Genomic DNA, 54,426 nt, shown 5'->3' on the forward strand with positions numbered 1-54,426 from the left:
CCCCTTGGGATGACATCACTTTCCCCTCGAATCCGGGCGTGAATGGGGCAATGGGAAGAAATTGTCGGGAATTTTAACGATTTCTTCGGGGCAGTCGGGCCGTGCGAGAGGCGCGGAAACAGAAAAAGGGCCACGCGATCTGCGTGGCCCCTGTCTTTCGACGCTGGGCCGAAACTTAGTCGGCAGCAGCCGGGAAGGCCGTGGTGATGTGGTTGGTTTCCAGCTGGGTCTGAATGTCGCCGGACAGGTTTTCAACGCCCGAGGACACAACGGCCATAACGGCCAGGCCCAGGCCCACGATTGCGGCGGTCAGAACGACCCAGTCAACAGTCACGGCACCGGATTCGGAATTCAGGAAGGTCTTGATCATTGTCTTGCTCCAGGTTTGGTCTTTTTGAGTTTGCCCTATGGGTGTCTGCCCCCTTGGGATGACATCACTTTCCCCTCGAATCCGGGCGTGAATGGGGCAATGGGAAGAAATTGTCGGGAATTTTAATAGAATAATTAGTGTTCCGGAATCTTCTTTGGAAAAACGCAATGGCTCAGTCCAGCGGGGAAGCGGATTCTTTTCTTCTTGTGTGAGATGAGGCACTCTGTGCCCATAACAAACAGGCGATCGGGTAGGCGTATTCATGGCACAGCGCGAACTGATTCTGGCGGCGTGTGTCGCTGCGTCCGTCATGACTGGCGCTGGCGTTCAGGCGCAGGATGAGACCGAGCAGGTAGCTCCACCACCATTCCCGGAGTTCACTTTTCGGCGCATTACCGTTCCCACGCCGGGCCAAACCGGGCCTCGCATCAATATCCAGATTGGCGACCGTCCGGCCGAGCCAGCGGTTGAAACAACGGCGATTACCCCTGTCCCGCAAGGCGCCAATGCAGCAGACTGGTTCTGGGATGAGATCCCGGCAGGGCGCGATTTCAGTGCTGGGCGCTATCAGTCGGTTATGCAGCTTTTGTCGACCGCGCCCGAGGCAGGCAGCTTGCCGATTGCGCGGGCTGAGACACTTTTGGCCATGGCAGAGGCTCATGGACCGCGCATCCTGCAGGAGACCATCGGCACCAGCGTGTCACCCGCGCTTGTTCTGGCCGTGATGGCGGTGGAGTCCCTTGGTGACACCTCGGCAGAAAGCGGTGCAGGGGCACAGGGGCTGATGCAGCTTATTCCTGCGACGGCTGCTCGCTTCGGTGTGACCGATGCCTTTGACGCGGATCAGAACATTGCGGGCGGGGTCGCCTATCTTGACTGGCTCATGGATGAATTCGACCGGGACCCGGTGCTTGTACTGGCAGGGTATAATGCCGGTGAAGGGGCTGTGCGCGGGGCGAATGGGGTGCCCGATTTCCGCGAGACGCGTGATTACGTGCCAAGGGTCATGGCAACATGGATGCTGGCGCGGGCGCTCTGTGTCACCCCGCCTGAACTGGTAAGCGACGGTTGCGTGTTCCGCACCATGGTGGCCTCTAGCGGCTAGCCCATACCAATCTGCGCGGGTTCCGGTATAGTGGTGTGCATCGGGTTCAGCCTTTGCATGTCCTATGAAGGAGCCTGCCGATGCTTCGCACCACCATCATTCTTGCCCTCCTCTTCTTCGCCCCGGCTGCCTTGGCCCAGTCCTGGTGTTCCAACGGGCCGCTCAACGCGACCGAGCAGGCAATCTGTTCCACCCCCGATCTCGGCTGGCGCGATCAGGAGTTGGAGCAAGCCTATGCGGCGGTGCGCCAGATGCCGGGGGTGCAGACAGATCAGCAAGCCTGGCTATCGGACCGCAATAGCTGTGGCGGGAACGTCAATTGCATTCGCGCAGCCTACGACACGCGGATCGCTGCGCTGCAAGCCATGGCGCAGGGTGGTGGCAAGCCTACAGCGTCCGGGCCGCTCTATCCCACTGGCCCCGCTTGGTGCACGGAGGGGTCGCTGAACCCGGCTGAGCAGACGATCTGCGGAAACAGCGAGCTTGGCCAGATGGATCTTTATATGGCTGATCTTTACGCGCAGGTGCGTCACCTGCCGGGTATTGTCTCCGAACAGCAGGGGTGGTTGCGTGCGCGCAACGCTTGTTACTCTGACTACCCCTGTCTCTACGCAGCTTATTCCGACCGGATACAAGAGTTGCAGCTGCGTTACGGCGCAAACTGAAAACGCCGCCCCGGGAGGGGGGCGGCGTCATCATTGTCTCAGAAGGGGTCTGGTCAGTCGACGATGGTCGCTTGCGTGGCCGCGCGCAGTTCGTCCTCGGTGACGCCATCGGCGCATTCGACGATCTTCAGCCCGCCCTCGACCACGTCGAGCACGCCCAGATTGGTGATGATGCGATCGACTACGCCCTTGCCGGTCAGCGGCAGGGTGCATTCCTTCAGCACCTTGCTGTCGCCATGCTTGTTGGTGTGGTCCATCACGACCACCACGCGGCCAACACCGGCCACGAGGTCCATCGCGCCGCCCATGCCCTTGACCAGCTTGCCGGGGATCATCCAGTTGGCGAGGTCGCCGTTTTCCGCCACTTCCATCGCGCCCAGGATCGCGGCTGCGATCTTGCCGCCCCGGATCATGCCGAAGCTGGTGGCGCTGTCGAAATAAGAGGTGCGGCTGAGTTCAGTGATGGTCTGCTTGCCCGCGTTGATCAGGTCGGGGTCTTCTTCGCCCTCGAAGGGGAAGGGGCCCATGCCCAACATGCCGTTTTCGGACTGGAGCGTGATGTCCTTGTCGCCCACATAGTTCGCCACCAGCGTCGGAATCCCGATGCCGAGGTTCACATACATGCCGTCTTCAAGCTCTTCCGCCGCGCGGGCGGCCATTTGGTTACGGTCCCAGGGCATTATGCTTCCTCCCGCTTGCGGACAGTCCGCTGTTCGATGCGTTTTTCGTGCTCGCCCTGGATGATGCGATGCACATAGATGCCGGGCAGATGGATCAGATCGGGGTCGAGCGACCCGCGCGGGACGATCTCTTCCACTTCGGCGATGCAGATCTTGCCGCACATGGCCGCGGGCGGGTTGAAGTTGCGCGCGGTCTTGCGGAACACCAGGTTGCCGGTGTCGTCGGCCTTCCAGGCCTTGACGATGGACAGGTCCGCGAAGATGCCCTCTTCGAGGATGTAATCCTGGCCCCCGAACTGCTTCACTTCCTTGCCCTCGGCAATGACGGTGCCCACGCCGGTCTTGGTGTAGAAGCCGGGGATGCCCGCGCCACCGGCGCGCATACGCTCGGCCAGGGTGCCTTGGGGGTTGAATTCCAGCTCCAGCTCACCCGACAGGTACTGGCGCATGAACTCGGCGTTCTCGCCCACATAGGACGACATCATCTTCCTGATCTGGCGCGTGTCGAGCAGCTTGCCCAGGCCGAATCCGTCAACGCCCGCGTTGTTGGACGCGACTGTCAGGTCCTTGACGCCAGACTTAACGATCCCGTCGATCAGCAGCTCGGGGATGCCACACAGGCCAAAGCCCCCGGCGGCGATCAGCATGCCGTCGAAGAGAACGCCCTCCAGCGCCTCGTCGGCAGAGCCATATACTTTCTTCATGGATGAACTCCCGTCAAATTCCTCGGCGCAACCTGCCGCGCGCCGTGGGAAAGAGTCAACGCGCCCCGGCAGCGCAGCGGTCCGTTCCCCTGCAATACGCAAAAATACCCCTCGGGCAACTGGTTTCCCGGGGGGTAGGTATTTCTACGGCCCCTGAAGTGCATCTTCCATTTCGGCCAGCAGCACCGAGCAGTAGTTTTGGAATCTCTGTCCGGGCTGGCGGGCGTTGAAGATGTCCAGCATTGGGTCGGGCGCGGTGATGCGGCTGCCGGACAGCTCCTGAATGACGGCATGGCCGCAGAAGGGCACATAGGCCTCCAGATAGCCGCCCTCATGGACCAGAACCAGCCGCCCGTCACAAAGCTGCGCGGCGGCTTCCTTGGCCATCGTGGTCATCAGTCGGAAAGTCTCGGAGGTAGCCAGCATTCGGCCAAGCGGGTCCAGCGGCGCGGCATCATAGCCGCAGGCCACGATGATCACATCAGGCTGGAAATCGGCCAGCGCCGGAATGACCAGCCGTTCCATCGCCTCCAGATAGGTGTTGTGACCGGCCCCGGCGGGAAGCGGGATGTTAAGGTTAAACCCGTCGCCCGCGCCCGATCCGCGATCTTCGAAGTCGCCGGTGTCGAGCGGATAGTTGCGTTCCTGGTGGAGTGAAATCGTCAGCACATCATCGCGGTCATAGAAAATCGCCTCGGTGCCGTTGCCGTGATGCACGTCCCAATCCAGCACTGCGACCCGATCCACCATGCCGGCAGCAAAAGCCGCCTCAGTGGCAATGGCGATGTTGGCCAGAAGGCAGAAGCCATTGGGGAAATCCGGCAGGCAATGATGCCCCGGCGGGCGCGACAGCGCATAGGCATTGTCGACCTCGCCACGCAGCGTCGCAAACAGTGCCTCTTTCGCAAGGCCGGCAGACACGCGCGCAATGTCATAGCCCCCCGGCCCGAACGGCGTGCGCAGGCCAAGCTCGCCACCGCCCGCCTCTGACATCTCTCGAAACGCCGTCAGGTAGCTTTGAGGATGGACACGCAGCAGGTCTTCCTCGGACGCCATCGGAGCCTGCCGGACATCCAGCTCCCGGATCAGGCCCGTGACTTCCATCAAGTTCTTCAACCGCCGCTTGGTTTCCGGGTTCTCAGGCAAGCCACCGGGCATCGGTTGCACAAGGCCCCCAACCGGCAGCATCATTGCGTAGTTGCCTCCTGAATGCCAAAAACAGCGCTCGTCCCAGAAAAATCCCGTCGCCATCCAGCTCTCCCTGTTGTCTGATCGCAGCTTGGCCCTGCGCCTGCACTTGCGCAAGCCATGTGGTGCGCTAGGAAGGGATATGGCCCGTATTGTCCCTGACCTTAGTGCCCTTGCAGTGCCTGGCACCCGCATCGCCATGCGGGTGACTCCAAAAGCGTCTCGTAATGCGTTGGTCCCGGCAGACACCTCAGATGGGCCATTGCGGGTTTACGTCACCACTGCACCAGAAAGCGGAAAGGCCAACGCCGCGGTTCTGAAATTACTGGCTAAAGCGCTCGGTTTGCCGAAGTCGAGACTGAGCATCGTGCAGGGGGAAACCGGGCGTGACAAGCTGGTCGAGATCGGCTGAGGCTTGCCCAAAGCGGATCGATCTGGTGGGATCACCATATGCCCGATCCGACCGACAAAGACCTTGCCGACCGGTACCTCCCCTTGCTGGAGGCGGAGTGCGCCGCACTTCAGCGGTCTTCCAGCGAGACGGCGGAGGGGCGCAAACCCGTGGAGCTGGACCAGACCAGCATCGGTCGGCTGTCGCGTCAGGACGCGTTGCAGGGACAGGCCATGGCCTCGGCGCTAGAGGCACGACGGCACGGCAGGCTGCGAGCTATCGCTGCCGCGTGCGCGCGAATAGAGGAAGAAGAGTATGGTTGGTGCGAGGATTGCGGCGAGTTTATCGGCTTTCCCCGCCTGGACGTGGACCCATGCGCGGTGCGCTGTGTCTCTTGCGCCACCTGAGCCTAGCTTTCTTCGACCCGAACCGTCTTGATCTGATAGATCCCTTCCGGCAAGTCCAATGCCGCTGCTAGATCACGCAATTGGGCTTCTGATAGGGTGATTTTCTGAACGCGGTCGCTTTGGGCGTCATACTGTTCCAGCGTCACACATTCTTCGAAGGCCGAGATGGTGATGTCCTCTGCCAACGGGGCGGTGCCCTCGTCGACCAGGGTTATGACTGTCGCGTCGAAGTCGTGTTCAATCGTAAACATGATCACAGATTAGGGGGGCGGACGGGGCTTGCCTAGCCCGTTTGCCAAAAATCACAGCAGCATATCTTGATCTGCGTCAAGGCCGGCGCCGCGCTGATGCGCGACCCTGGGGCCATTAGGATCCGCCTCGGACCGCCCCTGGCTGAAGGAGACCAGCAATGCCCGGACGCAAGACCATTGAAGATCATGAGAAGCTCATGGGCCGGATGGCGGATCGGCTTGGCGTTGATCTCGACGAGGCCGAGCTGCGGGGCGATCTGCCCCCGGAACAGCGCAGCGACATGGTGCTAAGCTGCACCAACTGCACCTCTCCCGAAGAATGCGGCAAGTGGCTGGAAAGTCACGATAAAGCAGAGGATGCACCGACCTATTGCCGAAATGGAGAGCTGCTAAAAGCCCTCCGTGACAGCTGAATTTCAACGCAGTCAGGACTCTCCAATGACCCATCCGCTTGGCGATATCCGCCATCATTTTATGCTGTCACAGACAATGGCCAAGGTCACAGGTGCCGATCTGATCCATGCCGTGCAGGCGGGGTTAATCTCGCAGGAGGACTGGGCCGATGCCGTCACGCGGTGCCGGGGCTGTGACTGGGCGCGGTCCTGTGAAGAGTGGCTTTCGGGGCAAGGAGAAACCACCGTGAAGGCACCCTCAACCTGTGCGAATGCTGCGCTTTTCAATCAGCTTGCGAGCTGATTTTTTTCCATGACAGAACGGACACTCTCAGCCTAACCTTTTGAAAACAGGGGAGGGATGGGGATGTTGCAACGGGAATGGCGGCGACTGGTGAATCGCTGTGTCTGGTCATGGGCGGGTTGGAAAAACGCCTGGGTCAATGAACCGAGTCTCAAGTTCTGGACAACCATGAATATTCCGAGCGCGGCTTTGGCGCTGTGGTTGCCGCTGAGCCGCGGGGAAACCATGGTCATCCTGATGGGCGGTGTGATGATTTTGGCGGCGGAGCTGTTGAACACATCGCTGGAGCGGACGGTGGATTATATCTCGACAGAGCAAGATGTCAGGGCGCGTGACGCCAAGGACGTGGGCAGCGCAGGCGTGGCAATGACAGCGATGGCCGTGGGGGTTGCGTGGCTTGTCGTTTTGTTCGGATGACGCTACCCCTCTGACAAGGAAGGGAAATTCATGCGGCAGATCGAGAATGTGATCAGCGACCGAGGGTCAAAATATGCGGTTTCCGGCGGCGCCGTTGCCAGCCGCGAGGATGTGGATGAATTTCTCAAAACTTTGAAAAAGAAGAAAAAATACGCCAAGGCCACGCATAATTCCTGGGCCGTGCTACTACCAGAGGGGCCGCTCAAATCCGATGACGGGGAAAGCGGCGCGGGCAATATCATCCTCAAGATGCTGGAGGGGGAAGGCCTAAACTCTCATCTTGTGGTGGTCACCCGCTGGTATGGTGGCAAACATCTGGGCGGTGACCGATTTCGTCACGTGGCCGATGCCTGCCGCGCCTATTTCGGGCAAAAATAGAGGGGCGCCGAGCGTACACCCGGTGCACCCCCGCCATGCAGACAAACGCCCTCAGAGCGCGTTGTGCGACCCGTCGCAGAGCGGCTGACGCGAAGAATGCTTGCAGCCGCAGAAGAATACCTTGCCAGTCTTTTCGGCGGTGTATTTGACCGGATTGAAATCGCTGCCCTTGTGAGACCCGTCGCAGAACGGCTGGTTCTGGCTCTGGCCGCAGGCACACCAGAAGTAGTTCTTGCCTTCCTCCACCTCGACGGGGAAGGGGGCTTTCTGCGCGATTTTGGGGGCGTCGGTCATGGGAGCTCTCCTATGGTGGGTTGGCTGAGCATGAGAGTGAACCAGCCCTTCAGCAGAAGTCCACAAGGCGGGATGTGCATTGGGGCAGGGAGGATGTGCGAAATCCGGTTGGAAGACCTTTAGCCATTGTGGGTACATTGCCCACCCTATGCCCGGGTTTCCCGCGCGCAGTGTCAGCCGGTTTTGCGCTGCACTGTGATTACCTCGTCGCACCAGTCGGAGATCATCTGCATCACCGGGCCGCGCACGGCATCGCCCTCCATCAGAATCTCGTGCCGGCCACCGTCGATCTGGCTGAGCTTGCTGCCCGGCCAACTGGCGGCGCGTTCGTGAATCGCGGGGGGTTCGACAATGCGTTCATCGGTGCCGAGAAACACCAGCATCGGAAGGTCTGGCGGATCCATCTCCATCAGCGTGGCGGTTTCTTCCAGCGCCGCGTTAACCCATCGGATCGACGGGCCGCCAAGGGCCAGTTCCGGGTGCTTTGCGACCTGACCTTCCATGTAATTGAACATGTCTCGGTCATTGGTCAGCGGGTTGTCATTGAATTCCATCGGCGCGGCGGGGCCGGTGGTGGGGGCAAAGCTCTTGTCCAGGCCGAGCGGTTTGGACAGGCCCATGACCACGCCAGAGATCGCCTTGAGAAACCTCGACATGCGGATTCCCCACATGGGCGCGGAGAATATCACGCCAGCGACCGGCAAACCGTCATAAATGGCACGCAGGCCGATGGCGCCGCCCATGGAATGGCCAAGCAGGAACCAGGGTTTCGGCAGGTTCAGATCGGCGAGAACGGCGCGCAGGGCGTCCACATCCTCGCGGTACTCATCGAAGCTGACCACATGGCCCATGTCGCGGCGATGCGCGGGACGGTCGGATAGCCCCTGCCCGCGCCAGTCCATGGCCAGCATTCCATAACCAGCATTCGCGAATTCACGGGCGAGGCGGCCATATTTCTCAATATATTCGGTCCGGCCCGGAAACATGAGGATGGTGCCCTTGGGCCCCGCGGGCCAGACCCCCACGCGCAGGCGGGTGCTGTCCTTGGCGCGCAGCCAGTAGGCTTTTGCGCCTTCGGGGCCGTCGGCAATATCCTCTAGAAACGGGGCCGGTTCCATCGCGTCTTATCCCAGAAGACCACCCAGGCGCATGGCCGTGCCCATGTCGCCGTCAAGGCGCAGGCGGCCGCCCATGAAGGCGGAGGTGGGGTTCAACTCGCCGGACAGGATCTCTTGAAAGGTGTCGGCATCGGCGGAGAGCGTCACGTCCGCCTCATCCGCGTCATCAGCCGCGCGCACGCCGCTGCCGTCGACCATGATCGCCCCTTCGCCGTCGATGGCGAATTTGGCAGTGCCGTCGAAGCCTTCGGACAGTTTTTCGGAAAGTGCGGCCACGGCTGCTGTGATGATCTCGCTCATGTGATGCGTCCTTCGTCAGTTTCAGGCCGAAAACCACTGGAATGACCGGCCCCAGATGCTAAGTTCGGGGATGACCATGCGGAAATTGCGCTCAACATACAACAGTGTCGTCGCGGCAGCCATCGCCTTGTTTTGCGGGCTGATGCCGGCGCAGGGGCTTGCCGATCAGCTGGATGAGCTGTTCCGGCAGTTGGCCGATCCCGGCACGACCAACTGGGAAACGGTGGAACGTGATATTGAAATCCAGCTGAGCCTGTCTGGGTCCGCGTCCGCCGACCTGCTGCTGAGGCGCGGGCAGGACGCGCTGGAGGCGCAGGATTTCGACGCCGCAATTGACCATTTGACAGCGCTGACAGACCACGCGCCGGACTTCGCAGAAGGCTATAACAGCCGCGCGGTTGCCTATTTCCTTGCTGGCTTGATCGGGCCGGCACTGGACGATCTGCGGCATGTTCTGGTGCTGGAGCCACGTCATTACGGGGCGCTGGCGGGAATCGGGTCTGTCATGGAAGAATTGGGTGATCATGAGGCCGCACTTGCCGCCTATCGTGCTGCCTTCGCTATACATCCGCACCGAGCCGACCTACATGCTGCCATAGCCCGGCTGGAACGGGCCACCGAGGGCACCGCCCTTTAAGTTTCGCGATCCCGAACGAAGGGCGACAGAGCAGAACCATGCAACGCCAGGGGCGCATCACGGCCGTTCTCGGGCCGACCAATACCGGCAAGACCCATTACGCCATCGAGCGGATGCTGGCGCATCGCACGGGGGTGATTGGGCTGCCGCTAAGATTGTTGGCGCGCGAGGTCTATGACCGGATCGTTTCGCTGCGCGGGCCAAGGGTTGTGGCGTTGATCACCGGCGAGGAGCGGATCGTTCCGGACAGCGCCCAATACTGGGTCTGTACGGTCGAAGCGATGCCTGCGGGCATGGGCTGCGATTTCCTGGCGGTCGATGAGATCCAGCTTTGCGCCGACCCGGAGCGGGGGCATGTGTTCACCGACCGGCTGTTGAATGCGCGGGGACTGCACGAGACGTTGTTTCTTGGGTCCGACACGATGCGCAGTGCGATTGCGGCCTTGGTGCCGGGCGCGCAGTTCATGCGGCGCGAAAGGTTTTCAGAGCTGACCTATACCGGGTCGAAGAAGATCAGCCGGATGGTAACGCGGGCGGCGATCGTGGGGTTCTCGGTCGAGAATGTCTATGCAATTGCAGAGCTTTTGCGCCGCCAGCGGGGTGGGGCGGCCGTGGTGATGGGGGCGCTCAGCCCTCGCACACGGAACGCTCAGGTAGAGCTCTACCAGAACGGGGATGTGGATTACCTTGTGGCCACCGATGCCATCGGGATGGGGCTGAACCTCGATATCCGGCATGTGGCCTTTTCCGGCCTGCGCAAGTTCGACGGGCGCAAGATGCGGCAGCTTGCCCCGAATGAGCTGGCCCAGATCGCGGGCCGCGCCGGGCGGCACACGCAGCCGGGGACGTTCGGGGTAACTGGCGAAGCGAGCCCGCTGGACGACGAGGTGGTGCAGGCGATCACCAATCACAGCTTCCGCCCCGTGGGTAAGCTTTTCTGGCGCAATGCGCGGATGGAGTTCGGCACCGTGGACCGGCTCATATCCTCGCTGGAAGCTCCGGCAGAGGACGAATGGCTGACCCGCGCGCGAGAGGCCGACGACATCCGCGCGCTCAAGACCATCTCGGCGATGCCTGAAATGGCCGACAGGATCAGCGGTGCGAAAGATGTGCGCCTGCTATGGGATATCTGCTGCATTCCCGATTTCAGGGGTATCAGCCATGCTGAACACGCGACCCTACTGGCCCGGATCTATGAATTCCTGCATGGCGTTGGCCGGGTGCCCGACGACTGGATGGCCCGCCAGGTTAAGCGGCTGGATCGAACGGATGGCGATATTGATACACTCTCGAAACGTTTGGCCTATATCCGGACATGGACTTATGTGGCGCAACGTTCTGGCTGGGTCGATGACGAAAGCCATTGGCGCGGAGCCACGCGTGCCGTAGAAGACCGCCTGTCAGATGCTCTGCACGAACGTCTGACCCAAAGATTTGTTGACCGGCGCACCAGCGTATTGCTGCGCCGGTTGAAGCAGAAGGAGGGCCTTGTGGCCGACGTGAATGACAAGGGTGAAGTGACGGTCGAGGGCGAATTCGTCGGCCGTTTGGAAGGGTTCCGTTTCCGGCAGGATGCCAGCGCGACCCCGGATGAAGCAAAGACGCTGCGCCAGGCGGCGGTTGCGGCTTTGCGGCCTGAATTCCACCTGCGCGCCGACCGCTTCTACAATGCCCCCGATACAGAGTTCGATTTTACCGAACAGGGTGGCTTGATGTGGGGCGATCAGGCGATTGGCAAACTGGTGAAGGGGGCCGAGCCTCTGAAACCCGTGGCCGAAGCCTTCGTCGACGAAGAAGCCGGGCCGGAGGTGATGCAGAAGGTGCAGCGCCGGTTGCAGCACTTCATCGACCGCAAGATTGCGACGCTGTTCGAGCCGCTGCTGGCGATGTCGCGCGACGAGGAAATCACCGGTCTGGCCCGAGGTTTTGCCTTCCGTCTGGTCGAAGCGCTTGGCATTCTGCCGCGCGCGGAGGTTGCCGATGACGTGAAATCGCTGGACCAGGAGGCGCGCGGACTGCTGCGCAAGCATGGAGTGCGCTTTGGTCAATTCACGATTTTCCAGCAACTCTTGCTGAAACCCGCTCCGACACGCCTGCGTCTTGTGCTGTGGGGGCTGGCCAGCGACCACGCGGAGTTCCACGAAAGCCCGCCGCCGGGCCTGGTGACGATCCCCGCAGTCGAAGGCGCGCCGCGCGAGTACTACACCAATTCCGGCTATCGTCTGGCGGGTGCCCGCGCGATCCGCATCGACATGCTGGAACGTCTGGCCGACATGCTGCGTCAGCAGGACAGCCGGTCGGGTTTTGAGGCCACCGCTGATATGCTGTCGATCACCGGCATGACGCTGGACCAGTTCGCCGATCTTATGGGCGGGCTTGGCTACGCCGCTGAAAAGGGCGAGCGTCCCAAGGTGAAAGCGGCTCCTGCCGTGGCGGGCGGCGAGCCTGAGACACCCGTCGAGGTGCCGGGCGATGCGCCTTCCGAATCTCCTGAGGTACCGTCGGAGGCTCCGGCGGAAACGCCTGTAGAGGCTCCGGTCGAACAGCCGGCTGAAGCGCCTGCGGACGCACCTGTTGAGATGCCCGACGAGGGCAGCGCCGTGGTGGCTGAACCCGAGGTCGAGACCTTCTACACCTTCACCTGGGCCCCGCGCCGCCGGTCTGGCCCGCAAGGTGGCCCGCGTCGTGATGGTGCCAGGCAGGGTGGCAAGCCGCGCGGCAAGGGTGGCCCCAAGGGCAAGGGTGGCCCGAAAGGTCCGCGCAATGACAAGCCAAAGTCCTACACGGCCAAGCCTGAACGGCGTGAGAAGAAGATCGACCCCGATAACCCGTTTGCGCAGGCGCTTGCGGGGCTGAAGGGCAACTCCTGACCGAGGGGGCGTCCCCCCGGCTGCGGCTTGATAAATGGCTGTGGCATGCGCGGTTCTTCAAGACCCGCACTCTGGCCGCGCGCATCGTTGCGGGCGGCCATGTGCGGGTGAACACCCAAAAGGTGCACAAGCCCGCCGCAACGGTCGGCCCCGGTGATGTTCTGACCTTCGCCCAGGGCCGTGACGTGCGTGTGGTTCGGGTCGTGGCCATTGGTGAACGGCGTGGTCCGGCGCCTGAGGCGCAACAGCTTTACGACGATTTGACGCCGGTCAAGGAAACCGTCCCGCAAAACCCCTCATACGAGGGAAAGGGGCGGCCTTCGGGCAAGGATCGCCGGGCGCTTGGTTCTTTACGCCGCAGCCCGCTTGAATGATGCCCGTGCCCGGATTAAACCGGCCCTCAGAGTTGTAAAACGGAACTGCCATGACCTACGCCGTGATCGAGAACTGCATCAACTGCAAATACACCGACTGTGTCGAGGTATGCCCGGTGGATTGCTTCTACGAGGGGGAAAACTTCCTCGTCATTCATCCCGATGAATGTATCGATTGCGGTGTGTGCGAACCGGAATGCCCGGCGGATGCGATTCGGCCCGATACCGAGCCGGACATGGAGAAATGGGTTGAGCTGAACCGGAAATATTCCGAGATGTGGCCGGTCATTGTTTCGAAGAAAGACCCGCTGCCGACGGCAGAGGAATTTGACGGCAAGGACGGGAAGCTGCCCTTGCTGTCGGAAGCCCCGGGCGAGGGCGGCTGACCGATTCGCCCAGGCGCTGGCGGCTATGCTGGTGCCAAAAGTGATGTTGCACTGCGGCAAAACCCTGTGAAAACAGGGCTTTTGGCGGTGCTTGCATTGCGAATCTTTGAAATGGCCAAATTTTGTGCTATATTCCTGTTACATAGGATGTCTCGAGACCGCAGAAGACGCGGCTGTGCCTCGCCGCGCATGAAATCAAAGAATGACAGCCCGTAGTGGAAAGCCCGGCTTTCCTCGCGGTGTTTTTGTCGCCCGTGACTGGGTTGTAAAAGGAAAACCGTATGAGCAAATCGCGCAAATCGCAGGAATTTCGCCCCGACGACTATGTCGTTTACCCCGCGCATGGGGTCGGGCAGATCGTGTCCATTGAAGAACAGGAGATCGCCGGTCTGTCGATGGAACTGTTCGTGATCTCGTTCGAGAAGGACAAGATGACCCTGCGTGTGCCAACCGCAAAAGCCACCGAGGTGGGAATGCGGTCGCTTTCCAGCCCCGATGTGGTGAAGAAGGCAATGGAAACGCTCAAGGGCAAGGCCCGGGTAAAGCGCGCCATGTGGTCGCGCCGGGCGCAGGAATATGAACAGAAGATCAATTCCGGTGACCTGATCTCGATCGCAGAGGTAGTCCGCGACCTGCACCGTGCAGATGATCAGCGGGAACAGTCCTATTCAGAGCGTCAGCTTTATGAAGCAGCGCTGGAGCGTCTGACCCGTGAACTGGCCGCCGTTAACGGCATGGATGAGGCTGGGGCGCAGAAGCGTGTGGACGAAGTGCTGACCGCCCGCGCCGCCTGATCAGACCGGTTCTACAGATTGACCCCGTCGCAGAGATGCGGCGGGGTTTTTCGTGGCGGGGAAGGGCCTTCCAAGGCCCTTGGAAGCGGTTTGCAAACCGCTTTTCGAAAGGCGCTTGCAAGCGCCTTTGCCGCGCCGGTCAAAGCGATGCGGCCAGGACGGCCAGGGCGGTGATTTCGGATAGCTGTTGGCTGGCCCCCAGGATATCACCGGTCTGCCCGCCAATCTTTGCCTTTGCCAACATCCCGAGCGCGAAGGCCACGGCCACAACCAGCAGGGCTGCCCAGAGTGCTGCGACACCAGTCAAGATCAGCGCCAGTGTTAGTGCCACGGCGCCACCGATTGCTGCTGCCTGCAATGGTGGCTGGCCCACGGCGCGCGACAGCCCTCCGTCGCGCGCAGGAGGCATCCAGGCCATAAGCGCCACCATCGGCACCCGGGACAGCATCGCAGCGGCCAGCAGCACGGGCAGCGCATGATCCGCCGCGATCAGCCCTGACAGCAAGGACCAGCGCGCCAGCACCGACAGGATCAGCGCCAGCACCCCGTAGGTGCCGATATGACTGTCCTTCATGATCTCCAAACGCCGCTCTGCCGTCCAGCCGCCCCAGAGCCCGTCAGCGGTGTCGGCCAAGCCGTCCTCGTGCATCGCACCCGTCGCCATCGCCATGACGGCAAGCGCCAGCGCCGCAGACAGCCCGGCCCCAAAACCGGCGCTCAACCAGATCGCCAGTCCGGCCAATAGCGCAGGGGCCAGCCCCGCCAGCGGCCAGGCCCAGGCCGAAGCCGCGCCTCGGGCCATGTCGGGTTGTCCCGGTAGGGGCAAACGGGTCAGAAGCCCGATCGCCAGGCGAAGATCGCCGGAAATCTGGTGCAGAATGTCGCGCGGGGCCATGATCCTGGATCCTTTCGGTCGCATTCCAGTGGACAATCCGGCATATCCGCCCAAACGCCCCTTTGGCAATGACAGAGAGACCGACGCCGATGACGACGCCCTTTACCACGCTTGCCGAATTTCGTGCCCTTCTATCCGACGCGCCCGGCCCCGACAGTGCCGCCCGCGCAGGCGCACAGGACCGCAACGGCCAGTTGACCAAGCCGCCGGGCGCGCTTGGCCGGTTAGAGGATCTGGCGATCTGGTATGCGGGCTGGCGTGGCGACGCACGCCCAGAGATCAATTCTCCACAGGTTCTGATCTTTGCGGGCAACCACGGGGTGACGGCCCGCGGCGTCTCGGCCTTTCCGGCAGAGGTCACGGTGCAGATGGTCGCCAATTTCGAAGCGGGCGGCGCGGCAATCAACCAGTTGTCGAAGGCGGCGGGCGCGTCCATGCAGGTCCATGCGCTGGATCTGGACCGGCCCACGGCGGATTTCTCTGCCGGTCCCGCGATGAGCGCGGCAGAGGTCGTGGCAGCTCTGGCCACGGGCTGGAACGCGGTTGACGCGCAGGCCGACCTGCTGGTCACGGGCGAGATGGGGATCGGCAACACCACATCCGCCGCCGCCATTGCATTGGCGCTGTTCGGCGGTGACGCTGCGGACTGGACGGGCCGGGGCACGGGCGTGGACGATGCAGGCCTGGCGCTAAAGGCTCAGGTCGTGGCCGAAGGTTTGGCGGCCAATCCTGGTGCGAGCGAAGACGCGCTGGAGGCGCTGCGCTGCCTTGGCGGGCGCGAATTGGCGGCGATGGCGGGCGCAATTGCGCGGGCGCGGGCCTTGCGCATTCCGGTCATTCTGGACGGGTTCATCTGCACGGCGGCAGCGGCTACACTGGACCGCGCGGTCCCCGGTTCTCTGGATCACACGGTGGCCGGGCACATGTCGGCCGAAACCGCCCATGGCAAGGTGCTGAAGCACCTGGGCAAGGAACCGCTTCTGACGCTAAACATGCGGCTTGGCGAAGGCTCCGGTGCGGCCCTGGCGATCAACGTTCTGAAGGGGGCGATTGCCTGCCATTCCGGTATGGCGACCTTTGCCGAGGCGGGGGTTTCCGACGGCTGAAGCGTGGTGATGGGTGCGGGCGCGGAACTGTCTGCACTGCGCACCCCGCTGCTCACCCCGAGACCCGACCCTCATGGCTGACGGTGTCGTCATTCTCGTCGTCGTCATCTTCATCGAGCGCGATGTCAGCCTCTTCGACCTTTGTCACGATCGCTGTTTCCAGCGTGTTGTTCAGCTCCCGGGACCGGGCTACATAGGCCTCGTTTTCGGACAGCGGTACGCCGGGCTGCCACAGCTCAGCCAGTTCGCGCAGCGTGTGGCGGTCGTGGCGGTAGAAGGCCATCTCCATCTCATGCGCTTCGTATTCGGAAAGCCCCATGTTTTCCAACACGTAGCGTCCCGCACGCAAAGAACTGTCGAACATCTCGCGCACGATGTCATTGGCGCCCGCCTGATAGAGCTCGTAGGTGTGCACCCGGTCATAGGCGCGGGCGACGATGTGGATATCGGGGCGGCGGCGGCGGGCGTAGCGGACCAGTTTCAGCACGTCTTCCTTGCCGTCCATGGCCACGACCAGCACCTTGGCATGATCCAATCCCGCGGCGTGCAGCAATTCGGGCCGGGTCGGGTCGCCAAAATAACCGTGAATGCCGAAACGGCGCAGAAGCTGGATCGTGGGAAGGTCGGAATCGAGAACCACGGTTTTGAACCCCGACAGTTGCAGCATCCGGTTCACGACCTGTCCGAAACGGCCTGTGCCCGCGATAATGATGCTTTCCTGATTGTCGATTTCATCTGGGGCGGGGCCGTCATCGGTGGTTTCCTTAACCAGATTTGAAAGCACCTCGTAAAGGATGAAGAAAAGGGGTGTCAGCAGCATCGACAACGCCACCACAAGCAGCAGAATCTCGGCCACGTGGCCGGGCAGAACGTGGCTGGCAACCGCGTAAGAGATCAGCACGAAGCCGAATTCGCCCGCCTGCGCGAGGCTGAGGGTGAAAAGCCACTGGTCACGCCCGCGCAGCCCGGCGGCAAGTCCGATCCCGTACAAGATGAGCCCCTTGGCAATCATCACCCCCAGGGTCAGGCCGAGGATGGTGAACAGATGTGACCAAAGCACATCGAAATGGATACCCGCACCGACGGTGATGAAAAACAGGCCAAGCAGCAGGCCCTTGAAGGGTTCGATATTGGCTTCAAGCTCGTGTTTGAATTCGGAATTGGCTAGCACGACCCCCGCGATAAACGCCCCAAGCGCGGGGGAAAGGCCCACAAGCACCATCAGGAAGGCGATGCCGACCACGATGACCAGTGCCACAGCGGTGTACATTTCCCGAAGCCGGGCCATGTGGATGAACTGGAACAGCGGCCGGGTCAGGAAGCGGCCCCCGACGATCACGGCGGCGACGGCCGTCAGGGTGATCAGCGTCACACCCCATGCGGGAAGGCCCTGAACCAGTGACATTCCGGTTTCCGCCGCAGCTTCCATCCCCGGACGCTGGATCGATCCGTCGGGGGAAAACTGCGCCGCAGGCACGGTGGCCAGCAAGGGCAACAGCGCCAGCATCGGGATGACGGCGATATCCTGCGTCAAGAGGACGGAAAAGGCAGACCGCCCGCCGCCAGTGCGCAACAGCTTCTTTTCCGTCAGGGTTTGCAGGACGATCGCAGTCGATGACAGCGCAAAGATCAGCCCTACGGCAAGCGCCTGCTGCCATGGCAGGCCGAACACCGCCGCACCGCCGCCAATAACGATGGTGGTCAACCCGATTTGTGCGCCGCCAAGCCCCACCAGCTTGTCACGCATTTCCCACAGGCCCTTTGGGTTCAGCTCCAGCCCGATCAGGAACAGCATCATGACCACGCCAAATTCAGCCACATGCTGTAGCCCGTGTGGATCGGCGCCCACTTGGTAGAGAATGGGGGCAAGCGCGATGCCCGCGATAAGGTAGCCCAGAACCGACCCAAGCCCGAGCCGCACGGAGAGCGGCACCGCGATCACCATCGCAGCGAGATAGAGCGTGGCCTCGAAGAGGATGGAATCCATTTTCGGCAGTCCTGAATTGTTCGCAGTTGCAGCATCGCGGGTCTGCGGGGGTTTGGCAACAGGACAGGCTGTCAGGTGGGCAGAGGCGCGTCGGGTTTCTGCTGATCCATGACGATCTGGCTTTGCACCCGTGCAACTGCGGGCGTCGGAAGAATGACCTCGTGAATCAGGCGATGAAGCGCGCCCAGATCGGTGCAGTAGACGCGCAGCAGATAGTCTGCTTCGCCGGTCAGGGTCCAGGCCGAGATGATCTCGGGCCGGGTGTCGATGATGCGGGTGAAGGCGCGGACCTTGTCGGGGTCATGGGTGGCCATCTGCACCTGTACGAAGGCTTGTACGTTCAGCCCGAGCGCCTCGGGAGAGACCACAGCACGCGCACCGGTGACGATCCCCGCCTGTTCCAGACGCTGGCGGCGGCGGCCCGCCTGGCTGGCCGACAGGTTCAGACGATCCCCCAGTTCCTGCGCGGTCAGGCCCGCATTGTGCTGAATCGCTTTCAGTAGGCGGCGGTCGGTATCGTCGATCATGTGCGTGGTTTCCGCATTTTTCATCGAATAAATGATAATTGAGCGCATAGAACACTGCAATAGTCACGTACTTCGCGCATTCTTTGCGTGTCAGCTGCGGTATTCTGGGTCCAAGCGAACACCAGACAGGAGGAAACGCCCATGGGTCCGTTCCCGCATGACGCCCCCCGCGCCACCATTTCCGCAGAGAATCCCGCCGGCACCGACGGGTTCGAATTCGTTGAATTCGCCCATCCCGAACCGCAGCAGCTGCGCGACCTCTTTGCCAAGATGGGTTTCGTTCACACCGCCAATCACAAGACCAAGGCGGTGGAGTTGTGGCAGCAGGGCGATATCTCGTACATTCTGAACGCCGAACCGGGCAGTTTTGCCGCCAAGTTTGTTGAGGAACACGGCCCTTGCGCCCCCGCGATGGCCTGGCGCGTCGTCGATGCGCAGCACGCCTATGAGCACGCAATCTCCAAAGGGGCGGAAGCCTATGACGGCGCGGATAAGACGCTCGACTGGCCCGCGATCAAGGGGATCGGCGGCAGCCTGATTTACTTCACCGACCGCTATTTCGACGCCTCGCCCTATAACGAGGAGTTCGACTGGATCAGCAGCGCTCATCCGCAGGGGGCTGGCTTCTACTACCTCGATCACCTGACCCACAACGTCCACAAGGGCAATATGGACACCTGGTTCCGCTTCTACGGCGACCTGTTCAATTTCAAGGAAATCCGTTTCTTTGATATTGAGGGCAAGTTCACCGGCCTTCTGTCCCGCGCGCTGACCTCGCCTTGTGGCCGCATCCGCATTCCGATCAACGAGGATCGGGGCGAGAAGGGGCAGATCGTCGAATACCTACGCCGCTACAAGGGCGAGGGCATTCAGCATATCGCCGTGGGGACCGAGAATATCTATGCCTCGACCGATCTGATCTCGAATGCTGGTATCAAGTTCATGCCGGGCCCGAACGAAACCTATTATGATCTGTCCTACGAGCGGGTTAAGGACCACGACGAGCCCAAAGAGAAGTTGATGAAACACGGTATCCTGATCGACGGCGAAGGCGTGGTGGATGGCGGTGAGACACGCATTCTGCTTCAGATCTTCTCGAAGACCGTGATTGGGCCGATTTTCTTCGAGTTCATCCAGCGCAAGGGTGATGACGGGTTCGGGGAGGGCAACTTCAAGGCGCTCTTCGAGTCGATCGAAGCCGAACAGATCGAGCGCGGGCTGTTCAAGGACGAAGACAAGGGCAACGCTGCCTGACACAGGCTGCGTCAAGACCCAAGGGAGGGCCCCGTCCGGCATGATCCGGGCGGGGTTTTTCGTCAGTTGAAGGCCAGAACGCCGAAGATGATGGCAATGGCAACGCCGCCGCGCGCGATGCTGGCCAGAGATTTCATGCGCGTCAGGTCGGGCGGAGTGCCGGTGGTTTCTGCTTTGCGCGCGATGGCTGTCATCATCGTGACTGGTACGAGAACCGCTGTTGCCCCGGCCATCTTGACCCAGAAGGTCCAATCGAGCGCCGAGATGTCATAGGACGCAAACATCATGCCGAGGCCAGAGAGCCACAGCAAAACGATGGCGCCAAAACCGATCTTTCCGATGATTCCCATTGTCTGGGCCACCATCGGCGGTGGTGGCGCCTTGGAGGCGATAACCTTTTTCAGAAGCAGCCCGTTGCCGATGCTGGCGGCTCCGCCAGCAAACAGGCTGAACATATGGACGATCTTGAGCAGGATCAGCATGATGTCCCCCTTGTCATGCACTGTGTTGGGGAAAGCCTAGGCCCAGATCATGTGTCGGGTCAAATCGGCGGCACGCGCCAGCAAATACTGTTTGCGGGAACAGGTTTCGGAAGGCATGTGAAGGAAGGTCCGGCAAGGAGACATAAATGAAACGCTCGACAATCAACGAGATCATGGGGCAGGCGGATGCCTTTATCCGGTCTTTTGGCTTCGCTCTGCCGCCTTTCGCCTATTGGACCCCCGATGAGATGCGGTCACGCCGGGGGCAGATTGACAGGATCATCGAGGGCCGCTTGGGGTGGGACATCACCGATTATGGTGAGGAGCGCTTCGATGAAATGGGGCTGTTCCTGTTTACCCTGCGAAATGGACGGCAGGCGGATCTGAAACGGGGCGGGGGCATGTGCTATGCCGAGAAGCTTTTGATCAGCCGCAAAGATCAGCTGAGCCCGATGCATCGGCATTACCTGAAGGCCGAGGACATCATTAACCGGGGCGGTGCGGCCATGGCGATCAAACTGTATGGCTCGGCCCCCGATGGCAGTCTTGATGAATCCGCTGGCGGCACGGTGCTGTGCGACGGGATCGCGCGAGAGTTCGCACCCGGCGAGGTGCTGCTGTTCCAGCCCGGCGAAAGCATCACCCTGATGCCAGGCGACTGGCATGCCTTCTGGGGCGAAGGGGGTGATGTGCTGATCGGTGAGGTGTCCACCGTCAATGATGACGAGACGGACAATTGGTTCAGCGCGCCTATCGGGCGGTTTGCAGAGATCGAGGAAGACGTGGCGCCGGATCATCTGTTGGTGTCTGATTACGGGCGGTGGCTGGCATAGTCTGACCGGATTTCGCCGTCTTCGGCGTCGATCCGCGCGTTCGCTTTGCGAACGCGATTCTTGGGCAATGCGCCTGGGATCTTGCACTCTGATTCAGGGTCTTTGGATGGGTTTGGTGGTTTCGCCGCGCGCTGCGCACACGTCGACTGGGCAAGGGTCGAGTTTGCAGGTGCAGGATGGTTGGATCACTTGGGCGCGTTAATCCCGACGAAAGCGTTGATGTCGCAGGCTGATTGCTGCCGGAGTGTCGGGCGCGGCTTCCCAAGGACGGGTGGGGCCGCTAAAACGCGCCGGACAGGTTACCAGAAGGTTCCGCATCATGACCCAGATCCGCCCGCAACCCGGCATCATGGAGATCGCGCTCTACCAAGGGGGCGGGGCCTCCATCGCGGGGCAGGAAACGCCGCTGAAGCTCAGCTCGAACGAAAACCCGTTCGGGCCGGGGCCGAAGGCAGTGGAGGCTGTGCAGGCTGCCGCTGGCAAGATGCATCTCTACCCCTCGACCGATCACGCGAGCCTGCGGGAGGCGATTGGCGAGGTGCACGGGCTGGACCCTGACCGGATCATCTGCGGGGTTGGGTCGGACGAGATTATCACCTTCCTGTGCCAGGCCTATGCCGGTCCGGGGGATGAGGTGCTGTATACGGAACACGGTTTCCTGATGTACAAGATCTCTGCCCTGGCGGCCGGTGCCACGCCCGTGGTCGCACCAGAGCGGGATCGAACGGTTGACGTGGATGCGATCCTGGAGCGGGTGACCAGCCGCACGCGGCTCGTCTTTATCGCCAACCCCAACAACCCTACCGGCACGATGATCGGCGGCAATGAGGTGGCACGGCTGGCGGCCGGGTTGCCAGACAACTGCCTTTTGGTGTTGGACGGGGCCTATGCGGAATATGTAGATGGGTTCGATGGCGGCGCGACACTGGTTGACCGGCGCGACAATGTCGTGATGACCCGGACCTTCTCCAAGATCTACGGGCTTGGCGGGCTGCGGGTTGGCTGGGGCTATGCATCCCGCCCCGTCATCGACGTGCTGAACCGGGTGCGGGGGCCCTTCAACCTGTCGACGCTGGCGCTGGCCGGGGCCGAGGCTGCGGTGCGCGACACAGCATATGTGGATCACTGCCGGGTGGTGAACACCGCACAGCGCAAGCGTTTGGCTGACGGGATGGCCGCGCTTGGCTTCCACTCTGATCCGTCCGAGGGCAATTTCATTCTGTGCCGGATGGGTGATGAGACCACGGCCAAGGCCGCTGATGCGCATTTGAAGGCCAAGGGAATCATCGTGCGGCTGGTGGCGGGCTATGGACTGCCCGATTGCATCCGCATCACCGTGGGGTCCGAGGCCGATGTGACCCGCGTGCTGGAGGCCATGGCCGATTTCGGAGGTGCGGCATGAGTTTGATCTACCAGAGGGTCGCCCTCATCGGACTGGGGCTGATCGCGGGTTCAATGGCACATGCGATGCGCCGCGACGGGCTGACTGGGGAAATCGTGGGCACTGCGCGGTCGGCGGAAACGCGTGCCGTGGCGCGCGAGATCGGGCTGTGCGACCGGGTTGTGGACAGTGCTGCCGAGGCCGTGGAAGGCGCCGATCTGGTGGTGCTGGCGGTTCCGGTCGGTGCCATGGGCCGCGTTGCCCAAGAGATCGGCCCTCATCTGGCGCCTGGCACGACAGTGACCGATGTGGGGTCGGTCAAGAAGGACGTGGTTGATCAGGTCGGGCCACACCTGCCCGAAGGGGTGCATTTCATCCCCGGCCATCCGCTGGCGGGGACCGAGCATTCAGGGCCGAAGTCCGGTTTTGCCGAGCTGTTCGAGAACCGCTATACCCTGCTGACACCGGTTGAGGGCAGCGAGCCTGAAGCCGTGGCGCGGCTGCGGTCGCTTTGGGAAGGCATGGGGGCCAATGTCGAGGAGATGGATGCCGAGCACCATGATCTCGTGCTGGCCGTAACCTCGCACACACCACACCTGATTGCCTACACGATGGTGGGCGTCGCCGATCACTTGCGGCGTGTGACCGAAAGCGAGGTCATCAAATACTCCGCCGCCGGTTTTCGCGATTTCACCCGAATTGCCGCCAGCGACCCAACAATGTGGCGTGATGTGTTCCTGACCAACAAAGAGGCGACCCTGGATATTCTCGGGCGCTTCACCGAGGAACTTTTCGTGCTGCAACGGGCGATCCGCATGGGCGACGGGGATGCGCTGTTTGACTATTTCACCCGAACGCGGGCGATCCGGCGCGGTATTATCGAGGCGGGGCAAGACACGGATGCACCGGATTTCGGCCGGGTCAAACCGCGCAAAAGCGGGGATGAGGGATGAGATTTGCGCGGGCGGTGGCAGCGATAGCGGTTTTGGGCATTGCCCTGCCGGCACTCGCTTATGCGCCCGCGCAATCCCTGCGGCCCCTGCCGCGCCCCGATACATCGCCCGCGCCGCAAAGCCCTGCTGACCGCGTGCTCGGGCCGACGGACCCGCTTGTCGTGACGATCATAGCCACCGACCTGGCACCGTCTTCGTCCCTGCGGCCGATCTATCGCCCCGGTCGGGCCGAACAGGTGACAGAGATCCGGTCAGATCAACCGATCGTGGCAGAGCTGCCGCCACAGGAGACGGAGACACAGGGCCCTCCACGGGGTCTCCTGGCACTGCTGGCGGGACAAAACCGTCGCAATCCGCCGGGTGTCACGGCCGTACGCATATCGCTGCGACCTTTGGAACGACCTGCGGGGCTGGCTGCGGCCATCCGGGCGGCGGAAACGAGGGGCACTCCGGGGCGGGTGACACAACCGGGCCAGCGCGGGGCGTTGTGCGGGCAACGCGGCATAATTGGCGACCGGCTGGAACGCATTCCGGGACGGATCAACGGATGTGGCATTTCCGAGCCTGTACGCGTGCGGGAGATTGACGGCATCACCCTTGCACAGCCCGCGACGGTCAATTGCGACACGGCACTGGCCCTTCAGGACTGGCTTAATGACGCGGTCATTCCCACGGTTGGGCGGCGCGGGGGCGGGGTGGCGTCGCTGCGCGTTGTGGCCTCCTATTCCTGCCGGACACGGAACAACCAGCCCGGTGCGCGGCTGTCGGAACACGCTACGGGCAATGCGATCGATATCGCGGGCATTGGCCTTGTGGATGGGTCCGAGATCTCGGTTCTCGACGACTGGGGCGGGGGGCGAGAGGGCCGCATCCTCCGACAGCTGCATGAGGCGGCGTGCGGCACGTTCGGAACGGTTCTGGGCCCGGAATCGGACCGCTTTCACCGGGACCATTTCCACTTGGACGTCGCCTCGTATCGCAGCGGCTCCTACTGCCGCTAACGCAGGATCAGGCGCGGGGCGGGGCCAAGCGGGATTGGGCCGAAATAGACCTGCCCGTCCGAAAAGCTAAGCGTCGCGTCGAGGTCCTCTGGACGGCCTGACAGGCCCGCAAGCAGGCCAAGACCGGTTTCCAGCGTGCCACGAAAGCTTGCGGGGATCGCGCCTGCATTCACGCCGATCTCGATCATTGCACGCCAGTTCTGCGCCCGAACGGACAGATCGCCCATAGGCATCCCCTCGGCGTCCACATCGAGATCGCCGGAAAGACGCAAGGCCAGTTGCCCCCATTCGGCGCGCAATTCGGTCAGTTCAACGCGGGTGATTGCCGGCCTGCTGCTTTCCAGCGCCGTCAGATCCCAGATGCGGTCAAAGCCCATGATGGCGTCAAGATGGACCAGCTCGATGGATTGCGGCAGCACCCCGGCCGGGTCCAGAAGGGCCAGAACCGCGCCCGCCGGATCCACGCCACTGGCGTCAATGCGAATGTCATAGCGGTGACCGGGCTCGTGTCGTTCCGCGACCAAAGCCACCGCACGATCCAGGCGGCTGGACCACCCAATGTCACTTTCCATTTCCAGCGCAGTGATCCGGGTTTCGGATTGTTCCAACGCGAGATAGTCCAGCGGGCGGATATGCAGCATCGCCTCTAACTGTTCGGCGCGGATTGTGATGTGTTCGAACGGCGTCGACAGGGTGTGTTCGGCCGGCCAGACCGCGCGTATCGCCTGCGGTTGATAGCTGTCCTGTTCCAGCCGAAATCCGTCCGCCTCTACCGCCCAACCACTTTGCGGATCAGCCAGCATCAGCTCTGGCAGGGTGGTGATGAAATGGAACGGATAGCCCGACGTTTGTACCGTGTCGCGGGTCACGACCCACCCGGCTGCCTCACGATCGGCCAGCCAGCCCGTAAGCAACCGTTCCGTCGCAATAGAACCGACCAGCCAAACGACTGACCAGATCGCGACAAGCGCACCGATCACCCAGGCCCAGACCTTCATTGCGCGCATCTCCTGTTTCATCCCGCTCATGCTCTGCATATACGGGGGCGGGTGCATGTGGCTATGGGACAAGGTGGCAAGAGCATGGTGTCAGCGGATCTTTGGGTGTTCGGGTATGGATCGCTGATCTGGAATCCCGGTTTTGACGTGGCTGAGACCCGCATTGCGCGGCTGCCCGGCTGGCACCGGTCCTTCTGCATGAGTTCGATCCACCATCGCGGTACGGTGGACAGCCCCGGTCTGGTGCTGGCGCTGGATATGGCGGACGAGGCGCATTGCGATGGCGTTGCCTTCCGGGTTGAAGCCGCCAAAGCCGCCGCCACCATCGACTATCTGCGCGAACGAGAACTGATTTCGTCCGCCTATCTGGAACGGGAATTGCCAATCGCCTTCCATGACGGCGGTGAGGCGATAGCCGTCACTTACGTGATCGACCGCGACCATGAGCAATATGTGGCGGGGATGAGTCTGGAAAAACAGGCTCAGATTATCGCCAGTGCGGTTGGCGGGCGGGGCCCGAATGACGAGTATCTTTATAATACCGCCGCTCATCTGGCGGAGCTCGGTGTGGCCGATGAGGATCTGGATTGGCTGGTCCACCGGGTTCGGGCGCTGAAACAGGGGTGACCTTGCGCCGGAATGCGCGCGCGGGCCCCGCAACGCTTGGCAGAAGGAAGCAGGCACGGTAGGGTGAGCGCGTGAAAAACGGGATGGCAAGAACACCGTGACGAGCAGACCTGACGCGCCGCGCTTTACGCAACCGATCCGCCAGATCGCGATCATGCTCATGATCTGCGGGCTGGTGGGGCTTGGCACCTTCCTCGTGTGGGGCAGCATCGAGCCTGTCGTGACGGCAAACACCTATCTCAACGGCACCATCGCGCTTGTCTTCTTTGCGGGCGTTTTGGCCTGTTTCTGGCAGGTGGTGCAGCTCTTCTCGTCGATCTCGTGGATCGAGGGCATCGCCAACGGTGCCGGTGAGGAACAGGGGAAGCCGCCGCTGCTGCTTGCGGCGCTGACGGGGATTTTTCAGGCGCGCGGATCGCGGCTGCAACTGACCTCCAGCTCATCCCGTTCGGTGCTGGATTCGGTCGGTGCACGGATGGAAGAGGCGCGCGACATCACGCGCTACATCACCAATCTGCTGATTTTCCTGGGTCTTCTGGGCACGTTCTACGGGCTGGCCGTGACCATCCCGGCGGTGGTGGAAACCATTCGCTCGCTCCAACCCTCGGCCGACGAGTCCGGGATAGAGGTGTTTTCGCGCCTGATGGGCGGATTGGAGGAACAACTGGGCGGCATGGGCACGGCCTTTGCCTCGTCGCTGCTTGGCCTTGCAGGATCGCTGGTCGTAGGGCTGCTGGAGCTGTTTGCAGGCCATGGCCAGAACCGGTTCTACCGAGAGATGGAAGAGTGGCTCTCGACGATTACACGGGTCAGCTTCTCGTCCGGTGAGGGCGAAGGTGGCGGGCTGGATCGGGCCGCGATTGCCACAGTGCTGGATCACATGGTCGATCAGATCGACACGTTGCAGGGGCTGTTCACCCAATCCGAGGCGCGCCATCAGGAAACCGAGGCACGGCTTGGCGAGATGACCGGCGTGCTGGCTGACCTTGCCGAACGGCTTGGCCCCGGACAGGTGGCGGCGACCGAACGGTTGTCGGCGGCGCAGGAACGGCTGGCTGAAGTCCTGTCGGCCACCTCGGGCGAGGGCGGCATTGATGCGGAAAGCCGGATGCGCCTGCGGTCAATCGACGTGCAGTTGCTGAAGATTTTCGAAGAAATGGGCAGCTCTCGCCATGAGGAAATCGGCGCACTTCGTGCGGACCTCGGCGAATTGACCGTGGCAATCCGCGATCTGACCCGCTCGGCGTCTCAGCCGCGTCAACGCCAGGCCCCGCAGCGCCGATCCCGCCCCGAAGATTCGGCCCCGGAGGGCTGATCCATGGCCTTCCACCGGCGTTCCGGCAATCGCTTTACCGCCTCGATCTGGCCCGGTTTCGTGGATGCCATCACGGCGCTCTTGATGGTGATGATCTTCGTTCTGACGATTTTCATGATCGTCCAGTTCGTGCTGTCTGAAACGATCAACAATCAGGATGACGAGCTAAACACCCTGAACGCGCAGCTCAATGAGCTGGCCGACGCGCTCGGGCTTGCGCAGAACCGGTCGGCGCAGTTGGAACAGAGGGTCGCGACCCTGGGTGCCAGTTTGTCCGAAGCCGAGGGTGAGCTGCAAATTCAGGCCGCGCTGATCGCTTCGCTCACTGCCGAAACGGAAGGCCAGGCCGCGCGTATCGCCGATTTCGAAGCACAGGTTGCGTCGCTGATCGCCGCCAATACGGACCTGACAGAGGAACGCGACACGGTTCAGGCGGACCTGGAGGCGCGCCTGACCGAGATTGATGCCCTGTCACTGGCCCTGGCAACCGCACGCGATGAGATTGACGTGGCCGCCGAGCAAGCCAGGCTGGCCGCCGCCGAGCGCGAGGCGATGGAAGCGCTGATTGCCGATCTGCAAACTGAAGCTGCCGCGCAGCAGGCCACGCTGGCCGATACATTGGCGGCCCTGCAGGCCCAAGAGGATACCTCTGCCGGGTTGCAGACCGACCTGACCACCGCCCTTGCCGCACTGGCGGGCGAGGAGGCGCTGACCGCTTCGCTGGAAACGCGTATTGCCGAGCTCGAGGGGGCTTTGTCAGACGAAGAAGCCGCGCTGTTGGCAGAACAAGCCGCGGCTGCGGCCCTGCGTGAACGGCTGTCTCTGCTGGAAACCGATCTGGATAGCGAAGAAGCCGCGCGTCTTGCAGAAGCCGCCGCCGCCGCCGCCCTCCGTGATCGTTTGGCCGACACCGAAGCACAGCTTTCCGGCGAAGAGGCCGCGCGCCTGGCGGAAGCCGCTGCCGCGGAAGCCCTGCGCGCCCGCCTGCAAGAGGCCGATGCCGAACTGACCGCGATGGCGCTGGCGCTGGAACAACGCCGGCAAGAGGCTGAAGACACGTTGACCCTGTTGGCCGCCGCTGACCAGGCCCGCGAAAACTTCGCTGCCCGTTTGGCCGCAGCCTTGGCCGACAACACTGCGCAGGGCGACCGGATCGCGGAATTGGAGACAGATCTTGCATCCGCCAGTGAACAAGCGGGCCGTTTGTCTGATCTGGAAGGGCAGCTTGCATTGGCTTTGGCTGCGCGAGCGCAGGACAGTGCCGCTTTGGCAGAAACTCAGGCTGCTCTGGACGCCGCACAATCGGTGGCCGAGGCACGCGCAACCGAAATGTCCTCGTTGGAGGAAGAACTGGCCCGCGCCCTCGCCCGCCTGACCGCCCAGGCAACGGAAAGCCGCGCGCGTATCGCCGCGTTGGAGGAAGACATCGCTGCCGCCAATGCCAATGCCGCTGCCAATGCGGCCGAGGCCGAAGCAAATGCCGAGGCGTTGACAGCGCTGGAGGCGGAACTGGTCCGCGCCTTGCAGGAGGCCAGCGCGCGTGAAAATGCAGACGCCGCGCGTATCGCGGGCTTGCAGGCTGACCTGAATTCTTTGCGCGCCAGTGTCGATGCGGGGCGGGGGGAACTGACCACGCTGGAGGCAGAGCTTGCCGCAGCCCTGGCAGAGGCCGCGCGCAATTCCGAATTGGCGCGACAGACGGCGGCGGAACTTGCCACGGCGCAGGCCGATGCCGCAGCGGCCGCTGAACAGGTGCGTGCAGGTGAAACGGCTTTGACCACGCTGGAGGCAGAACTGACGCAAGCGCTGCTGGATCTTTCCCGCGCCGAACAAACTGCCGAAGCCCGGATAACAGCTTTGGAGGCAGAGCTTGCCGCATCGGAGGCCGCGCGTGAGGCCGCAGGAGCGGAAGCCACCAGCGCCCTTTCGGATCTGGAAGCACAGCTGGCCGCCGCCTTGACCGCGCAGATGCTGGCCGAAGCCACTGCCGAAGACCGGCTAAGCGAGGCTGAGCAGCGCTCGGCGCTTTTGGCCCAGGCCAATTTGGAATTGGAAACGGCAGAGGCGGCGTCAGCCGAAAGTCAGCGCCAGATTGCGGCGCTGAATGAACAGGTGGCGGCGCTGCGCACTCAGCTTGGTGAGTTGCAGGGGTTGCTCGACGCATCGCAGGCGGCGGACGCGGAGGCACAGGTTCAGGTGGAAACGCTTGGCGCTGATTTGAACGCAGCCCTGGCACGGTTGGCGGCGGAAAGTGATGCGCTGGCGGAATCTGAAGCCGCCCGCGCAGAGGCAGAGGCGGAAGCGCGTCGTCTGGCAGAGGCGGAAGCCGCACGGCTGGCAGCTGAGGCGCAGGAACTGGAACGCTATCGGTCGGAATTCTTCGGCCGCCTGCGGGAGTTGCTGGAGGGGCGCGAGGGCGTCAGCATCGAGGGCGACCGGTTCGTCTTCGCCTCGGAAGTGCTGTTCGAGGTCGGATCCGCGGACCTTTCCCCCGAAGGGGAAGCGCAGATCGCGAATGTGGCGGAACTGCTGTTCGACGTGGCTGGAGAGATTCCGTTATCGGTCGACTGGATCGTGCGGGTGGATGGCCACACCGACAACCAGCAGCTGCGACCAACAGCGGAATACGCCAATAACTGGGAACTCAGCCAGGCCCGTGCCCTGTCTGTGGTGCTGTTCATGAGCGATGAACTGGGTTTTCCACCGGCACGGCTGGCGGCCACTGGCTTTGGCGAATATCGGCCAATCGCATCCAACGACACACCGGCAGGCCAGGCGCAAAACCGGCGGATCGAGCTGAAGCTGACAGAGCGGTGAACGGCTTGCTGGAGGAGCTGCTGGCCTGCGAATCCCGCGTGTGGGAGGCCTTGGTTACGGGCGATGCCAAGGCGGATTCTGCGGCTTTGTCCGAGGATTTTCTCGGTGTCTATCCCGATGGGTTCGCCGCCAAGGACAGCCATATCGGACAATTGTCAGACGGCCCCACGGTTCTGCGCTACCGCCTGTCCCAGATGCGGGTCATGCCGCTTGGGTCAGATCATGCCCTGCTTGCTTACCGCGCGGAGTATACCCGCGTGGGGCGGGGCGAGAGCGAAGTAATGTTCGTGTCCAGCATCTGGCGGCGTGATGGTGCAGGTTGGATCAACATATTCAGTCAGGACACACCTGCGACGGGCATTGCAGTGCCGTGACGAAAAAGGCGCCCCGTGGGGCGCCCTTTCCATAATCAATCCGCAGTCAGCAGCGGTGGCTTCTTGGACGATATCCGCCGCGCGCCGGGTTCTTCGATACGCAGGCTGATTTCGCCGTCCTTGATGCCGACCTGAACATTTCCACCCTTGGCAAGCTTGCCGAACAGCAGCTCTTCGGCCAGTGGCTTCTTGATGTGCTCCTGGATCACGCGGCCAAGCGGGCGGGCGCCCATCCGGTCGTCATATCCTTTGTCGGCCAGCCATTCGGCTGCGGGACGGGTCAGTTCGATGGTCACGTTGCGGTCCATCAACTGCGCTTCCAGTTGCAGCACGAACTTTTCGACCACTTGCAGGATGACCTCTTTCGGCAGGGTGCCGAAGGAAATAACCGCATCAAGACGGTTGCGGAATTCCGGCGTGAAGGTGCGTTCGATCGCCGCTGTATCCTCGCCCTCGCGCCGGTCACGGCCAAAGCCGATAGCGGATTTCGCCTGTTCTGCCGCGCCTGCGTTCGAGGTCATGATCAGCACCACGTTGCGGAAATCGACAGACCGGCCGTTATGATCGGTCAGCGTGCCGTGATCCATGACCTGCAACAGGATGTTGAACACATCCGGGTGCGCCTTCTCGATCTCATCAAGCAGCAGAACGCAATGCGGATGCTGGTCGATACCGTCGGTCAGAAGCCCACCCTGATCGAAGCCCACGTAACCCGGAGGCGCACCGATCAAGCGGGATACCGCATGCTTCTCCATATATTCCGACATGTCGAAGCGCAGCAGTTCCACGCCGAGCGTATCGGCCAACTGCTTGGCAACCTCGGTCTTGCCGACGCCGGTCGGGCCAGCAAACAGGTAGTTGCCAATGGGCTTCTCCGGCTCGCGCAGGCCCGCGCGCGCCAGTTTGATGGCGCTGGCCAGCGCCTCGATGGCCTTGTCCTGCCCGAACACCACGCGCTTGAGGCTCTTTTCAAGGTCTTTGAGCACCTCTGCATCGTCCTTCGAGACGTTCTTGGGCGGGATGCGGGCGATCTTGGCCACCACGGCTTCGATCTCTTTCGCGCCAATGGTCTTGCGGCGCTTGGATTCGGCGACCAGATGCTGAGCCGCGCCAGCCTCGTCGATCACGTCGATGGCTTTGTCGGGCAGTTTGCGGTCATTGATGTAGCGCGCCGACAGTTCCACTGCCGTCTTGATCGCATCATTGGTGTACTTGATGTCGTGGTGATCCTCGAAATAGGGTTTCAGGCCCTTGAGGATCTTCACCGTATCTTCCACCGAAGGCTCGTTCACGTCGATCTTCTGGAACCGGCGGGACAAGGCGCGGTCCTTTTCGAAATGTTGACGGAATTCCTTGTAGGTGGTTGACCCCATGCAGCGCAATTTGCCGCCCTGAAGCGCCGGTTTCAGCAGGTTCGAGGCGTCCATCGCCCCGCCAGAGGTCGCGCCTGCACCAATCACGGTGTGGATCTCGTCGATGAACAGAACCGCGTCCGGGTGATCTTCCAATTCGGAGACGACGGCCTTGAGCCGTTCTTCGAAATCACCGCGATAACGGGTGCCGGCCAGCAGCGCGCCCATGTCGAGCGAGTAGATCGTCGCGCCTTGCAGCACTTCGGGCGTTTCGCCTTCGACGATCTTCTTGGCCAGACCTTCGGCGATTGCGGTCTTGCCAACACCGGGGTCACCGACCAGCAGCGGGTTGTTCTTTCGGCGGCGGCAAAGCACCTGAATGCAGCGTTCTACCTCATGCTCGCGGCCGATCAGCGGATCAACGTCGCCCTTGAGCGACTTGGCGTTCAGATCGACGCAATACTTGGCCAGCGCAGATTCCTTGCCCTCGCCTTCCGGGGTGGCCTGAGATGCGCTGTGAATCTCGTCTTCATCGCTTGCGCCGCTCACGGGACGGGATTCACCGAAGGAGGGGTCCTTGGCGACGCCATGGGCGATGAAGTTGACCGCGTCATAACGGGTCATGTCCTGTTCCTGAAGGAAATAGGCAGCGTTGGATTCACGTTCGGCGAAGATCGCGACCAACACGTTCGCGCCCGTCACCTCGGTGCGGCCGGAACTTTGGACATGGATCGCGGCGCGTTGGATGACGCGCTGGAACGCAGCGGTCGGAACCGCCTCAGAGCCTTCTACATCAGTGACCAGCGTCGAAAGCTCCTCGTCGATGAATTCGACAAGGGTCTGGCGCAGTTCTTCCAAGTCGACGGAACAGGCCTGCATGACCTTCATCGCGTCGGGCTCGTCCAGCAGGGCGAGCAGCAGATGTTCGAGGGTTGCGAGTTCATGACGGCGCGCATTGGCGTTTGCCAGCGCGGCGTGGATGGCCTGCTCAAGGGTGTTCGAAAACGACGGCACTGCCTGTGCTCCTTTCGTTGCGCCAGGGCGGCGAGGGCGCGCGCCGGACTGACTGTGGCCTCATACTGTTAAGGTTCGGTTTTTGTCGTCACAGTTCAAGGCATTTCTCTTCAATTTTTCCTCGCGCCGCTGCCATTTTTCGTGATGGTGCCTAATCGGTCGGCAAATTGGGGCGAATTGGGCTATATTCAGAATTGGTCTTTTCGCGCGCGGATTTCGGTAAAGACGGCCACATCGTCGGCTGTCTCTAGTCCAAGCTGCGCGCGGATGTCAGGGTCATGAGCACGCAGGAAGGGGTTGGTGTCCAGTTCTTCCTGAAGGGTCGAGGGAACCGTGGGCCGCCCTTCGGCCCGTGCGGCGTCGATCGCCCTGACACGAGAGATAAGTGCCGGATTGCCGGGATCAATGGTCAACGCGAATTTCGCGTTGCCGGCGGTGTATTCGTGGCCGGAGCAGACCAGCGTTTCGGGCGGCAGGGCGGCAAGGCGGCCAAGGCTGGCATGCATCATTTCGGGGCTGCCTTCGAACAGGCGGCCGCAGCCAAGCGCCATAAGGCTGTCGGCGGTGAAGACGGCCGCACTGTCAGGGAAATGAAAGGCGATATGGCCAATGGTGTGGCCAGACACTTCGATGACGTTGCCGCTTTCGCTGCCAACAGTCACGGTTTCACCGGGATTTACGGCGTGATCAAGCGGCGGCAGGCGGTCGGCATCGGCTGCATTGCCCCAGGTCTTGGCCCCGGTCGCGGCGACCAGCGGGGCCACCCCGTCGATATGGTCCCAGTGATGATGGGTGATCAGAATATCGGTCAGCGTCCAGCCTCGCGCTGCCAGTTCCGCCTGTATGGGCTCCGGGTCCGGGACATCGACCACTGCCGTGGCCCCGGTGGTCGCATCGTGCAGGAGGAATGCATAGTTGTCTGCCAGGCACGGCACGGTGACGATCTGCAAAGGCATGGTAAATTCCTTCTTCCCGAGTAAGCTGCCTCCGACCGTCGCCCAAACCCGAGGGGGTTGCAATGCATCTCGACGTGCTGGACCTGCGCCAGTTCTATTACCGAACCCGGTTGGGCCGAATCGCACAAAAGGCGGTGCGCGATCAGGTGACGGCATTCTGGCCCGAGGCGCGCGGGGAAACGGTGGTGGGTTTCGGCTTTGCTGTGCCGCTGTTGCGCCCCTATCTGGGCGAGGCGGAGCGGATCATCGGCCTGATGCCGGGTGCGCAGGGGGTAATGCCCTGGCCCGCCGGTCGCGACAATGTCTCGGTCCTGTGCCACGAAACCCGTTGGCCGTTATCTGCGGGGATGGCGGACAAGCTGGTCTGTCTGCATGGGCTGGAAACCTCTCAGCACCCTGCTGCGGTTCTGGAAGAATGCCACAGGGTTCTGGCGCCGGGCGGCAAGGCATTGTTCATCGTGCCGAACCGGGGCGGGCTTTGGGCGCGGCGTGACGCGACGCCCTTCGGCTTTGGCAGGCCCTATTCGCTGAGCCAGCTGGAGGCACAGCTGCGCAGCCAGGGGTTTGAGCCGGAACGCCACCGCGCCGCCCTGTTCGCCCCGCCGAGTCATGGGCGGTTTTGGCTGAACAGCGCGGAGCTGGTCGAGAACATGGGCCGCAAGCTGTCGAGCTATTACGCAGGCGGCGTCATCATGCTGGAGGCCAGCAAGCACACATTCGCCCCAACACGGCCGGGTCTGGCCGAGCGTGTTAAACGCCCGTTACGCATCCTCGATTCTGCGCCGCAGCCCGCGCGTGTCAGGGACGAAACGGCTCTTTTATAAGCGTTGAATGGGGACGCGGCGGGAGGAATCCACTGCATGCGAAAGTGTGCGGGGGTATACAAAAGCACCTGACTCGCGCCTTATCCACAGAAAAAGCTTTAAAAATCGCTAGCTTCAAAGCGTCGCAGGACAGTGAATCCGTTCAAAACCCCAAAAAAACAGGGGCTTCGGCGGATTCCTGCCAAATGCCGTGGCTGTTGCAGGCTGCATAACCCTCTGATACATCCAGCGCGATTTCAGGTGGGCGGGGACAGATACCGCCTTTAGACAGAACCGCCGGGCACACCGCAGGGTGTGGTCCCGGCCACTGTATCGGAAGGGTGGACGTGTCGGAAACAGCTTCGATCTCGACCGGCATTGCCTCGCGCTACGCGACGGCGGTGTTCGATCTAGCCACAGAGGACAAGGCGCTCGACGCGCTGGAGGCCGATCTGGCCACGCTGGAAGGCGCATTGGCCGACAGCGAAGACCTGCGCGACCTGATCGCTTCGCCGATCTATTCGCGCTCTGACATGCAGGCTGGTATTGCAGCCGTTGCCTCGGCCATGGGCCTGGGTTCGATCATGTCCAACACGCTGAAACTGATGGCCACCAAGCGCCGTCTGTTCGTGGTGCCGCAGATGGTGGCCGCGCTGCGTGCGATGATTGCAGATCACAAAGGCGAAGTGACCGCCGATGTTGTGTCGGCCAAGGCGCTGACCAAAACCCAGTCCGACAAGCTGGCAAAGGCCCTCAAGGCTGCCGTTGGCAAGGACGTGAAACTGAATGCGACCGTCGATGACTCTATCATTGGCGGTCTTGTCGTTAAGGTGGGCTCGAAGATGATCGACACGTCGATCCGCTCCAAGCTCAACACCCTCCAGAACACTATGAAAGAGGTCGGATAAATGACTATCCAAGCAGCCGAGATCTCTGCGATCCTCAAGGAGCAGATCAAGAGCTTTGGCCAGGAGGCCGAAGTCGCCGAGGTGGGCCGTGTGCTCTCCGTTGGTGACGGTATCGCCCGTGTTTACGGTCTGGACAATGTCCAGGCAGGTGAAATGGTCGAATTCCCTGGCGGCATCATGGGGATGGCGCTGAACCTCGAAGCCGACAACGTCGGTGTCGTGATCTTCGGCTCTGACCGGGACATCAAAGAAGGCGACACCGTCAAGCGCACCAACTCGATCGTGGACGTGCCCGCGGGCGACGGTCTGCTGGGTCGCGTTGTCGACGGTCTGGGCAACCCGATCGACGGCAAAGGCCCGATCGTGTCCTCCGAGCGTCGCGTTGCCGACAGCAAGGCACCGGGCATCATCCCGCGTAAGTCGGTTCACGAGCCGATGGCAACCGGCCTCAAATCCGTTGACGCCATGATCCCGATCGGCCGTGGCCAGCGGGAACTGATCATTGGCGACCGTCAGACCGGTAAGACCGCCGTGGCGCTCGACGCGATCCTGAACCAGAAGTCCTACAACGAAGCCGCCGGCGACGATGAGAGCAAGAAGCTCTACTGCGTTTACGTGGCTGTTGGTCAGAAGCGCTCGACCGTTGCGCAGCTGGTGAAGAAGCTGGAAGAAACCGGCGCGATCGACTACTCGATCGTTGTGGCCGCAACCGCATCCGACCCCGCGCCGATGCAGTTCCTTGCCCCCTACGCCGCAACCGCAATGGCGGAATACTTCCGCGACAACGGCCGTCACGCGCTGATCATCTATGATGACCTGTCCAAGCAGGCCGTGTCCTATCGCCAGATGTCGCTGCTGCTGCGCCGCCCGCCGGGCCGCGAAGCATACCCCGGTGACGTTTTCTACCTCCACTCCCGCCTGCTGGAGCGTTCGGCCAAGCTGAACGAAGACCACGGTGCTGGCTCGCTGACCGCTCTGCCGATCATCGAAACCCAGGGCGGCGACGTTTCGGCGTTTATTCCGACCAACGTGATCTCGATCACCGACGGCCAGATCTTCCTCGAAACCGAACTGTTCTACCAGGGCATCCGCCCCGCCGTGAACACCGGTCTGTCGGTGTCTCGTGTGGGCTCCTCCGCTCAGACCAAGGCGATGTCCTCGGTTGCCGGTCCGGTGAAACTGTCGCTGGCTCAGTATCGCGAAATGGCGGCCTTCGCACAGTTCGGTTCCGACCTTGACGCTGCAACTCAGCGCCTGCTGAACCGTGGTGCCCGTCTGACCGAGCTGATGAAGCAGCCCCAGTACTCGCCGCTGACCAACGCCGAGATCGTCTGCGTGATCTACGCCGGCACCAACGGCTATCTCGACAAGGTCGCCATGTCCGACGTGGGTCGTTTCGAAGCTGGCCTGCTGGCGCATCTTCGCGGCAAGCACCAGGATCTGCTCGACGACATCACCAACAACGACCGTAAGGTCAAAGGTGAGCTTGAAGACAAGGTCAAGGCAGCACTCGACGAATTCGCCGCTGATTTCGCATAAGGAGGTCAGGCAATGCCAAACCTCAAGGACCTAAAAAACAGGATCGAGTCGGTCAAATCGACCCGCAAGATCACCAAGGCGATGCAAATGGTCGCCGCCGCCAAACTGCGCCGTGCGCAGGATGCGGCGGAGGCTGGCCGTCCCTATGCCGAGCGGATGCAGGCCGTCATGGGCGGCCTTGCCGCCTCTGTCGGCAATTCCGATGGTGCTCCGCGTCTTCTGGCGGGCACCGGGGCCGATCAGACCCACCTGCTGGTGGTGCTGACGGCCGAGCGGGGGCTTTGTGGTGGCTTCAACTCGACGATCGTGCGTCTCGTGCGCACCCGGATCGCCGATTTGCAGGCACGCGGCAAGACGGTGAAGATCCTTACCGTGGGCAAGAAGGGCCGCGAACAGCTGCGCCGGGACTATGCCGATCTGATGGTGGGTCATGTCGACCTGTCTGAAGTGAAGCGTGTCGGTTACGCCAATGCTGCCGAGATCGCCGGTGACATCCTTGCGCGTTTCGACGCCGGGGAATTCGACGTCGCCTCGATCTACTTCAACACCTTCCAATCGGTGATCAGCCAGATCCCGACCGAAACCCAGATCATTCCGGCCAAGTTCGACGCGCCCGAGGCTGACGATGCCTCGACGCTCTACGACTACGAGCCGTCGGAAGAGGCCATTCTGGAAGACCTGCTGCCGCGCGGTGTCGCAACGCAGATCTTCTCGGCCCTGCTGGAAAACGGGGCGTCCGAACAGGGCGCACGGATGTCGGCGATGGACAACGCCACACGCAACGCGGGCGACATGATCGACAGACTGACGATCGAGTTCAACCGTTCGCGTCAGGCCGTCATCACCAACGAGCTGATCGAAATCATTTCGGGCGCCGAGGCGCTCTGACGTAATCTGGAGACACGACATGGCACAAGCAGTCGGGAAAATCACGCAGGTCATCGGCGCCGTCGTTGACGTGCAGTTCGAGGATCAGTTGCCCGAGATCCTTAACGCGCTGAACACCGAGAACAACGGCAAGAAGCTGGTTCTCGAAGTGGCACAGCATCTTGGCGAAAACACCGTTCGGACCATCGCTATGGACGCGACCGAAGGTCTGGTGCGCGGCGCGACCGTCACCGACACCGGCGCTCCCATCTCGGTTCCGGTCGGCAACGCCACCCTGGGCCGCATCCTGAACGTCATCGGCGAACCCGTTGACGAAAAGGGCCCGGTGAACGCAGCTGAAACCCGCGCCATCCACCAGCCCGCACCGGAATTCGAAGAGCAGTCCACTGCCTCTGAAATCCTCGTCACCGGTATCAAGGTGGTCGACCTTCTGGCCCCCTATTCCAAGGGTGGTAAGATCGGCCTCTTCGGCGGTGCCGGCGTGGGCAAGACCGTTCTCATCATGGAACTGATCAACAACATCGCAAAGGTGCACTCGGGCTACTCCGTGTTCGCCGGTGTGGGTGAACGGACCCGTGAAGGGAACGACCTCTACCACGAGATGATCGAATCCAACGTGATCAAGCCCGACAACCTGGAAGAATCGCAGGTTGCCCTGGTTTACGGTCAGATGAACGAGCCTCCGGGTGCGCGTGCCCGTGTTGCGCTGACCGGCCTGACCCTGGCTGAGCAGTTCCGCGACCAGTCCGGGACCGACGTTCTGTTCTTCGTCGACAACATCTTCCGCTTCACGCAGGCCGGTTCCGAGGTGTCCGCACTTCTGGGTCGTATCCCGTCCGCTGTGGGCTACCAGCCGACGCTGGCCACCGACATGGGTGCGATGCAGGAACGCATTACCTCGACCAAGCAGGGCTCGATCACCTCGATCCAGGCCGTCTACGTTCCCGCGGACGACCTTACCGACCCGGCTCCGGCCACCACCTTCGCCCACCTCGACGCAACCACCGTTCTGTCGCGCGCGATTTCGGAACTGGGTATCTACCCGGCCGTGGACCCGCTCGACTCCTCCTCGCGTATCCTCGATCCGCAGGTTGTCGGTGAAGAGCACTACAACGTTGCCCGTGACGTTCAGGGTATCCTCCAGCGCTACAAGTCGCTGCAGGATATCATCGCCATTCTCGGCATGGACGAACTGTCGGAAGAGGACAAGCTGACCGTGGCCCGCGCCCGGAAAATCCAGCGTTTCCTGTCCCAGCCCTTCGACGTGGCGAAAGTGTTCACCGGCTCTGATGGTGTTCAGGTTCCGCTGGAAGACACCATCGCGTCCTTCAAGGCCGTGGTTGCCGGCGAATATGACCACCTGCCCGAAGCAGCCTTCTACATGGTTGGCGGCATCGACGAAGTGATCGCAAAAGCCGAGCGCCTGGCCGCAGAAGCAGCCTAAGGAGTAACCGATGGCCGATATGATGCAGTTTGACCTTGTGTCGCCGGAAAAGAGGCTGGCCTCTTTCGAAGCGTCCTCGGTCCAGATTCCGGGTGCCGACGGCGACCTGACGGCGATGCCGGGGCACAGCCCCGTCATCACCACCCTGCGTCCGGGCGTTGTCCGGGTGCAGTCGGCCGATGGCGACAAGGCTTTCGTTGTGACCTCCGGTTTTGTTGAGGTTACCGCAGAGTCTGTTTCGGTGATTGCCGAGCGTGCCCATGCAGGTGACGAGGTTCGCAAAGACGATCTCTCCGATCTTCTGGAAGAGGCCCGCGCAAAGGCCGCGTCCGCCGAAGCTGATCAGAAAGACGGGGCGGAGAAATTCGTCGCCGACCTGGTCCAGCTTATGGAAAACATGGAATAAGCCCGCTGCCCGGCGGCAAGACAAACAAGAACGCCCCGCGCCGGACCGGTTGCGGGGCGTTTCCTTTTTCGCTTAATTGTGTACGGCTTTTACCAAAATGCAGCCGTATTCATCCTGCAAAAGCAGGTCGGCCACAGCGATTGAGCAGATGAAAAAGATAAGAAACAACCTCGTTGGCGTCGATCAGGGCAGTCATGTGCTGTTCGAGGATTACGATGTCGGCGGCGAAATGTGGACTGGCACGGGCAACCGTGAAGTCTGGCACCCCGTACGTTTTGCGCAGCCGTTCAAGTCGCCGCCCGCCGTGCATGTGTCCGTCACCATGTGGGACATGTCTACCGAGGCCAACCAGCGCGCCGATATTCGCGCGGCCAATATCCGCCGCGACGGGTTCGAGCTGGTGTTCACAACCTGGGAAGACACCAAGATCGCCCGCGTCCGCGCCGACTGGATGGCCATTGGTGAACTGCCCTACGAGGACGACTGGGATCTTTACTGATCCAGCCCGTCTTGCACCTCGATAGCGCTCGACTTGGCCTTGTGCTCAGGCTCCACATGGATGGTGATATTGGCGTCAGGCACCGCCGCTTTCAGCGCCGCCTCGACCCGGTCGCAGATCTCGTGAGAGTCGGTCACCGTCGTATCGCCGGGCATGACCAGATGAAAGTCGATGAACGTCACCTTGCCCGCGTGCCGGGTGCGCAGGTCGTGGGCCTGTACCGCGCCGCTCGCATGGGATGCAATAACATCGCTGATCACCTGCAGGGTCGCCTCTGGCACCGCCTCATCCAGCAGTCCGTTGAGTGAGTCCTTGATGACCTTGGACCCGGACCAAAGGATATTCACCGCGACAATCGCCGCCATGATCGGGTCGAGTAGCCAGAACCCCGTGGCCCATGCAAGCAGGATGCCCGCCGCCACGCCGCAGGACGTCACAACATCCGCCAGAAGGTGTTTGCCATCAGCAACAAGGGCAGGGGAGCGCTCGCGCCGCCCCCAGGTCAGCAGGATCCAGCACCACAGGCCGTTCAGCCCCGTCGCCAGGCCGTTGATCACCAGGCCCGCCAGCGGTGCATCAATGGCCCGGGGGGCAAGGATGCCCGCATAGGCCTCTCGCAATATCAGTAGCGCAGCGATGATGATCATCGCCCCTTCCAGAACTGCGCTGAAGAATTCCGCCTTGTGGTGGCCATAGGGATGATTGGCGTCGGCAGGCCGGGCGGCCACGCGCACCGCGACAAGGGCGGCAAGGGCAGTGGCCACGTTTACCGTGCTTTCCAGCGCATCAGACAACAGTGCCACCGACCCAGTGATCCAATAGGCCAGCCCCTTCAGGGCCAGAACCACGAATCCCAGGATCAGGCTGCCAATGGCGAGTTTAACCGTTGTCGACATGGGGAAGGCCCCCCGGGTTGGGCTGCCGGAACGGCAGATGCAGAATGCAGGCCAGCGGCACTAGCCGCGCGAGTACAGACCCTCATAGATCGGTGCCAGCGTCTCGTCTTGGAAAAGAGACGAGACCGAGGTGCCCGACCATGTGTTCAGAATGGCCTGTGCGAACATTGGCGCGGTCGGCACGATGCGAATATTGGGCGCGGCCTTGGTTGCCTCGGTTGCCTCGATGGAATCGGTGATGACCAGCGATTTCATCACTGATTTGCTGACCCGCTCGATCGCCGGGCCAGAGAGGACGCCATGGGTGATATAGGAATGCACTTCCTTCGCTCCATGCTCCATCAGAACCTCAGCGGCCTTGCACAGCGTCCCGGCGGTGTCGCAGATATCGTCCACGATGATGCATTTCTTATCGGTCACATCGCCGATCACGGTCATCTCGGCCACTTCACCTGGCTTTTCGCGGCGCTTGTCCACGATCGACAGCGGGGCATTGATCCGCTTGGCCAGTTCCCGTGCACGCGCCACGCCGCCCACATCGGGCGAGATCACCATGATATCCTCCATCTGCCCCTTGAAGTGGTGCATGATATCCAGCGCAAAAATCGGCGCGGCATATAGGTTATCGACGGGAATATCGAAGAAGCCCTGAATCTGGGTAGCGTGCAGGTCGAGCGTCAGGATGCGCTCGATCCCGGCGCCGACCAGCATATTGGCCACCAGCTTGGCGGAAATCGGTGTGCGGGCCTTGGTGCGGCGGTCCTGTCGGGCATAGCCGAAATACGGGATCACAGCGGTGATCCGCGCCGCAGACGACCGACGCAGCGCATCGGCCATGATCAGCAGTTCCATCAGGTTGTCATTTGCCGGGTTCGAGGTGCTCTGGATGATGAACATGTCTTCGCCGCGCACGTTTTCAAACACTTCGACGAAGATCTCGCCGTCATTAAACCGCTCCACTCGGGCCTCGACGAGGTTCACCGACATGCCGCGATGCAGGGACATCCGGCGAGCGATGGCCTTGGCCAGCGGTTGATTGGAATTGCCGGAAATGAGCTTGGGATCGGATGCGGACATGGCAGCTGTCTCTCGGTGTGCTTTTGTAACAGGGCGTTGACACCCCCTAGCATCCAGCTACCAATCGCGAAAGACCAAAGGAAGGCGCGACATGGCTAACATTGACTACTATTTCTCGACCCTCTCTCCTTTCACTTACCTTGCGGGCACGGGTTTGGAGGAGATTGCAGCGCGGCACGGGGCGGGCATCACGTACAAGCCGATGGATATCATGACGCTGTTCACCCGCACCGGTGGTACCGCGCCAAAAGACCGGCACCCCGCCCGCATGGCCTATCGCGCGCAGGAATTGCGCCGGGCGCAGGTCAAATCCGGCCTGCCCTTGAACATCAAGCCGATGTTCTGGCCGACCAATCCTGCGCCGTCCTCTTACGCCATCATCACCGCGCAAAAAACCGGCGGCGGCGATCTGGCCGGTCTGGTCCATGGTATCCTGCGCGCCTGTTGGGCCGAGGAAAAGGATATTGCCGAAAACGATGTGGTTCGCGCAGCACTGGCGGCCACCGGCTTTGACCCCGACCTTGCCGATAAGGGGATGCTGTCGGCGGCCGAGGAATATGCGCGCAATCTGGAAGACGCGGTATCTGCCAATGTCTTCGGCGCACCGTTCTACATCGTCGACGGCACCGAGCATTTCTGGGGGCATGACCGTTTGCAGGATCTGGACCGCTACCTCGCAGGCGATCTGTGACAGGGTTTGCCAGGCAGTGGGGGCAGGGCCCGCGAAAGGCCCTGTTCCTGCACTGCTCACTGGCGCATTCGGGTGCGTGGCAAGGGCTGGTCCGGGCGCTTGGCCCCGGTTTTCATATCACTGCGCCGGATATTCTTGGTCACGGCAAGGCACCCGCTATCGACCCCGCCAAGGATCTGCACGACCAATGCTATCAGGCGATCCTTCCGCATCTGCCCGAGGGTCGTTTTGATGCGGTCGGCCACAGCTTTGGCGCGACGCTGGCGCTGCGGCTGGCCGAGGATATGCCGGACCGCATCCGCAGCCTGACGCTGATCGAACCGGTGCTCTTTGCAGCGGCGAAGGGCAGCGGCGAATTTGGCCGCTACCGGCAGGTGATCGCCGAATACGATCGGCTGATCGGACAACACAGCCGCGAAGACGCCGCGCGAGAGTTTCTGCGTCTTTGGGGGGCTGGCGGCGGTCTGGATGACATGCCCGAGGGGCAACAGCGTTACATGATTGACCGTATCCACTTCATCAAAGCCTCTGACGATGCCCTGTTTCAAGACAGTGCCAATTTGGTGCCTCGCCTGGGGCAGGTCGTGGCGCCCACGCTCCTCGTGCAGGGCGAACTGTGCCAGCCGATTACATCAGCAATCGTCGATCGGATGGAACGGGATATCCCAGAAACAACCCGCATCCGCGTGCCCGGCGCGGGCCACATGGTGCCGATCACCCATCCCGTACCGGTGGCACAGGCAGTTTTGGACCTGTTCGCGCGGGCGGGGTAGGGGGAAGGCGCTTCGAAGCGCCTTCACAAGAGTTTTCGAAAACTCTTGTGCGCGCCCAAAGTTCCCCCTCAGCTCAGAAACTACCCGCGGAAGAGCGTCAGCAGCCGGTCAACCGTTTCACCTTCGCAAGACCAGTCGCAGACGAAACGGCAACGGATGAGCTCATCCTCTGGCCCCTCGAGAGAGGCGTTGAAGGGGAAGAGATAGTATTTCGCACCGGCCTCCATCGCCCGCTTGTGGGCGCCGCGCGGGATATGGGCGAAGATCATGTTGCCTGCCGGTTCCGCCTCTAGCCGCGCACCGGGCAGGGCCTTGATACCGTCTGCCAACTCGCGGCACCGCGCATTGGCCTGTTCTGCCAGCCTGAGCCACAGCCCGTCGGTCACATAGGCATCCATCTGCGCAGACAGGAAGCGGTGCTTGGAAAACAGATGCGCGCCCCGTTTGCGGCGCAGCTCCAGTTCCCATGCCTGCGCGGGGTCGAAGAACACGACCGCCTCGACACCCAAACAGCCGTTCTTTGTGCCGCCGAAGCTGACGGCATCAATGCCCGCTTTCCACGTCATCTCGGCGGGCGTGCAGCCAAGCGACGCGCAGGCATTGGCAAAGCGGGCGCCATCCAAGTGCGTTTTCAGCCCGTAGGACTTGGCCACATCGGTGATCGCCTTGATCTCGTCCAGCGTATAGGCCGTGCCAATTTCAGTTATGTTGGTGATCGAGACGGGACCGCGCTGTACGCCATGTACGCCCTTGTCGCCGGTCGCCTTGATCGCGGCATCAAGGCCCGCAGGGTCCATCTTGCCATCCGGCCCGTCGACCAGCACCAGCTTGGCCCCATTGGTATAAAACTCGGGCGCGCCGCATTCATCCTCTTCCGCATGGGCGATGCGGTGAACAAAGATCCCGTCCCAGGGATTGGCAAGCGTCGCCAGGGCCAGGGCATTGGCCGCGGTGCCTGTCGCCACCAGATGCACGCTGGCCTCTGGTGCTTCGAACAGGTCGCGGATCTTTTGCGTGACATCCGGCATGATCGTGTCATTGCCATAGGGCATCTGATACCCCTGATTGGCGCGCATAACCGCATCCATGATTTCCGGCGCGGCCGGGCCAGTGTTGTCAGAGGCAAAGATCATGTGCCCGGCTCCTCGATGATGTAATCTTCCCATTCTTCTTCCTGCACTTCGAATTCGGGCACTGTCAGCCCGCGTATCGACACACCTGCAGAATGGACGCTTTCTGGGTCACCAGACACCAGCGGGTGCCAGTGGTAAAGGGGCTTGCCTTCGTGGCGCAGCCGGTAGGCGCAGGTTTCGGGCATGAAATAAGCCACGTCGCCCATTGTCTCTGGCGTCAGCTGGATGCATTCGGGAACCAGCGTCTTGCGGATCTCGTACTGACCGCAGCGGCAAGTCTGATCGTCGAGCAGGCGGCAGGCGACGCGGGTCAGCGCGACCTCGCCGGTTTCGTCGTCTTCCAGCTTGTTCAGGCAGCACTTGCCACAGCCGTCACACAGGGCCTCCCACTCGCCGGGCGTCAGCTTGGCCAATGGCAGGGTCCAGAAATCAGGGCGCAGCTTGGCGCGGGTCATGCAAGCGCCTTCAGGATGGTGCGGGCGCTGTCGCTGTCGGCATCCATCTGTGTGATCAGCGCATCCAGCCCGTCGAATTTCAGCTCCGGTCGCAGATAGTCGATCAAGGCGACCGACAGATCCGTGCCATAAAGATCGCCTTTGAAATCGAAGACAAAGGTTTCAAGGTTCGGCACATCACCGTTGAACATCGGCCGCACGCCAAGAGACGCAACGCCGTGATAGTGGCCCGCATATGGGCCGTCGAGCACATCGACCAGAACCGCATAGACCCCCAGTTTCGGCAGGTGCAGCCCGTCAAGGTTCATGTTGGCCGTTGGATAACCCAACTGCCGGCCCCGCTTTTCGCCATGTACAACCATGCCTTCGATCCGGTGCCAATGCCCCAGCATCGCGGCGGCATCACGGGGCCTGCCATCGGAGAGCGCGTTGCGAATATTGGTCGAACTTATCGCACCAAGCTCGCCATGCAGGATCGGCACGATATCGACCTCGAACCCGAACCGCTTGCCAAACTCTGCCAGCATGTCCGTGTTACCCGTGCGGCCCTTGCCAAAGCAGAAATCGGCCCCGACGATGACGCGCTTCAGACCAAGACCATCGGCCAGAACATCGCGGGCGAATTCTTCTGCGGTCAGATGCGACAGGGCCGCATTGAAGGGCAGTTCATAGAGAATATCGACACCCAGCTTTTGCAGCCGGTGCGCCTTTGCTTCGGCATTCATCAACCGGAAGGGCGGTGCGTCAGGCGCGAAGAACTGGCGGGGATGGGGTTCAAATGTCAGGATGCCAAGCGGCAGGTCATTGACGCGGGCGCGGTCGATGACGTGCTGGTGGCCCAGATGAACCCCGTCGAAATTGCCGATTGCGGCGGATGCGCCGCGGTCCTCGGGCTGTGCATATTGGTGGTCGCGCAAAACTCTCATGCCACCGGCTTAGCGGGCCTGATGGGCAAGGGCAAGCGGGGCGGAGCGGGATTTGACAAGGCGCGCAAAGGTGGCCTGGCAACGCCTTGATGCAGACCGGTTTCGCGGCGCGTCGCGCGTTGACCCGCTGGGTGCAAGCCCCCCGGGTCCCCTGGATATTTTCACGCTGATGAAAGGGTTAGTCGAACTTGCGCGAGGGGGCGAGCACCATGGCCTCACCCTTCAGGACAGGTTTGCCGTCGATCGTGCACTGGGTTTTCAGGGTCACGCGGCGCTTGGCGATGTCCATGTCCATCACTTCGACCTCTGCCCTGACCCAATCGCCAGGGCGCACGGGTGCAAGGAATTTCAGGGTTTGGCCCAGATAGACGGTACCGTGGCCGGGCAGCTGTTCGCCGATCACCGCCGATATCAGCCCTGCGGTCAGCATGCCATGGGCGATGCGGCCTTCGAAGATCGTGTCCTGGGCGTAGTCTTCATCCAGATGCACCGGATTCCGGTCGGTGGAGACTTCGGCAAAAAGCTCGATATCCCGGTCGGTTACCTGCTTCATCAGGTGGCGGGTCATGCCGATCTCGATATCTTCGATACAGATCGTTCCACGGGGGAAGTTGTCGAGCATATCTGGAACCTCACGAGTCATCTTGACCCGTCTCATAGCGGAAACCGGTGAATGCTGCAATGCAGAAGTAACAAAGTTCTTCAAATAGCCATTAGTTTCGCAACTATGTTGCTCACCCCCTAGCGCAGAAAGCCGATGGACCACCTTGCCTCGACCCGTGCGTCGGATAGAACGCGGGCCAGTTTCTCTGGGTCAGGCTGATCCGTAGTGCCTGTTTCCTCACGGCTGAGGCCGCCGGAAATGAACAGGGAATCAATGGGTTCGCCTTGTGCGCCAAGGATATCGGTTAGCAGCCCGTCGCCCACGGCGAGGATGCGGTCAGGTGGGCAATCGACGCCGGCCTGGGCCAGGCGCATACGGGCCAGTTCGTAGATGGGGGCGTGGGGTTTTCCGAAATAGAGGCTCTCGCCGCCCATCTCAGTATAAAGCTGCGCCAGCGCGCCCGCGCACCATTCGCGGGTTTCACCTCGATCGACGACAATATCGGGGTTCGCGCAGAGGAGTTTGAGGCCTTTTTGCTTGGCGTACAGGAACTTAGGGCGCATCACAGCAGGGTCGGCAGAAGGGTCCACCGGACCGGTGCAGACGATGCCTTCCGCCTCTTCCAGAGGAACCTGTTCGATCTCGACTGCATCTGAAAGAACGTCCATCGGCGCGAAGAACCCCTGGTCATGCGGCTGACCGATGAACCAGACCTTTTGCCCGACGATCCCACGCAACATGGCGGCGCGGGCGCTGTCGCCGGAACTTGCGATGCTGTCCCAGCAATCCCGGGGCACACCGATTTTTTCTAATTGCTTCTCGACACTTGCGCGGGGCCGGGGGGAGTTGGTGAGCAGCAGCACATAGCCACCCTTGGCCTTGAAGTCCCGCAGCGCTGCGACGGCCTCGGTGAAAGGGGTGTAGCCGTTATGAAGGCATCCCCAAAGGTCGCAGTAGAGCACGTCGTAGCGGTCGGAAATCTCAGAGAGCGAGCGGATGATGGTGGTCATTTGCACGGGGTCCTTCTTGGTCGCGGCCTGATTACGGGAGCCGCTCGCGGAAGGAAAGGGGGAGCAAAAAGAGGGGGCACCGCCTGTAACCCCCCGTGCACCGGATGTGCCGACGAAACGCGACTTTCGGGGCCGGTCAGCCGGTTTCAAACCCAACAAGAAGTTTGCGCAGCAGCGCCGTCATCTGCGCCTGCTCTTCGGGCGAAAGACCAGCGGTCAGCCGGGTCTGAGTGGCGGTGTGGTCGGTCACGGCGGCGTCGATCCGGGCGCGGCCTTCGGGCGTCAGTTCGATCAACACCGAGCGGGCATCGTCGGGATTGCCGACGCGAGTCACCAACCCCTCGCGTTCAAGCCGGTCGATTCTATGTGTCATGGTGCCGGATGTGACCATGGTACTTGCCAGCAGCTCGCCCGGTGACAACCGAAAGGGTGCGCCAGAGCGGCGCAGGGTGGCAAGCACATCGAAACTGGCGGCGTTCAGATCATGGGCGGCAAAGGTTTTGTCCATGGCGAGACCAAGATGCCGAGACAGGCGTGCGATGCGGCCAATAAGGGCCATTGCATCATGGTCGATCTCGGGGCGTTCGCGCTGCCATTGCGCGGAAATGCGGTCTACTCGGTCCATTTTCGCACAGTTAAGGGGATTTATCTTGACGTCAAGATGAATGCAGTTGTCTTGATATCAAGATAAACAAGGAGGCCGACATGGCCAGACGATCCGACCTGTTTCTGACGGCGCTTGCCCCCGCGATCTGGGGGTCGAGCTATATAGTCACCACTGAACTGATGCCGCCCGATATGCCGCTGACCCTGGCGATGCTGCGGGCGCTGCCTGCGGGTCTGGTTCTGCTGCTGGCGGTGCGGCGTTTGCCACAGGGCATCTGGTGGGGGCGGGTGGCCGTGCTGGGCGCGCTCAACTTCACCATCTTCTGGGCGGCGCTCTTTGTGGCGGCCTACCGCCTGCCGGGCGGCGTGGCGGCGACGGTTGGGGCGATCCAGCCGCTGATTGTCATCGGGCTGGCGGCGGTCTGGTTGAACGTGCAGGTCACCCTGCGCGCGGTGCTGGCGGCTGTGGCAGGGATCGGCGGCGTGGCGCTGTTGCTGTTGGGGCCGGAGGCGGCACTTGACCCGGTGGGCATTGCAGCGGGGCTGGTCGGGGCGCTGTCCATGGCGTCTGGCATGGTGCTGACGCGGCGGTGGCAACCGCCGGTCGACCTGCTCACGCTGACCGCGTGGCAGCTGACGGCGGGCGGGCTGTTGCTGGTGCCGCTGGCGCTGTGGCTGGAGCCGGGGGTGCCTGTCTTCACGGCGCAGAACTGGATGGGCTGGCTTTGGCTCTCGGGCGTGGGCGCGGCGCTGACCTATGTGATCTGGTTCAGGGGCGTGATGCGCCTGCCACCCTCCGTTGTGTCGAGCCTTGGGTTCCTCAGCCCGCTTTCAGCAGTCCTGCTGGGATGGATCGTTCTGGGCGAGGGCCTGACATGGGTGCAGCTGACCGGGGCCGCCATTGTCCTTGCTGCGGTGTATGCAGGGCAGGGCGGGTCGCTTTCGGGGCTCCGCCCCGGACCCCGGGGTATTTGGGCAAAGAAGAAGGGGGAGGCCGCAACCTCCCCCACCTAGGTCACAACGTGATGCGGAAGCGGGCGAAGCCATCGGGGCCGTCGCCCGCTGGCTCGATCGTTACGCCTTCGACGCTGTCGGCATAGCCCGCGCCGCCGGGTCCGGTGTCAAACAGCACCGTCGTGCCCTCCATCGGGGCGAAGGACCAGTTGGCATCGGCCTGCGGGTTGATCGACCCCTGTTCCACGATATAGCGCACGATCACGTCGCGGTTGGTGTCAGGGCCCTCGAAGATCACCGTCTCGGGCGAGGCACCGGGGAAGCTGCCGCCGCCGCCCGCGCGATAATTGTTCGTGGCGATGACGAACTGCATATCCGGCGTCACCGGCTGGCCCATATAGGTCAGGTTCACGATGCGGCTGGCCTCGGGGTTCAGCATCTCACCTCGCGCAGTGAATCGCGAGGGCTGGCTGAGGTCGATCTGGTATTCAACCCCGTCGATCACGTCGAAGTTGTAGGAGGGAAACTCCGGGTTCAGCAGCACCTGGTCGGCTTCACCCGGGGTGATCTGGTTGAAAATCCCTGCAGAACGTTCGAGCCATCCTTGCAGCTGTCCACCATTCACCAGAACCGCACGCACCGTGTTGGGATAGAGATACAGGTCAGCCACGTTGCGGATTGCCACGTCGCCCACGGGTACGTCGGTGTAATATTGCGGACCACCCCGGCCACCGGCCTTGAAGGGGGCGGCGGCCGACAGGATCGGGATGCCCTCCCATTCGGTGCCTTCCATCATCTGGGTGATATACCAGGTCTGGGCGATCGAAACGATCTGGACCGACGGGTCATCGGCCACCAGCGCGAAATAGCTGTGCAGCGGGGCTTCGGTCCGGCCCACGGCGCGGCGCACATAGGCGAGCGTGGCGTCATGTTCCTCTTGAACGGACGCTTCAACGGCGGCGACACTTTCCACCAGCGGCGTGATGGACCGGTCTTCGCCCCGGCTGTAGATCGGCCGTGCCTCGCAGCTATGGGCAGCGATGCGCCATTCGCCCGCCTCGCGTTCCAGCATCAGGTCGACAAGGCCCATATGGCTGCCCCAGAAGCCGCCCATGGTGGCAGGCTTGCCCATGATGGTGCCGGCATCAGTATCCACGCCGGGGGTGTCGGCATAGTCGGGGCCGGGGAAGACGCGGTGATGGTGGCCGGTCAGAATGGCATCGATGCCCTCAACCGCCGCCAGCGGGATCGAGGCGTTTTCCTGCCCGTCGATATGGTCGGCCTCACCGATGCCGGAATGGGAAAGCGCGATGATCAGGTCGGCGCCTTCTTCCTTCATCTGCGGTACATAAGCCTCTGCAGTCGAAACAATGTCGCGCGCCATCACGTTGCCTTCCAGATGGCGGCGGTCCCAGTTCATGATCTGCGGCGGCACGAAGCCGATGATGCCGATGCGGATCGGGTGGGTTTCGCCCGCGCCATCGGTCACCTGGTGGTCGAGGATCACATAGGGCGGCAGCAACGTGGTGTCTTCGCGCGGCGATGCGCCCATTTCGCTGACAACATTGGCGCAGACCACGGGGAAGCCCGCACCCGAGAGCGAGTTCATCAGGAAGTTCAGGCCATAGTTGAACTCATGGTTGCCAAGGGTCGAGCCATCGAAGCCTAGCGTGTTCATCGCAGTAATGACTGGGTGCGCGTCGCCCTCGGCCATGCCGCGTTCATAGGCGATGTAATCGCCCATCGGGTTGCCCTGCAGGAAGTCGCCATTGTCAAACAGCAGCGAGTTGGTGGATTCCGCCCGGATGCCCTCGATCAGCGCGGCGGTGCGGGAAAGGCCCACGGTATCGACGGCGCGATCACCGTAATAGTCATAGGGGAAGACATGCACATGCAGGTCGGTGGTCTCCATGATCCGCAGATGGGCCTGACCCGCCTGTGCGCGGGCGGAAAACGGATGCAACGCGATAAAGCTGGCGGACCCGGCCAGGAACAGACGACGGTCTAATATCAGTGTCATTGGGGCGAACCTCCTATTGGTTTTGCTTATTGTTATTGCGGGTGCATGACCGTCATTTGACAGTCGGCCATCCGATTGGACCCGTCGGCGCGGGGCCTGCGATTTTCTGGGGACCGGAAGCGGGGTCAGCGGAAAATGCAGACCGTGCCAGACCACAGATGTTCCACTATTCCCTCCCTCTCTGACAAGAGGCCATGGATCTGTCCGGCCTGGAATTCCCATCCGAGGGTGGATTCCATGACGTCCAGCGTTGCGAAACTGCCGAGTGCGGCCAGCGGAGTACCAAGCCCGACGCCGGCCTGTGTGGTCAAGGTTGAGCCGCGGCGCAGCATAAAGCCCGCCAGCTGATCCTGCTGATAGATCAGGTCGATCTGGTTAGGGAAGCTGACGACGACAACGGGGCCTGCGGGGCATTCCTCGGGCAGGTAGACCGAGAAATCATGCCCCATGATCGTGGCAAGGGTCCGCAGGCTTTCATGGAAGGGCGCGCCGAAGGGCAGGGTGGCGGTGGCAGTGGCATCAGCTGCAGACAGTCCAAGCCCGCCCTGGCCGATGGTCACTATATCGCCTGGGGTGGGGGAATAGCTGTCGGCCAGTGCGGGCGCAGCCAAAAGGATAAGGAGAACGGGAAGGGTCGGTCGCATCAGGCACCTGTGATTGGTCGCCTTCAGTCTCTGTCAGGGGAGGAAACGCAACAAGGGGCAGCCAATGGCCGCCCCTTGCGTAAGCCAAAACTGGCCGATCCGTCGATCAGAGCGCCAGGTTCGGGATGATCTGCTTTTTGCGGGACACGACGCCGGGCAGAACCACGGTGTCTGCATCGCCCACGACGGTGGCAAAGCTTTTCTCGGCCACGGTCTTTACCAGATCGTTGGGAACCAGCAGGGTGGATTCCTCGTTCAGGATATCGACGACGAAGAGCAGCACCTGATCGACGCCATCCTCCTCAGCCACCTGCGGCATCGTTGCGACGAGGCTGTCCTTGCGGGACAGGACGGTGCCGGGCGAGGTGGTTTCCAGAACCGAGACGCGGAATTTGGTGCCGCTGACTTCGTAGGCCTTGGAGTCCATGCGCAGCAGTTCCGCATCCGAGAAGGCGGAGACATCGGATTTGGCGGCGAACATCTCGGCCGCATAGGCGGCGGTGTCGATGCCCAGATTGGCGGCCAACGCCTCGACCACTTCACGGTCACGATCGGTGGTGGTGGGGCTGCGGAATTCCAGCGTGTCAGAGAGGATGCAGGACAGCATCGCGCCCTTGATCGCCTCGGGCATCTTGGCGGCGTCGTCGCCCATCAGGTCATGCATGATGGTGGCGGTGCAGGCCACGGGGCGGATGGTGATGTCGATCGGGCCCTTGGTTTCAATCCCGCCGACCAGCTTGTGATGGTCGATAATCGCCAGAATGTCGGCGTCGTTGATCGCGTCGGGCAGTTCGGCGGGGTTATTGGTGTCGACGATGACAACCGGCGCGCCCGCGTCCACGGCGTCGATGATGCGCGGCTTGGGCAGGTCCCATTTTTGCAGGACGAATGCGGCTTCGGTGTTGGGTTCGCCAAGAAGCACAGGCTCGGCTTCGCTGCCCTTCACCTCGTTCAGATACCAGGCCCAGATGATGGGCGAGCCGGTGGAATCGGTGTCGGGGGATTTGTGGCCGAATACGAGGGTGGTCATGGGGACGTTCCGTTCAACTAGAGTTTGCGCGCGTCATACAGAAGCTACGCAGGCTTGTCAGGTGGAAGTTGTGCCGCAGGAGGGGACAATCAGGCAGGTGGAGCCGCGCGGTCCTTCAGCCGCTGTGCGATCCAGCCTGCCAGGCGTTTGAGACCGATGCCGGTGCGGAACTCGAACTCTTCGTAGTGGATGTCGCGGGCGCTGACCCCATGGCGGGAAAGGCCTGACTGCAACGCCCGGCGCAGCCCGGCGGGGCCACAGAACCAGAGCTTCATGGGGCCATTTGCGGTGGTGGCGATCCGGTCGGCTGTCAGCCGGTCGCCGGTTTCGGAGGTTATGATATGAAGGGTCAGATTGGTCGCGCGGGCGGCGGCGGCCTCGACCCGCTCGATCTGGGGCGCCTCGGCACGAGAGCGGACGCACCAGAAAAGCGTGACCGGTTCAGGCAAGTCTTCGGGCAGCGCTTCGGCCCAGGCCAGGAACGGCGTGATGCCAATACCGCCCGCGACCCAGATTTCCGCCGCCTGTGCAGGGGCGCGCCGCTGGAATCGCCCGTACGGCCCCTGAACGGTGACAGCGTTGCCCGGGGTTAGGTCGCGGCCGAGACGGTGGGTGAAATCGCCAAGCGCCTTCACGGTGATCTGAAGCGTACCGTCTTTGGCCGGAGGGGCAGACAGGGAGAACGGGTGCGGTTCGGTGAGGCCACGTGCCGCGAAGGTGAAAACGGCGAACTGGCCGGGGGCGAAGCGCAGGGTTTTGCCGGTCGGAGCCATGGTGATCTCGATCGCGCCACCGGTTTCGCGGATCGCGCTAACCTCGTAGCGGGCCGAGCGGCGCATCGAGGCGGGCAGAAGCGTGACAGCATAGGCCAGCACACCTGCGCCGCAGATTGTACTGACATAGAGCCCGAGCGGTGAGCCGTTGGCGAAGGGCTTGAGGATGAACAGGTAATGGATGGTCCCGGCGATGAAGAATCCGCCCATGGCCTTATGGGTCCAGCGCCACAGATGGTAGGGGATGAAGGTGGCGACAGAGATCACCACCAGCACCAGCAACCCGTATAGGCTGAGTTCCCCAAGGGTTTCGGCAATCTCGGTCAGGGCGGTTTCCCGGCCAATCCCGTCCATGTCTGCATCAATCGTGTCATGCAGCAAGATCGCGGCCATCGCCACGATGCCGGACCATTTGTGTAGCACGTAGACCCGGTCCATCGGGCCCATCAA

60 protein-coding genes (1 of these 60 only partly in view) are annotated in these 54,426 nt (G+C 62.1%); 33 read left to right on the top strand and 27 right to left on the bottom strand.

Annotated features, from left to right (window positions below; translation table 11 throughout):
- Positions 1 to 175: 175 nt before the first annotated feature.
- Positions 176 to 370, bottom strand: coding sequence for a pilus assembly protein (locus ACROHD_RS04885; protein WP_432676237.1), 195 nt, complete (start codon positions 368 to 370; stop codon positions 176 to 178).
- A gap of 262 nt (positions 371 to 632) precedes the next feature.
- On the opposite strand from ACROHD_RS04885, the gene ACROHD_RS04890 reads away from it, so the two are divergent.
- Positions 633 to 1,475, top strand: a complete 843-nt coding sequence (locus ACROHD_RS04890) for a lytic transglycosylase domain-containing protein (protein WP_432676238.1) — start codon at positions 633 to 635, stop codon at positions 1,473 to 1,475.
- 80 nt (positions 1,476 to 1,555) lie between these two features.
- Positions 1,556 to 2,140 carry a lysozyme inhibitor LprI family protein gene (locus ACROHD_RS04895; RefSeq protein WP_432676239.1) on the top strand — a complete coding sequence of 195 codons (585 nt, stop codon included), beginning with the start codon at positions 1,556 to 1,558 and terminating at the stop codon, positions 2,138 to 2,140.
- A gap of 53 nt (positions 2,141 to 2,193) precedes the next feature.
- On the opposite strand, the gene ACROHD_RS04900 is transcribed toward ACROHD_RS04895, so the two are convergent.
- The 3 genes from ACROHD_RS04900 to ACROHD_RS04910 form a co-directional block, all read right to left on the bottom strand.
- The gene (locus ACROHD_RS04900) at positions 2,194 to 2,820 is read right to left on the bottom strand and encodes a 3-oxoacid CoA-transferase subunit B (RefSeq protein WP_432676240.1); all 627 of its coding nucleotides are present in this window, start codon (positions 2,818 to 2,820) and stop codon (positions 2,194 to 2,196) included.
- Positions 2,820 to 3,524, bottom strand: coding sequence for a CoA transferase subunit A (locus ACROHD_RS04905; RefSeq protein ID WP_432676241.1), 705 nt, complete (start codon positions 3,522 to 3,524; stop codon positions 2,820 to 2,822). The genes ACROHD_RS04900 and ACROHD_RS04905 overlap by 1 nt, the downstream gene beginning before the upstream one ends.
- Positions 3,525 to 3,668: 144 nt before the next feature.
- On the bottom strand, positions 3,669 to 4,775 hold the full coding sequence (locus tag ACROHD_RS04910) for a class II histone deacetylase (RefSeq protein ID WP_432676242.1): 1,107 nt from the start codon (positions 4,773 to 4,775) through the stop codon (positions 3,669 to 3,671).
- A 79-nt stretch (positions 4,776 to 4,854) separates the two neighbouring features.
- Between ACROHD_RS04910 and ACROHD_RS04915 the strand changes: the two genes are divergently transcribed.
- Positions 4,855 to 5,124, top strand: a complete 270-nt coding sequence (locus ACROHD_RS04915) for a DUF167 domain-containing protein (protein ID WP_432676243.1) — start codon at positions 4,855 to 4,857, stop codon at positions 5,122 to 5,124.
- Between the two features lie 83 nt (positions 5,125 to 5,207).
- Positions 5,208 to 5,510 (top strand): TraR/DksA family transcriptional regulator, encoded by a 303-nt coding sequence (locus ACROHD_RS04920; protein ID WP_432676244.1) that lies wholly within the window; start codon positions 5,208 to 5,210, stop codon positions 5,508 to 5,510.
- Between the two features lie 2 nt (positions 5,511 to 5,512).
- Here the strand turns inward: ACROHD_RS04920 and ACROHD_RS04925 are convergent, their stop codons facing one another.
- On the bottom strand, positions 5,513 to 5,761 hold the full coding sequence (locus ACROHD_RS04925) for a DUF8831 family protein (RefSeq protein WP_432676245.1): 249 nt from the start codon (positions 5,759 to 5,761) through the stop codon (positions 5,513 to 5,515).
- A 158-nt stretch (positions 5,762 to 5,919) separates the two neighbouring features.
- Here ACROHD_RS04925 and ACROHD_RS04930 point away from each other — a divergent pair, with 158 nt between their 5' ends.
- From ACROHD_RS04930 to ACROHD_RS04945, 4 genes are all read left to right on the top strand, one after another.
- The gene (locus tag ACROHD_RS04930) at positions 5,920 to 6,174 is read left to right on the top strand and encodes a DUF6455 family protein (protein ID WP_432676246.1); all 255 of its coding nucleotides are present in this window, start codon (positions 5,920 to 5,922) and stop codon (positions 6,172 to 6,174) included.
- Positions 6,164 to 6,457 carry a DUF6455 family protein gene (locus tag ACROHD_RS04935; RefSeq protein WP_432676247.1) on the top strand — a complete coding sequence of 98 codons (294 nt, stop codon included), beginning with the start codon at positions 6,164 to 6,166 and terminating at the stop codon, positions 6,455 to 6,457. The genes ACROHD_RS04930 and ACROHD_RS04935 overlap by 11 nt, the downstream gene beginning before the upstream one ends.
- A 63-nt stretch (positions 6,458 to 6,520) precedes the next feature.
- Positions 6,521 to 6,874 carry a diacylglycerol kinase gene (locus ACROHD_RS04940; protein WP_432676248.1) on the top strand — a complete coding sequence of 118 codons (354 nt, stop codon included), beginning with the start codon at positions 6,521 to 6,523 and terminating at the stop codon, positions 6,872 to 6,874.
- A 30-nt stretch (positions 6,875 to 6,904) separates the two neighbouring features.
- Positions 6,905 to 7,252, top strand: a complete 348-nt coding sequence (locus ACROHD_RS04945; RefSeq protein ID WP_432676249.1) for a YigZ family protein — start codon at positions 6,905 to 6,907, stop codon at positions 7,250 to 7,252.
- A gap of 51 nt (positions 7,253 to 7,303) precedes the next feature.
- On the opposite strand, the gene ACROHD_RS04950 is transcribed toward ACROHD_RS04945, so the two are convergent.
- From ACROHD_RS04950 to ACROHD_RS04960, 3 genes are all read right to left on the bottom strand, one after another.
- On the bottom strand, positions 7,304 to 7,546 hold the full coding sequence (locus tag ACROHD_RS04950; protein WP_432676250.1) for a CDGSH iron-sulfur domain-containing protein: 243 nt from the start codon (positions 7,544 to 7,546) through the stop codon (positions 7,304 to 7,306).
- A gap of 173 nt (positions 7,547 to 7,719) precedes the next feature.
- On the bottom strand, positions 7,720 to 8,664 hold the full coding sequence (locus tag ACROHD_RS04955) for an alpha/beta fold hydrolase (protein ID WP_432676251.1): 945 nt from the start codon (positions 8,662 to 8,664) through the stop codon (positions 7,720 to 7,722).
- Positions 8,665 to 8,670: 6 nt separating this feature from the next.
- Positions 8,671 to 8,964 (bottom strand): SCP2 sterol-binding domain-containing protein, encoded by a 294-nt coding sequence (locus tag ACROHD_RS04960; protein ID WP_432676252.1) that lies wholly within the window; start codon positions 8,962 to 8,964, stop codon positions 8,671 to 8,673.
- A gap of 76 nt (positions 8,965 to 9,040) precedes the next feature.
- Here ACROHD_RS04960 and ACROHD_RS04965 point away from each other — a divergent pair, with 76 nt between their 5' ends.
- From ACROHD_RS04965 to ACROHD_RS04985, 5 genes are all read left to right on the top strand, one after another.
- Complete coding sequence (locus ACROHD_RS04965; protein ID WP_432676253.1) at positions 9,041 to 9,601, top strand: tetratricopeptide repeat protein; 561 nt, start codon at positions 9,041 to 9,043, stop codon at positions 9,599 to 9,601.
- A gap of 38 nt (positions 9,602 to 9,639) precedes the next feature.
- Positions 9,640 to 12,471, top strand: a complete 2,832-nt coding sequence (locus ACROHD_RS04970; RefSeq protein WP_432676254.1) for a helicase-related protein — start codon at positions 9,640 to 9,642, stop codon at positions 12,469 to 12,471.
- Positions 12,468 to 12,845, top strand: coding sequence for an RNA-binding S4 domain-containing protein (locus tag ACROHD_RS04975; RefSeq protein WP_432676399.1), 378 nt, complete (start codon positions 12,468 to 12,470; stop codon positions 12,843 to 12,845). Before ACROHD_RS04970 ends, ACROHD_RS04975 begins: the two co-directional genes overlap by 4 nt.
- A 50-nt stretch (positions 12,846 to 12,895) precedes the next feature.
- Complete coding sequence (gene fdxA / locus ACROHD_RS04980) at positions 12,896 to 13,231, top strand: ferredoxin FdxA (RefSeq protein ID WP_071688651.1); 336 nt, start codon at positions 12,896 to 12,898, stop codon at positions 13,229 to 13,231.
- 281 nt (positions 13,232 to 13,512) lie between these two features.
- A complete protein-coding gene (locus ACROHD_RS04985; RefSeq protein ID WP_432676255.1) occupies positions 13,513 to 14,025 on the top strand; it encodes a CarD family transcriptional regulator in 513 nt (170 codons plus the stop codon).
- A gap of 139 nt (positions 14,026 to 14,164) precedes the next feature.
- Here ACROHD_RS04985 and cobS read toward each other — a convergent pair whose 3' ends face one another.
- Positions 14,165 to 14,920 carry an adenosylcobinamide-GDP ribazoletransferase gene (gene cobS / locus ACROHD_RS04990; RefSeq protein WP_432676256.1) on the bottom strand — a complete coding sequence of 252 codons (756 nt, stop codon included), beginning with the start codon at positions 14,918 to 14,920 and terminating at the stop codon, positions 14,165 to 14,167.
- 89 nt (positions 14,921 to 15,009) lie between these two features.
- Between cobS and cobT the strand changes: the two genes are divergently transcribed.
- Complete coding sequence (gene cobT / locus ACROHD_RS04995; RefSeq protein ID WP_432676400.1) at positions 15,010 to 16,026, top strand: nicotinate-nucleotide--dimethylbenzimidazole phosphoribosyltransferase; 1,017 nt, start codon at positions 15,010 to 15,012, stop codon at positions 16,024 to 16,026.
- A 52-nt stretch (positions 16,027 to 16,078) separates the two neighbouring features.
- Here the strand turns inward: cobT and ACROHD_RS05000 are convergent, their stop codons facing one another.
- Together ACROHD_RS05000 and ACROHD_RS05005 are read right to left on the bottom strand one after the other, a co-directional pair.
- On the bottom strand, positions 16,079 to 18,013 hold the full coding sequence (locus ACROHD_RS05000; RefSeq protein WP_432676257.1) for a cation:proton antiporter domain-containing protein: 1,935 nt from the start codon (positions 18,011 to 18,013) through the stop codon (positions 16,079 to 16,081).
- A 71-nt stretch (positions 18,014 to 18,084) separates the two neighbouring features.
- Complete coding sequence (locus ACROHD_RS05005; protein WP_432676401.1) at positions 18,085 to 18,540, bottom strand: Lrp/AsnC family transcriptional regulator; 456 nt, start codon at positions 18,538 to 18,540, stop codon at positions 18,085 to 18,087.
- Positions 18,541 to 18,681: 141 nt separating this feature from the next.
- Between ACROHD_RS05005 and hppD the strand changes: the two genes are divergently transcribed.
- The gene (gene hppD / locus ACROHD_RS05010; RefSeq protein WP_432676258.1) at positions 18,682 to 19,794 is read left to right on the top strand and encodes a 4-hydroxyphenylpyruvate dioxygenase; all 1,113 of its coding nucleotides are present in this window, start codon (positions 18,682 to 18,684) and stop codon (positions 19,792 to 19,794) included.
- A gap of 62 nt (positions 19,795 to 19,856) precedes the next feature.
- Here hppD and ACROHD_RS05015 read toward each other — a convergent pair whose 3' ends face one another.
- On the bottom strand, positions 19,857 to 20,276 hold the full coding sequence (locus tag ACROHD_RS05015) for a hypothetical protein (RefSeq protein WP_432676259.1): 420 nt from the start codon (positions 20,274 to 20,276) through the stop codon (positions 19,857 to 19,859).
- Positions 20,277 to 20,422: 146 nt separating this feature from the next.
- Between ACROHD_RS05015 and ACROHD_RS05020 the strand changes: the two genes are divergently transcribed.
- The 4 genes from ACROHD_RS05020 (at position 20,423) to ACROHD_RS05035 (ending at position 24,444) form a co-directional block, all read left to right on the top strand.
- Entirely contained in the window at positions 20,423 to 21,109 is a 687-nt protein-coding gene (locus ACROHD_RS05020; RefSeq protein WP_432676260.1) for a D-lyxose/D-mannose family sugar isomerase, read from the top strand.
- A gap of 319 nt (positions 21,110 to 21,428) precedes the next feature.
- Positions 21,429 to 22,511 carry a histidinol-phosphate transaminase gene (gene hisC, locus ACROHD_RS05025; protein WP_432676261.1) on the top strand — a complete coding sequence of 361 codons (1,083 nt, stop codon included), beginning with the start codon at positions 21,429 to 21,431 and terminating at the stop codon, positions 22,509 to 22,511.
- Entirely contained in the window at positions 22,508 to 23,443 is a 936-nt protein-coding gene (locus ACROHD_RS05030; RefSeq protein WP_432676262.1) for a prephenate/arogenate dehydrogenase family protein, read from the top strand. Before hisC ends, ACROHD_RS05030 begins: the two co-directional genes overlap by 4 nt.
- Entirely contained in the window at positions 23,440 to 24,444 is a 1,005-nt protein-coding gene (locus tag ACROHD_RS05035; protein WP_432676263.1) for an extensin-like domain-containing protein, read from the top strand. Before ACROHD_RS05030 ends, ACROHD_RS05035 begins: the two co-directional genes overlap by 4 nt.
- Here ACROHD_RS05035 and ACROHD_RS05040 read toward each other — a convergent pair.
- On the bottom strand, positions 24,441 to 25,472 hold the full coding sequence (locus ACROHD_RS05040) for a DUF2125 domain-containing protein (RefSeq protein ID WP_432676264.1): 1,032 nt from the start codon (positions 25,470 to 25,472) through the stop codon (positions 24,441 to 24,443). The genes ACROHD_RS05035 and ACROHD_RS05040 overlap by 4 nt on opposite strands.
- Positions 25,473 to 25,526: 54 nt before the next feature.
- On the opposite strand from ACROHD_RS05040, the gene ACROHD_RS05045 reads away from it, so the two are divergent.
- From ACROHD_RS05045 to ACROHD_RS05060, 4 genes are all read left to right on the top strand, one after another.
- Entirely contained in the window at positions 25,527 to 26,069 is a 543-nt protein-coding gene (locus tag ACROHD_RS05045) for a gamma-glutamylcyclotransferase (RefSeq protein ID WP_432676265.1), read from the top strand.
- Between the two features lie 154 nt (positions 26,070 to 26,223).
- The gene (locus tag ACROHD_RS05050) at positions 26,224 to 27,384 is read left to right on the top strand and encodes a biopolymer transporter ExbB (protein ID WP_432676402.1); all 1,161 of its coding nucleotides are present in this window, start codon (positions 26,224 to 26,226) and stop codon (positions 27,382 to 27,384) included.
- 3 nt (positions 27,385 to 27,387) lie between these two features.
- Positions 27,388 to 30,201 carry a peptidoglycan -binding protein gene (locus ACROHD_RS05055; RefSeq protein ID WP_432676266.1) on the top strand — a complete coding sequence of 938 codons (2,814 nt, stop codon included), beginning with the start codon at positions 27,388 to 27,390 and terminating at the stop codon, positions 30,199 to 30,201.
- Positions 30,198 to 30,575, top strand: a complete 378-nt coding sequence (locus ACROHD_RS05060) for a DUF4440 domain-containing protein (protein WP_432676267.1) — start codon at positions 30,198 to 30,200, stop codon at positions 30,573 to 30,575. Before ACROHD_RS05055 ends, ACROHD_RS05060 begins: the two co-directional genes overlap by 4 nt.
- 35 nt (positions 30,576 to 30,610) lie before the next feature.
- On the opposite strand, the gene clpA is transcribed toward ACROHD_RS05060, so the two are convergent.
- Complete coding sequence (gene clpA, locus ACROHD_RS05065) at positions 30,611 to 32,941, bottom strand: ATP-dependent Clp protease ATP-binding subunit ClpA (protein WP_432676268.1); 2,331 nt, start codon at positions 32,939 to 32,941, stop codon at positions 30,611 to 30,613.
- A gap of 188 nt (positions 32,942 to 33,129) precedes the next feature.
- The gene (gloB, locus tag ACROHD_RS05070; protein WP_432676269.1) at positions 33,130 to 33,897 is read right to left on the bottom strand and encodes a hydroxyacylglutathione hydrolase; all 768 of its coding nucleotides are present in this window, start codon (positions 33,895 to 33,897) and stop codon (positions 33,130 to 33,132) included.
- 62 nt (positions 33,898 to 33,959) lie between these two features.
- Here gloB and ACROHD_RS05075 point away from each other — a divergent pair, with 62 nt between their 5' ends.
- The 7 genes from ACROHD_RS05075 (at position 33,960) to ACROHD_RS05105 (ending at position 40,384) form a co-directional block, all read left to right on the top strand.
- Complete coding sequence (locus tag ACROHD_RS05075) at positions 33,960 to 34,721, top strand: class I SAM-dependent methyltransferase (protein ID WP_432676270.1); 762 nt, start codon at positions 33,960 to 33,962, stop codon at positions 34,719 to 34,721.
- 326 nt (positions 34,722 to 35,047) lie between these two features.
- A complete protein-coding gene (locus ACROHD_RS05080; protein ID WP_432676271.1) occupies positions 35,048 to 35,608 on the top strand; it encodes a F0F1 ATP synthase subunit delta in 561 nt (186 codons plus the stop codon).
- Positions 35,609 to 37,147 carry a F0F1 ATP synthase subunit alpha gene (gene atpA / locus ACROHD_RS05085; protein ID WP_432676272.1) on the top strand — a complete coding sequence of 513 codons (1,539 nt, stop codon included), beginning with the start codon at positions 35,609 to 35,611 and terminating at the stop codon, positions 37,145 to 37,147.
- 12 nt (positions 37,148 to 37,159) lie between these two features.
- Complete coding sequence (locus ACROHD_RS05090; RefSeq protein WP_432676273.1) at positions 37,160 to 38,035, top strand: F0F1 ATP synthase subunit gamma; 876 nt, start codon at positions 37,160 to 37,162, stop codon at positions 38,033 to 38,035.
- A gap of 19 nt (positions 38,036 to 38,054) precedes the next feature.
- Positions 38,055 to 39,479: a F0F1 ATP synthase subunit beta gene (gene atpD / locus ACROHD_RS05095; protein ID WP_432676274.1), complete on the top strand. Its 1,425-nt coding sequence runs from the start codon at positions 38,055 to 38,057 to the stop codon at positions 39,477 to 39,479.
- Positions 39,480 to 39,489: 10 nt separating this feature from the next.
- Positions 39,490 to 39,885, top strand: coding sequence for a F0F1 ATP synthase subunit epsilon (locus ACROHD_RS05100; protein ID WP_432676275.1), 396 nt, complete (start codon positions 39,490 to 39,492; stop codon positions 39,883 to 39,885).
- Positions 39,886 to 40,033: 148 nt separating this feature from the next.
- On the top strand, positions 40,034 to 40,384 hold the full coding sequence (locus ACROHD_RS05105; RefSeq protein WP_432676276.1) for an H-type lectin domain-containing protein: 351 nt from the start codon (positions 40,034 to 40,036) through the stop codon (positions 40,382 to 40,384).
- On the opposite strand, the gene ACROHD_RS05110 is transcribed toward ACROHD_RS05105, so the two are convergent.
- Both ACROHD_RS05110 and ACROHD_RS05115 read right to left on the bottom strand, forming a co-directional pair.
- Positions 40,378 to 41,280 carry a cation diffusion facilitator family transporter gene (locus tag ACROHD_RS05110; RefSeq protein WP_432676277.1) on the bottom strand — a complete coding sequence of 301 codons (903 nt, stop codon included), beginning with the start codon at positions 41,278 to 41,280 and terminating at the stop codon, positions 40,378 to 40,380. The two genes, ACROHD_RS05105 and ACROHD_RS05110, sit on opposite strands and share 7 nt — an antisense overlap.
- Before the next feature lie 60 nt (positions 41,281 to 41,340).
- Positions 41,341 to 42,357, bottom strand: a complete 1,017-nt coding sequence (locus tag ACROHD_RS05115; RefSeq protein WP_432676278.1) for a ribose-phosphate pyrophosphokinase — start codon at positions 42,355 to 42,357, stop codon at positions 41,341 to 41,343.
- 91 nt (positions 42,358 to 42,448) lie between these two features.
- On the opposite strand from ACROHD_RS05115, the gene ACROHD_RS05120 reads away from it, so the two are divergent.
- The gene (locus ACROHD_RS05120) at positions 42,449 to 43,048 is read left to right on the top strand and encodes a 2-hydroxychromene-2-carboxylate isomerase (RefSeq protein WP_432676279.1); all 600 of its coding nucleotides are present in this window, start codon (positions 42,449 to 42,451) and stop codon (positions 43,046 to 43,048) included.
- Positions 43,045 to 43,821 carry an alpha/beta fold hydrolase gene (locus ACROHD_RS05125; RefSeq protein WP_432676280.1) on the top strand — a complete coding sequence of 259 codons (777 nt, stop codon included), beginning with the start codon at positions 43,045 to 43,047 and terminating at the stop codon, positions 43,819 to 43,821. Before ACROHD_RS05120 ends, ACROHD_RS05125 begins: the two co-directional genes overlap by 4 nt.
- 80 nt (positions 43,822 to 43,901) lie before the next feature.
- On the opposite strand, the gene ACROHD_RS05130 is transcribed toward ACROHD_RS05125, so the two are convergent.
- The 6 genes from ACROHD_RS05130 to ACROHD_RS05155 form a co-directional block, all read right to left on the bottom strand.
- Positions 43,902 to 44,954, bottom strand: a complete 1,053-nt coding sequence (locus tag ACROHD_RS05130) for a threonine aldolase family protein (RefSeq protein ID WP_432676281.1) — start codon at positions 44,952 to 44,954, stop codon at positions 43,902 to 43,904.
- Positions 44,951 to 45,409 carry a YcgN family cysteine cluster protein gene (locus ACROHD_RS05135; RefSeq protein ID WP_432676282.1) on the bottom strand — a complete coding sequence of 153 codons (459 nt, stop codon included), beginning with the start codon at positions 45,407 to 45,409 and terminating at the stop codon, positions 44,951 to 44,953. The genes ACROHD_RS05130 and ACROHD_RS05135 overlap by 4 nt, the downstream gene beginning before the upstream one ends.
- Complete coding sequence (locus tag ACROHD_RS05140; RefSeq protein WP_432676283.1) at positions 45,406 to 46,335, bottom strand: bifunctional riboflavin kinase/FAD synthetase; 930 nt, start codon at positions 46,333 to 46,335, stop codon at positions 45,406 to 45,408. Before ACROHD_RS05140 ends, ACROHD_RS05135 begins: the two co-directional genes overlap by 4 nt.
- A gap of 178 nt (positions 46,336 to 46,513) precedes the next feature.
- Complete coding sequence (locus tag ACROHD_RS05145; RefSeq protein WP_432676403.1) at positions 46,514 to 46,957, bottom strand: MaoC family dehydratase; 444 nt, start codon at positions 46,955 to 46,957, stop codon at positions 46,514 to 46,516.
- Between the two features lie 119 nt (positions 46,958 to 47,076).
- Positions 47,077 to 47,949, bottom strand: a complete 873-nt coding sequence (locus ACROHD_RS05150) for a TIGR01459 family HAD-type hydrolase (RefSeq protein WP_432676284.1) — start codon at positions 47,947 to 47,949, stop codon at positions 47,077 to 47,079.
- Positions 47,950 to 48,085: 136 nt separating this feature from the next.
- Positions 48,086 to 48,574: a MarR family winged helix-turn-helix transcriptional regulator gene (locus ACROHD_RS05155; RefSeq protein WP_432676285.1), complete on the bottom strand. Its 489-nt coding sequence runs from the start codon at positions 48,572 to 48,574 to the stop codon at positions 48,086 to 48,088.
- A gap of 80 nt (positions 48,575 to 48,654) precedes the next feature.
- Between ACROHD_RS05155 and ACROHD_RS05160 the strand changes: the two genes are divergently transcribed.
- A complete protein-coding gene (locus ACROHD_RS05160; RefSeq protein ID WP_432676286.1) occupies positions 48,655 to 49,569 on the top strand; it encodes an EamA family transporter in 915 nt (304 codons plus the stop codon).
- A 1-nt stretch (position 49,570) separates the two neighbouring features.
- On the opposite strand, the gene ACROHD_RS05165 is transcribed toward ACROHD_RS05160, so the two are convergent.
- From ACROHD_RS05165 to ACROHD_RS05180, 4 genes are all read right to left on the bottom strand, one after another.
- Positions 49,571 to 51,529, bottom strand: a complete 1,959-nt coding sequence (locus ACROHD_RS05165; RefSeq protein ID WP_432676287.1) for a bifunctional 2',3'-cyclic-nucleotide 2'-phosphodiesterase/3'-nucleotidase — start codon at positions 51,527 to 51,529, stop codon at positions 49,571 to 49,573.
- 125 nt (positions 51,530 to 51,654) lie between these two features.
- The gene (locus ACROHD_RS05170) at positions 51,655 to 52,173 is read right to left on the bottom strand and encodes a hypothetical protein (protein WP_432676288.1); all 519 of its coding nucleotides are present in this window, start codon (positions 52,171 to 52,173) and stop codon (positions 51,655 to 51,657) included.
- A 106-nt stretch (positions 52,174 to 52,279) separates the two neighbouring features.
- The gene (locus tag ACROHD_RS05175; protein WP_432676289.1) at positions 52,280 to 53,203 is read right to left on the bottom strand and encodes a manganese-dependent inorganic pyrophosphatase; all 924 of its coding nucleotides are present in this window, start codon (positions 53,201 to 53,203) and stop codon (positions 52,280 to 52,282) included.
- Between the two features lie 89 nt (positions 53,204 to 53,292).
- Positions 53,293 to 54,426, bottom strand: partial view of a ferredoxin reductase family protein gene (locus ACROHD_RS05180; protein WP_432676290.1) — the 3' portion only. The gene runs 180 nt beyond the window's last position; the window shows 1,134 of its 1,314 coding nt (coding positions 181-1,314); its start codon lies beyond the right edge, outside the window; it ends in the stop codon at positions 53,293 to 53,295.

Source organism: Nioella aestuarii (genome assembly GCF_050896395.1).
Lineage (GTDB): Bacteria > Pseudomonadota > Alphaproteobacteria > Rhodobacterales > Rhodobacteraceae > Nioella > Nioella aestuarii.

Coding starts and splice junctions, on each gene's coding strand:
- ACROHD_RS04885 (WP_432676237.1), bottom strand. CDS start 370: ATGATCAAGACCTTCCTGAATTCCGAATCCGGTGCCGTGACTGTTGAC.
- ACROHD_RS04890 (WP_432676238.1), top strand. CDS start 633: ATGGCACAGCGCGAACTGATTCTGGCGGCGTGTGTCGCTGCGTCCGTC.
- ACROHD_RS04895 (WP_432676239.1), top strand. CDS start 1,556: ATGCTTCGCACCACCATCATTCTTGCCCTCCTCTTCTTCGCCCCGGCT.
- ACROHD_RS04900 (WP_432676240.1), bottom strand. CDS start 2,820: ATGCCCTGGGACCGTAACCAAATGGCCGCCCGCGCGGCGGAAGAGCTT.
- ACROHD_RS04905 (WP_432676241.1), bottom strand. CDS start 3,524: ATGAAGAAAGTATATGGCTCTGCCGACGAGGCGCTGGAGGGCGTTCTC.
- ACROHD_RS04910 (WP_432676242.1), bottom strand. CDS start 4,775: ATGGCGACGGGATTTTTCTGGGACGAGCGCTGTTTTTGGCATTCAGGA.
- ACROHD_RS04915 (WP_432676243.1), top strand. CDS start 4,855: ATGGCCCGTATTGTCCCTGACCTTAGTGCCCTTGCAGTGCCTGGCACC.
- ACROHD_RS04925 (WP_432676245.1), bottom strand. CDS start 5,761: ATGTTTACGATTGAACACGACTTCGACGCGACAGTCATAACCCTGGTC.
- ACROHD_RS04930 (WP_432676246.1), top strand. CDS start 5,920: ATGCCCGGACGCAAGACCATTGAAGATCATGAGAAGCTCATGGGCCGG.
- ACROHD_RS04940 (WP_432676248.1), top strand. CDS start 6,521: ATGTTGCAACGGGAATGGCGGCGACTGGTGAATCGCTGTGTCTGGTCA.
- ACROHD_RS04945 (WP_432676249.1), top strand. CDS start 6,905: ATGCGGCAGATCGAGAATGTGATCAGCGACCGAGGGTCAAAATATGCG.
- ACROHD_RS04950 (WP_432676250.1), bottom strand. CDS start 7,546: ATGACCGACGCCCCCAAAATCGCGCAGAAAGCCCCCTTCCCCGTCGAG.
- ACROHD_RS04955 (WP_432676251.1), bottom strand. CDS start 8,664: ATGGAACCGGCCCCGTTTCTAGAGGATATTGCCGACGGCCCCGAAGGC.
- ACROHD_RS04960 (WP_432676252.1), bottom strand. CDS start 8,964: ATGAGCGAGATCATCACAGCAGCCGTGGCCGCACTTTCCGAAAAACTG.
- ACROHD_RS04965 (WP_432676253.1), top strand. CDS start 9,041: ATGCGGAAATTGCGCTCAACATACAACAGTGTCGTCGCGGCAGCCATC.
- ACROHD_RS04970 (WP_432676254.1), top strand. CDS start 9,640: ATGCAACGCCAGGGGCGCATCACGGCCGTTCTCGGGCCGACCAATACC.
- fdxA (WP_071688651.1), top strand. CDS start 12,896: ATGACCTACGCCGTGATCGAGAACTGCATCAACTGCAAATACACCGAC.
- ACROHD_RS04985 (WP_432676255.1), top strand. CDS start 13,513: ATGAGCAAATCGCGCAAATCGCAGGAATTTCGCCCCGACGACTATGTC.
- cobS (WP_432676256.1), bottom strand. CDS start 14,920: ATGGCCCCGCGCGACATTCTGCACCAGATTTCCGGCGATCTTCGCCTG.
- cobT (WP_432676400.1), top strand. CDS start 15,010: ATGACGACGCCCTTTACCACGCTTGCCGAATTTCGTGCCCTTCTATCC.
- ACROHD_RS05000 (WP_432676257.1), bottom strand. CDS start 18,013: ATGGATTCCATCCTCTTCGAGGCCACGCTCTATCTCGCTGCGATGGTG.
- ACROHD_RS05005 (WP_432676401.1), bottom strand. CDS start 18,540: ATGATCGACGATACCGACCGCCGCCTACTGAAAGCGATTCAGCACAAT.
- hppD (WP_432676258.1), top strand. CDS start 18,682: ATGGGTCCGTTCCCGCATGACGCCCCCCGCGCCACCATTTCCGCAGAG.
- ACROHD_RS05015 (WP_432676259.1), bottom strand. CDS start 20,276: ATGCTGATCCTGCTCAAGATCGTCCATATGTTCAGCCTGTTTGCTGGC.
- ACROHD_RS05020 (WP_432676260.1), top strand. CDS start 20,423: ATGAAACGCTCGACAATCAACGAGATCATGGGGCAGGCGGATGCCTTT.
- hisC (WP_432676261.1), top strand. CDS start 21,429: ATGACCCAGATCCGCCCGCAACCCGGCATCATGGAGATCGCGCTCTAC.
- ACROHD_RS05030 (WP_432676262.1), top strand. CDS start 22,508: ATGAGTTTGATCTACCAGAGGGTCGCCCTCATCGGACTGGGGCTGATC.
- ACROHD_RS05035 (WP_432676263.1), top strand. CDS start 23,440: ATGAGATTTGCGCGGGCGGTGGCAGCGATAGCGGTTTTGGGCATTGCC.
- ACROHD_RS05040 (WP_432676264.1), bottom strand. CDS start 25,472: ATGAGCGGGATGAAACAGGAGATGCGCGCAATGAAGGTCTGGGCCTGG.
- ACROHD_RS05045 (WP_432676265.1), top strand. CDS start 25,527: ATGGTGTCAGCGGATCTTTGGGTGTTCGGGTATGGATCGCTGATCTGG.
- ACROHD_RS05050 (WP_432676402.1), top strand. CDS start 26,224: ATGCTCATGATCTGCGGGCTGGTGGGGCTTGGCACCTTCCTCGTGTGG.
- ACROHD_RS05055 (WP_432676266.1), top strand. CDS start 27,388: ATGGCCTTCCACCGGCGTTCCGGCAATCGCTTTACCGCCTCGATCTGG.
- gloB (WP_432676269.1), bottom strand. CDS start 33,897: ATGCCTTTGCAGATCGTCACCGTGCCGTGCCTGGCAGACAACTATGCA.
- ACROHD_RS05075 (WP_432676270.1), top strand. CDS start 33,960: ATGCATCTCGACGTGCTGGACCTGCGCCAGTTCTATTACCGAACCCGG.
- atpA (WP_432676272.1), top strand. CDS start 35,609: ATGACTATCCAAGCAGCCGAGATCTCTGCGATCCTCAAGGAGCAGATC.
- ACROHD_RS05090 (WP_432676273.1), top strand. CDS start 37,160: ATGCCAAACCTCAAGGACCTAAAAAACAGGATCGAGTCGGTCAAATCG.
- atpD (WP_432676274.1), top strand. CDS start 38,055: ATGGCACAAGCAGTCGGGAAAATCACGCAGGTCATCGGCGCCGTCGTT.
- ACROHD_RS05100 (WP_432676275.1), top strand. CDS start 39,490: ATGGCCGATATGATGCAGTTTGACCTTGTGTCGCCGGAAAAGAGGCTG.
- ACROHD_RS05105 (WP_432676276.1), top strand. CDS start 40,034: ATGAAAAAGATAAGAAACAACCTCGTTGGCGTCGATCAGGGCAGTCAT.
- ACROHD_RS05110 (WP_432676277.1), bottom strand. CDS start 41,280: ATGTCGACAACGGTTAAACTCGCCATTGGCAGCCTGATCCTGGGATTC.
- ACROHD_RS05115 (WP_432676278.1), bottom strand. CDS start 42,357: ATGTCCGCATCCGATCCCAAGCTCATTTCCGGCAATTCCAATCAACCG.
- ACROHD_RS05120 (WP_432676279.1), top strand. CDS start 42,449: ATGGCTAACATTGACTACTATTTCTCGACCCTCTCTCCTTTCACTTAC.
- ACROHD_RS05130 (WP_432676281.1), bottom strand. CDS start 44,954: ATGATCTTTGCCTCTGACAACACTGGCCCGGCCGCGCCGGAAATCATG.
- ACROHD_RS05135 (WP_432676282.1), bottom strand. CDS start 45,409: ATGACCCGCGCCAAGCTGCGCCCTGATTTCTGGACCCTGCCATTGGCC.
- ACROHD_RS05140 (WP_432676283.1), bottom strand. CDS start 46,335: ATGAGAGTTTTGCGCGACCACCAATATGCACAGCCCGAGGACCGCGGC.
- ACROHD_RS05145 (WP_432676403.1), bottom strand. CDS start 46,957: ATGCTCGACAACTTCCCCCGTGGAACGATCTGTATCGAAGATATCGAG.
- ACROHD_RS05150 (WP_432676284.1), bottom strand. CDS start 47,949: ATGACCACCATCATCCGCTCGCTCTCTGAGATTTCCGACCGCTACGAC.
- ACROHD_RS05155 (WP_432676285.1), bottom strand. CDS start 48,574: ATGGACCGAGTAGACCGCATTTCCGCGCAATGGCAGCGCGAACGCCCC.
- ACROHD_RS05160 (WP_432676286.1), top strand. CDS start 48,655: ATGGCCAGACGATCCGACCTGTTTCTGACGGCGCTTGCCCCCGCGATC.
- ACROHD_RS05165 (WP_432676287.1), bottom strand. CDS start 51,529: ATGACACTGATATTAGACCGTCGTCTGTTCCTGGCCGGGTCCGCCAGC.
- ACROHD_RS05170 (WP_432676288.1), bottom strand. CDS start 52,173: ATGCGACCGACCCTTCCCGTTCTCCTTATCCTTTTGGCTGCGCCCGCA.
- ACROHD_RS05175 (WP_432676289.1), bottom strand. CDS start 53,203: ATGACCACCCTCGTATTCGGCCACAAATCCCCCGACACCGATTCCACC.